Below are 55,599 nucleotides of genomic sequence, written 5' to 3'. Positions count from 1 at the left end.
GGCGAGGCCGCCGTCGCGCCGCGCCTGCTCACCCGGCTGATCTCCACCTACGTCCGGGCCCCCGGCGGTCCGCAGCCGGCGCCCACCGGTCTGGGCGACCTGACCCCGCGCGAGGTCGAGGTGTGGCGCCTGATGGCCACCGGCCTCGACAACGGCGGGATCTCCCGCGCGCTGGACATCAGCGTCTCCACGGTCAAGAACTACATCACCAGCATCTTCGACAAGCTCGCCGTCCGGGACCGCGCCCAGGCGGTCATCGCGGCCTACGAGTCCGGACTGGTCACCGCGCGGGCGACGGCCGGGGACCAGCCCGGGTAGCACGCGCGGGTGCCTCCCCGGCCGCGGGTCGGGGAGGCACCGGCGCGTCGACGCCTCAGGAGCGGCGGCGCAGGCGACGGCCGAGGAGGACGGCGCCGGCGCCGAGGGTGGCGAGGACGGCGGCGGCGATCGCGGGGGCGGTGCCGGACCCGGAGCCGGTGGCGGCGAGTTCACCGGTGGTCTGGGCGGCCGGGGCGGCCGCGGCGGGGGCGGGGGCCTGCGGGGCCGGGGCGGTGACCGCGGGGGCGGCGGCCGGGGCCGGGGCGGCGGGGGCGGCGGCCGGCTTGACCTCGGCGGCGGGCTTGACCGCGGCCGGGGCGGTGGGCTTCCTCGTGGCCGGCTTCGCTGCGGCGGGCTTCGCCGTGGTGGGCGCCGCGGTCGGCGTCGGGGCCGGTGCGAGGACGGTGACGGTGCTGCCCGTCTCGCACATGGTGGTGCCCTCGAACGGGGCGTCGCCCTCGTTGACGAAGAGGCAGGGGCTGAGCCGGGTGGCCCCGAGCGGGGTGTTCACGTCGTAGGCGACCCGGACCCGGGTGGTCTCGGTCCGGCCGGCGGCGATGCCGGAGTCGCGGCCCTGGAGGTAGACGCCGGACAGTTCGTCGCCGACTCCGCCGGTGACCTTGGCGAGGGTGTCCCAGGTGCCGTCGGCCTTGCGGATCTGAACGGTGGCGTGGGGGTCACTGAAGAGCACGTTGCCGAGGTTGACGTAGCCGGACGCGGTGGCATTGGTGAGGACGGCGTCGAACTCGATCGGCGCACCGCCGGCGACCGCGGTGTCGGGGACGGAGGCGAGGGAGGTGCGGATGGAGTCGACCCCGATCGTCCTGGTCTGCTCGGCGAGCGTGACCCAGCCGCCGGGCGCGGCCACGACGGAGCGCAGGCCGATGGAGTCGAAGCCGCCGTTGGTCGCCCCGTGGTGCGGCAGACCCATGGGCGCGCCGATGCGCAGGTCCACGGTGACCGTCCGGCCGGCCGCGACGGTGATGCCGGGCACGCTGCCCTCGTAGCTGGCCGACCCGGGGCCGGACTGGAACGACAGCGGGACGGACTCCCAGCTGCCGGTCGTGGGGTTCCGGTAGTCGATGGTGATGGCGTCCGAGGGGGTGCCGAGGTCGCTGGTGGTGCCCAGTTCGAGCAGGAAGTCGGTGGTCTTCTCGCCGGTGTTGGTGATGGTCTCGGTGAACGCGACCGGCTGCCCGGCGAAGCCGACCGACGCCGGCGCCTGGACCGACAGCTTCGCGCCCTTCACCTCGTCGGCGAACGCCTGCGTCGGCAGGGCCAGCGAGCCGCCGAGTGCGACGACTGCGAGCGTGGCGGCGACGGCGGCGGTGCGGCGCGAACGGCTGACGCGGGCGGTGCTGGACATGGTTCCCCCTGGAACGTGCCGGTTGCGGGCATGCCGAGGACAGGCCCGGCGACGCCGGCGAAGACTGGATGTGTGAGTGAGTGGCCGGGACGGGGCCGGTGAACCACCGGGTCACGGGCGAAGGATCCCCCCGCCTTCGGAAGGTGGCCCACCTTCCGTGTCTCTCACTGAACTAGACGTGTGACCCCCGCCCGGGTTGCAGGTGGATTCGAAGAATCTTCGGGCCGTCCCGCTCCACCGGTTCCACCGCAGGTCAACGGCCCTTCGACGGCCCCGGCCGATCGGCGTCCGGAGCACGCGACGCCCCGAGCGACCGGCCCCACCCCACCGGGCCACGGCCCACCCGACACCCACCGCCCGCAAGGCACCACCGCCCGCACGGCGCCACCGCCCGACGCTCCGGGAACTAGCCTGAGGAGGCTGCCCGGCACACTCCAGGAGACCGCACCCATGAACCCGACGCGTTTCGCCCTCCTCGACGAAGCCCGCAGGCTTCAAGGTCGAACTCTCCGGTGACACCATCGTGATGACGGTCGGCCGCTCGGGCATCCACCAGCGGAACCTGCTGCTGATCCGCCGCCAGTTCGACGCGCACGCCCCGCTGGAGCCGGTGAGACGCTGCACATCCCCGAGCCCTTCGGCTTCGACCTGGTCACGGGCGACCTGCTGCCGTACTGAGCGGGCCCCGGCGCCGGGGCCCGCGCCGCCCGTCAGGCTGTCCGGGTCTCCGTCGGACGGGTCAGCTCCGTGGTGAGCCAGTCCGCGGTGGCGGGGAGCCAGTCGGCGAGGGCGTTGCCGAGCAGGTGGTTGCCGTGCGGGACGTGCAGGAGTTCGCCCCGGGGTGCCCGGTGGGCCAGTGCCTCGGCGTTGGTGACACCGGGGATCCGGTCCTCGCCGCCCTCGACGACCAGCAGCGGGACGGTGATCTCCGGGGCCAGGGCGGTCAGGTCGACCCGGCGGGCGAAGGCCCGGGCCGCGTCCGTGCTCCCGCAGCGCTGGATCAGGGTCGCGGTGACGAACGGGACCAGGGCGTCCCAGTCCAGCCGCCAGGGGCCGCTGACCACGGCGGCCGCCCGGATCCGCGGTTCGCGGGCGGCCGTCACCGCCGCGTAGTAGCCGCCCAGGCTGAGCCCGGTCACGCCGATCCGCCCGGTGTCCACGCCCTCCCGGCCGGTGACCGCGTCGATCGCCCGGCCGACCACCCGGTGGTAGTCCGGCTCCGGCGCGGCGGCCCCGGCCAGGACGCCCTGCCCCGGGCCGTCCAGGGCGAGGACGGCCGCACCGCGCGCCAGCAGCGCCTCGGCGACCGCGTGGAACTCCTCCTTGCCGGAGTCCATCCCCGGGACGACGATCACCAGCGGTGCGGGGCCGGGCCCGGCCGGGCGGCGGAGCCAGCCCACGAAGGACTCGCCCTCGATCCGCTCGGCCGTCGGTTCGAGGTGGGCCAGCGCGGCCCGCATCGCCTCGTCCGCCTCGGTGGCGGTCGCGCCGGCCGCCGCGCGGTCGGGGTGCGGGAGCAGGCCGGCGAAGTGGAACCAGCGGGCGGCCCTCCGGTAGGCCTCGCCGGCCGAGACCGACCGGCCCTCGGCGGCGGCGCGGTCGGCGGCGGCGCGGTGCCGCCGGCCGGCCGCCCGGAACGCCTCGGGCCACTCCTGTGCGGAGCGCAGCGCCGAGGTGACCCGGGTGTACTCGTGCGGGTCCAGACCGGCGCCGGTGGCCCGCGGGCGGTTCTCCTCGACGAGGGCGGCCGGCAGGTCGGGGTGGTCGAGGAAGGACAGGTCGGGGGAGCCGGTCATCGGGGAGCACGCTCATCTCATGGTCGGTGGTGCACGGTCGGGCGGAGTCAGGACGGGCGGTCAGGGCTCTCAGGGCGCTCAGGGCGCTCAGGGCAGGGTGAGGACGGCCTTGCCCCGGATCCGCCGCTCCCGCAGATCGGTGAGCACGGCGGCGGTCCGCGTCCAGGGCGCGACCCGGCCGACCTCCGGGGTCAGCCGCCCCTCCCCCACCAGGCGGACCAGGGTGGCGAGGTCCTCACCGTCGGGTACGTCGGAGTCCGTGTAGTGGAAGTGCCGGAGCGTGGCGGACTCCGGCCCGGCGAAGAAGTCGAAGAAGTCGAGCGTCACCGGGGTCCGGGAGGCCTGGCCGAACCAGATCAGCGTGCCCCGGCGGGCCAGCCGGGCGAGCGCGAGCGGCAGGTCGGCGCCGCCCGTCGACTCCAGCACCAGGTCGTACGGGCCGCGGGCCGCGCCCACCGAGTGGACCACCTCCGCCGCACCCAGCTCGACCAGCCGCCGCCCGCGCTCCGCCGAGGCGGTGACCGCGGTCAGCTCCGCACCCGCCGCCGAGGCCAGCTCGGTGACGTAGTGGCCGACGCCCCCGGAGGCGCCGGTGAGCAGCACCCGGCGGCCGGCCAGCGCACCGGCGGTGCGCAGCAGCCGCAGCGCGGTGAGACCGGCCAGCGGCAGGGCGGCGGCGCGGACGGCGTCCAGCCCGTCCGGGATCTCGGCGAGCGAGCCGACCGGCACGCACACGTACTCGGCCCAGCCGCCGGCCGGCGGGTGGCCGACGACGCGGCGGCAGACGGCCGGCCCGGAGCCGTCGGCGGCGGCCTGCACGACCAGGCCCGCGATGTCCTTGCCGGGGCGCCAGCCCGGCCGGGGCGCCTCCAGCTGGAACGTCTCGCCGCGGTTCACCGCGAACGCCTCGACCTTCACCAGGGCCTCGCCCGGTCCCGGTCGCGGCTGCGTCACCTCCGCGAACGCCACCGTCGCGTCCGCCCGTCCGGTCGGTGTCAGCGCCCTCATGGCCCTCGGCCCTCCGTCTCCCCCTCGCCGGCCGGTCCGGCCGAGCTCGTGGTCCCAGCAGACCGCGACCGCCCGGAGCCGGTCCAACAACCGCCCGGCGATCCCGACAACCGACCGTTGTCGGCGCCCTCCGGGCAGCGGCAGGCCGTGGGCAGGCCGGGGAGGCCCTAGGGTGGGCGGCCATGGATCTCGATCTCTCCCAGGTCCGCGCCTTCACCACGGCGGCCGAGGAACTGCACTTCGGCCGCGCCGCCGCCCGGCTGGCGATCAGCCAGCAGGCCCTGTCCAAGCGGATCGCCCGGCTGGAGACGGCGCTCGGCGCCCGGCTGCTCGACCGCGACCCGCGCGGCGTCGGGCTCACCGGGGCCGGGCACCGGTTCCTGGAGCCCGCCCGGCGGCTGCTCGCCCAGGGCGACCGCGCCGTGGCGGCGGTGGCCCGTACCCGGCGCCCGCTGCGCGTCGACGTCTGGGGGCACCTGTACGCGCCGATGCGGACGGTCGCCCGGGCCGTCGACGGGGTGCCCGGGCTGGAGGTGGAGCCCGTCCCGGGGAGGGACCTCCCCTCGGTGGCGGCGGCTCTGCTGCGCGGCGAGTCGGACGCGGGCTTCGGCCGGGTGCACCCGCTGCCCGACGGCCGGGACGCGGGGCTGGCGCACCGGCTGGTCCGGCTGGAGCCGGTGGACGCGCTGCTGAGCACCGACCACCCGTTGGCCGACCGCGACGTGCTGCGCCCGGAGGACCTGCGTTCCGGCGTGCTGCGCTACCCGGCCGCGGTGGACCGGCTGGACTTCCTGACCCGGTTCGCGGACCGCTTCGGCATCGCGGAGCGGGCCGGCTCGACCAATCTGGGCCTGGAGAGCTTCGCCGAACGGATCCGCACCGACCCGTCCTGCTTCTCGCTGCTCCCCGCCGACTGCCCGCTGCCCGGCCCCGCGGGCGGCCCCGGCCGCCCCGGCATCCGGACCGTCCCGCTGGTCGACCCCACCCCGCTCTACGCCTGGTCGCTGCTCTGGCGCGACGGCGACGAACCGGCGGCCCGGCTGGACCCGCTGCTCGGGGCGTTCACCGAGGCGGCCCGACGCAGCCGCTGGCTGGAGTACGACCCGGCCCGTGACTGGCTGCCCGGCCCGGACGAGGCGGCCCTGGACGGCTGACGGCCTCCGGGCGGGCCGTCCTCGGCGCCCCGGCGCCCGGAGCACCGACCGTCGCCCCGGTCCGCCGCGGTTCGCCGGGCGCCGCCCCAGGCGGGGTTCGCCCGGAGGCCGTGGCGGCTGTGACACTGGAGGGGCTCGAAAACCGAGGTGCGCGCCGCCGCATCTCCTTGCGAACCTAGAGGGATGCCCGCAGTGAGTTCTCCCGCAGTCCAGTCCGCCGACGCGTCCACGGAGGGCGGCGGCCCCGGTATCGGCGAGCTGGCCGCCCGTCTGCCCGAACTGACCCTGCGCGACCAGGTGCGGATCGGGCGGCGGCTGGAGGGCGCCCGGAGGGTCCGCAAGCCCGAGGCCCGGCAGAAGGTCGCCGCCGAGATCGCCCGCGACGTCGAGCGCGCCGAGCTGCTGGTCGCGCAGCGCCGGGCCGCCGTCCCCGAGATCACCTATCCCGCCGAGCTGCCGGTCAGCCAGAAGAAGGACGAGATCCTCGCCGCCATCCGTGACCACCAGGTGGTGATCGTGGCGGGTGAGACCGGCTCCGGCAAGACCACCCAGATCCCGAAGATCTGCCTGGAGCTGGGCCGCGGGGTCCGCGGCCTGGTCGGGCACACCCAGCCCCGCCGGATCGCCGCCCGGACGGTGGCCGAGCGCGTCGCGGAGGAGATGCGCACGCCGCTCGGCGAGGCGGTCGGCTGGAAGGTCCGGTTCACCGACCAGGTCGGCCCGGACACCCTGGTCAAGCTGATGACCGACGGCATCCTGCTCGCCGAGATCCAGACCGACCGTGAGCTGCGCCAGTACGACACCCTGATCATCGACGAGGCGCACGAGCGCAGCCTCAACATCGACTTCATCCTCGGCTACATCAAGCAGCTGCTGCCCCGCCGGCCCGACCTCAAGGTCGTCATCACCTCGGCGACCATCGACCCCGAGCGCTTCGCCCACCACTTCGGCGGCGCCCCGATCGTCGAGGTCTCCGGCCGCACCTACCCGGTCGAGGTCCGCTACCGGCCGATCGTCGAGGACGCCGACGACGCGGACGGCGACCACGGCCCCAGCGACGCCGACCGGGACCGCGACCAGATCCAGGCGATCTGCGAGGCCGCCGAGGAGCTCCAGGCCGAGGGCCCCGGCGACATCCTGGTCTTCCTCTCCGGCGAGCGCGAGATCCGCGACACCGCCGACGCCCTCAACAAGCTGAAGCTGAAGTTCACCGAGGTCCTCCCGCTCTACGCGCGGCTGAGTTCGGCGGAGCAGCACAAGGTCTTCCAGCGTTCCAGCTCCCGCCGGATCGTCCTGGCGACCAACGTCGCCGAGACCAGCCTCACCGTCCCGGGCATCAAGTACGTGATCGACCCGGGCACCGCGCGCATCTCCCGCTACAGCCACCGCACCAAGGTGCAGCGGCTGCCGATCGAGGCGATCAGCCAGGCCAGCGCCAACCAGCGCAAGGGCCGCTGCGGCCGTACCTCGGACGGCATCTGCATCCGGCTGTACTCGGAGGAGGACTTCCTCTCCCGCCCCGAGTTCACCGACGCCGAGATCCTGCGCACCAACCTGGCCTCGGTCATCCTCCAGATGACCGCCGCCGGTCTCGGCGACATCGCCGCCTTCCCGTTCCTGGACCCGCCGGACTCCCGCAACATCAAGGACGGCGTCAACCTCCTCCACGAACTCGGCGCCCTCGACCCCGACGAGAAGGACGTCCGCAAGCGCCTCACCCCGCTCGGCCGCCAGCTGGCGCAGCTCCCGGTGGACCCGCGGATGGCCCGGATGGTCCTGGAGGCCGACAAGAACGGCTGTGTCCGCGACGTCATGGTGATCGCCGCCGCGCTCTCCATCCAGGACCCGCGCGAACGCCCCACCGAGAAGCGCCAGGCCGCCGACGACCGGCACCGCCGCTTCCAGTCCGAGACCTCCGACTTCCTCTCCTACCTCGCCATGTGGCGCTACGTGCGGGAGCAGCAGAAGGAGCTCTCCTCCTCGGCCTTCCGCCGGATGTGCAAGGCCGAGTTCCTCAACTACCTGCGGATACGGGAGTGGCAGGACATCTACTCGCAGCTCCGCACGGTCGCCAAACAGCTCGGCGTCACCATCGAGGAGCCCCATCCCGACGCCGAACCGGACGCCGACCGGATCCACCAGTCGCTGCTGGCCGGCCTGCTCTCGCACCTGGGCCTCTACGACGTCGAGAAGCGCGAGTACGGCGGCGCCCGCGGCGCCCGGTTCGCGGTCTTCCCCGGCTCCGGCCTGTTCAAGAAGCCGCCGCGCTGGGTGATGTCCGCCGAGCTGGTCGAGACGTCCCGGCTCTGGGCGCGGATCAACGCGAAGATCGAGCCCGAGTGGGTGGAGCCGCTGGCCGGCCACCTGATCAAGCGCAGCTACAGCGAGCCGCACTGGGAGAAGAAGGCCGGCGCGGTGCTGGCCTACGAGAAGGTGACCCTCTACGGGATGCCGGTCGTCGCCCAGCGCAAGGTCAACTACGGCCGGATCGACGCGGAGCTCTGCCGCGAGCTGTTCATCCGCAACGCGCTGGTCGAGGGCGACTGGGAGACCCACCACCGCTTCTTCGCCGAGAACCGCAAGCTGCTCAGCGAGGTCGAGGAGCTGGAGAACCGGGCCCGCCGCCGGGACATCATGGTCGACGACCAGACCCTGTTCGACTTCTACGACAGCCGGCTGCCCGAGGACATCGTCTCCACCCGGCACTTCGACTCGTGGTGGAAGAAGACCCGGCACGACCAGCCGGACCTGCTCAGCTTCGAGAAGTCGATGCTGATCAACGACTCGGCGGACGGCGTCACCGAGGCGGACTACCCGGACTACTGGCAGCAGGGCAAGCTCCGCTTCAAGCTGACCTACCAGTTCGAGCCGGGCAGCGACGCGGACGGCGTGACCGTCCACATCCCGCTCCCGGTGCTCAACCAGGTCACCGCCGAGGGCTTCGACTGGCAGATCCCCGGCCTGCGCGAGGAGCTGGTCACCGCCTACATCCGGGCGCTGCCGAAGGCGATCCGCCGCAACTTCGTCCCGGCCCCGGACTACGCCAAGGCGGCCCTGCGCCAGGTGAAGGACCGCCAGGAACCCCTGCTGCCCACCCTGGAGCACGTCCTGAAGCGGATGACGGCGATCACCGTCCCGCCGGAGGCCTGGGACGACGAGCGGGTGCCGGACCACCTCAAGGTCACCTTCCGGGTGGTCGACGGCCGCAAGAAGCTCGCCGAGTCCAAGGACCTGGAGGACCTCCGGCTGCAGCTGAAGCCCAAGCTCGAGGAGACCCTCTCCTCGGCCGCCTCGGGCCAGGGCATCGAGCAGTCCGGGCTGACCGCCTGGCCGGCCTCGCTGCCGGTGCTCCAGCGCACCTTCGAGCAGCGCTCGCGCGGCCATTCGCTGCGCGCCTACCCGGCCCTGGTGGACGAGCGGGACACGGTCGGGATCAAGCTCTTCGACACCCCGCAGGCGCAGGCCCAGGCGATGTGGGAGGGCACCCGGCGGCTGCTGATGCTGACCACCAACTCGCCCGCCAAGTCGATCCAGGGGCGGCTGGGCAACCAGGCGAAGCTCGCCCTGTCGTACAACCCGCACGGGTCGATCCCGGCCCTGTTCGACGACGTGGTGGCCTGCGCCACCGACCGGCTGATGACCTCGGCCGGCGGACCGGCCTGGGACGAGGCCGCCTTCGGCAAGCTGCACGAGAAGGTCCGCACCGACCTCTACGAACTGTCGGCGGACACCACGCTGAAGACGGCCACGGCGCTGATCGCCTTCCACCGGGCCTCGACCCGGCTGAAGGCGGTGAGCAGCCCGGTGCTGCTGACGGCGGTCAACGACATCCGGCTGCACCTGGCCTCGCTGGTGCACCCGGGGTTCGTCACCGAGGCCGGCTGGCAGCGGCTGCCGGACCTCAAGCGCTACCTGCTGGCGGTGGACCGCCGGCTGGAGGCGCTGCCCAACCATCCGCAGCGGGACGCCCAGCAGCTGCTGAAGGTGCAGCAGGTGCAGCAGGAGTACGGGGAGCTGCTGGCGGCCGTGCCGGCCGGGCAGCAGCCGTCCCCGGCGGTGCTGGCGATCCGCTGGATGATCGAGGAGCTGCGGGTCAGCTTCTTCGCCCAGTCACTGGGTACGCCGACCCCGGTCTCGGAGAAGCGGATCTCCAAGGCGATGGAGGCGGCCAGGGCCACGCTCTGAGCTGGGAGGGGCCCTCAGGAGCCAGTTCGACCTGGGGGCCCACCATGGGCTACAGTCTGTCTTGTTCGCAGCGCAGCAAAGCGAGTGAACAAGATCAGAACACTCTGGTCCTGTGGAGCAGTTGGTTAGCTCGCCACCCTGTCAAGGTGGAGGTCGCGGGTTCAAGTCCCGTCAGGATCGCCGTAGCCGAGAGGCCCGGAACCGTTTGGTTCCGGGCCTCTCGCGTTTGCCCCGGGAGGGATCCCTACCCCGGACTAGGTCTAGACCACAAGCACCGACCCGCGTGATCGTCGTCACTTATCTTTTCCCGAGACCGGACACATGGCACCCCTTCCTCAGGGGTGCCGATTTAATATGTAAAATTGCACAGCTATGAACTGTATATCCCCCCCGCCCCAGGTGCCTCAAATCGTTATCCGGAGTTCAACATTCCGGCCGCCCGGCACGATCTCCGGGAGCGCCCGCGGGCATGCAAAGGGGCTGCTTACCGGACCCGGCGGAGTCCGGTAAGCAGCCCCTTTGAAAGAGCCTTCGGCCTATCAGGCCTCGGTTCGCTGGGCGGGAATACCGGCCAGCAGGGCGCGCACCTCCGCCTCGCGGTAACGACGGTGCCCGCCAAGCGTGCGAATGGACGTGAGCTTGCCTGCCTTGGCCCAGCGGGTAACCGTCTTCGGGTCCACGCGGAACATGGTGGCGACCTCTGCCGGCGTCAGCAGGGGTTCAGCATCAGGGGTACGAGCGGTCATGAGCGGCCTCCTCGGGAGAACCGAACCAGGGCGGTTCTATCCTTCAAATTCTGCACCTTGGCCCGCGATGCCCGAAATGGCATAGACGGGCCGAGTCGGTTATAGGACGAACGGCTTGTCCTGGTGTCTACAACTACACCATCCGTCCAGCCCTATCGACCAAACCGCCAAAATTGACCCCTCACGGGTTCAAGGCTGACGGATGGCGATGGACCACCCCATAACGGGCAGTCACCTTATAGTGACATCCGGTTACGAGGAGACCAGACCCGCTGTTTCCTCGCAAGGTACGCATCGGTTCCAGAACCACCCAAAAGTGGGCACGCTCATGTGAAGTTGGGCTGGTTGTCCCATTTTTGCACATAGGGGTAAGTTCGCGTCAACGGTGAGTAGTGTCACGTTCGATAGCTATTGACCCGAACCAGGACCTTGGTCATACGGCTCGGGCCGTAGGACTCTTCCAGTCTTACAAGTACCACCGACACCCCGCCCCGCCAGCACTGACGCCCCGTCGGCCGGGCCCACGCGGCACCGCGCACCCCTCCCCGCACCCCTCCCCGCGGCCCTCCGACGCCTCCCCCGGGGCGGACCGACCCCCCTCCCCTACCCGCTGACTCAGTTCGCGTACCGCAGTGCCAGGACCCGCCGCCAGCGCACCGTCAGTTCCTCGTACACCCGCAGTGCCTCCGCCGCCTCGCCGGCCCGCAGCGCCCGCAGCCCGTCCTCCAGCTCCCCCGCCGAACGGTCCGCCAGCAACTGCTCCGGCCCCAGCAGGTGCACCAGCCCCCCGTAGTCCAGCTCCACCAGGGAACGTGGGTGGAACTCCTCCAGCCACCGCCCCACCAGCTCCGCCCCGCGCACCAGGTCCCCCTCCGGCACGGCCTCGCGCAGCGCCCGGTAGGCCCGGGCCACCCGGCGGCGCGCCTGCGCCATCGGCGTCAGGTAGAACAGCGCCGCCTGCTCCCCCTTCTCCCCGCGGTCGAACCCGGCGCCGCCCGCCGAGGCCGCACCCGGCCGCCCGGCCGCGCCACCGGGCTCCGCCGCGCCCCCGGCCGGCTCCTGATCGCCCGTCCCGCCCGGGCCGCCCGCCGGCACGAAGCAGCGGTCCTCCTCCCCGAACGGCAGGAACCAGCGCACCGGCACCTCCCATCGGCTGGTCACGATCCACGGCCGGGCGTCCGGGTGCTCGGCCCGCCAGCGCTCCCGGTCCGCCTCGGCGGCCGCCCGGGTGGCCGGCGGCAGCGCGGTGTCCAGCAGCGCCACCGGCGCCGCCGCCCGCAGTTCGTCCAGCGCCTGCCAGGTGCGCAGCCGGGTCGCCCAGGGGCAGACGTACAGCACCCCGTCCACCGACCGCACGAAGGCCCGCTCGCTCTCCCGCTCCGGCAGGGCGCGGGGGGTGCGGCCGACCAGCTCCGCCAGTGCCGCCCGCTGCTCCTCCAGCGCCGCCACCGCGACCGGACGGCCGGCCTCCGCGGCATCCGGCCCGTGCGCCGCGGCGTAGGCCTGCCAGCGCGCGCGCTCGGGCTCCGGGTAGGCGGCCAGCGGCTCGTAGACCCGCAGGTGGGCGGCGTAGGGCGGCAGTACGGAAGTGCGCACGACGGTCACGTTCTGCATCGTCGCACGCACCGGCCCCCGCCCGGGAGGCCTTCGGCCGGGAGCCGTTCGGGAACGCGCTCCGCCCGCCCCCGTCTCAGTACGCGGACAACCCGCGCAAGCTCGTACAAGAGGGCAGATCGAGGACGACCGCGCGACTACGCTTCGCCTTAGGCGCCCGCACCACAGCAGCGGGCCTCGGATACTGGAGTCACCACAGTGACCGACGTACAGACCGCATCCGCCGCGTACCCCGCACCCGGAGTGCTCAGCAGGATCTTCCGTACCGACCAGGACGGCGCCGCTCCCGGCGACGGCCACGAGCAGGTCGTCCTCTGCCACGACCGCAGCTCCGGCCTCAAGGCCATCATCGCCATCCACTCCACCGCCCTGGGCCCGGCCCTCGGCGGCACCCGCTTCTTCCCGTACGCCTCGGAGGAAGCGGCCCTGGAGGACGCGCTGAACCTCTCGCGCGGCATGTCGTACAAGAACGCGCTGGCCGGGCTCGACCTCGGCGGCGGCAAGGCCGTCATCATCGGCGACCCGAACAAGGACAAGAACGAGGCGATGCTGCGGGCCTACGGCCGCTTCGTCGAGTCCCTGCGCGGGCGCTACATCACCGCCTGCGACGTCGGCACCTACGTGCAGGACATGGACGTCATCGCCCGCGAGACCGGGTTCGTCACCGGCCGCTCGCCCGAGAACGGCGGCGCCGGCGACTCCTCCATCCTGACCGCCTTCGGCGTCTTCCAGGGCATGCGCGCCAGCGCCCAGGCCCGCTGGGGCCAGCCCACCCTGCGCGGCAAGCGGGTCGGTGTGGCCGGCGTCGGCAAGGTCGGCCACTACCTGGTCGGCCACCTGGTCGCGGACGGCGCCACCGTCGTCATCACCGACGTCTCCGAGGCCGCCGTGAACCGCGTGCGCGCCGCTCACCCGGAGGTCGAGGTGGTGGCCGACAGCGCCGCCCTGCTCCAGAGCAAGCTGGACGTCTACGCCCCCTGCGCCCTCGGCGGCGCCCTCACCGACGACACCGTGGGCACCCTCGGCGAGTTCGGCACCTCCGTCGTGTGCGGCGCGGCCAACAACCAGCTCGCCCACCCCGGCGTCGAGAAGGACCTGGCCGACCGCGGCATCCTCTACGCCCCGGACTACCTGGTGAACTCCGGTGGCGTGATCCAGGTCGCCGACGAGATCGAGGGCTTCAACTTCGACCGGGCCAAGAACAAGGCCACCCGGATCTTCGACACCACCCTGGAGATCTTCACCCGGGCCGCCGCCGACGGCGTGCCGCCGGCCGTCGCCGCCGACCGGCTCGCCGAGAAGCGGATGCGCGAGATCAGCGCGCTCCGCTCGGTGCTGCTGCCGGGTGCCCGCCGGGGCTGACCCCCGAGCGGCCGGAGCCGCTCCCCGGCGCGTCGCGGACTCCGTGACGCGCCCGGGGGGCGGCTCCTCCGTCTCCGGCCCGCGGCGGGGCCCCGAGGGCCCTCCCGACCCCGCCACGGGGGCCCAGGCCGACTCGTCCCGCGCGCATCACGATGTGGAACCGGATTCTCACTTCTGCGCCCGATCGGGTGATCCACCACCCCCCTTGGGGGGATAATCGATCCCGGAACGACGGACCTCAGCTACCTCCGGACAGCGCGCAAACTGCCGCAAAACCTCCCGTGACCTGGGAAGACCTGGTCTCGGGTGCGGCCGGTGCGCGCCACGTCACACCGACGACGTACCGTCCAGCGGCAGAAACAGGTACCGTTAATGCTCCAAGGGACGGTTCTCCCCATTCGGGCAGGCCGCTCTTGATCATGAACACGTGTCAGACTCGGGGCCGTGAGCCCCATCGTTGAGGGGGTCGACCCATGGGGCGCGGCCGGGCCAAGGCCAAGCAGACGAAGGTCGCCCGCGAGCTGAAGTACAACAGCGGCGGGTTCGACGCCAATCGTCTGTCCAACGAGCTGGGCGTATCGCCCTCTACCGCCTCGATCGAGCCTGAGCCGATCGAGGAAGAAGAGGACGACGACCCCTACGCGGAATACGCGGCTCGGTACGCCGACGACGACGAGGACGATGACAGCACGTCGGGGACCGGGCCTTCGCAGGCCCGCCGCCGCGCGTAGTCACAGTCTGGCCTGACCGGCCCGCGCGCCCAGAGCGCCGGGCCGGTTTTCGGCGTTCCCCGAGTGCGGGCGCTCCGCTCCGGCCCCGCCGGTCCCGTCACGGCTCCCCGGACACGTGAAGGGCCCCTCCCGCGGTCTCCCCGCCGGAAGGGGCCCTTCGTCATGCCGCTCAGCCCGCGGTGAAGGCCTCGTAGGCGTTGTAGAGCGCCGCGCCGCCCTCGTGCTCGCCGGAGCGCTCGACGATGTCGCCGAGCAGCCAGGACTCGACGCCGCGGTCCTCCAGGATCGACAGCACGACGTCCACCGAGTGCGGCGGGACGACCGCGACCATGCCGACGCCCATGTTCAGGGTCTTCTCGATCTCCAGGGTGGCCACCTTGCCGACCTCGGCGACGGTCTGGAACACCGGCAGCGGCGTCCAGGTACCGCGGTCCAGGCGGGCGTGCAGGCCGTCCGGGATCACCCGTGCCAGGTTGGCCGCCAGGCCGCCGCCGGTCACGTGCGAGAAGGCGTGCACCTCGGTGGCCCGGGTGAGCGCCAGGCAGTCCAGCGAGTAGATCCGGGTCGGCTCCAGCAGCTCCTCGCCGAGCGTGCGGCCGAACTCCTCGACCTTGCGGTCCAGCTTCCAGCCGGCCTCGTTCAGCAGCACGTGGCGCACCAGCGAGTAGCCGTTGGAGTGCAGGCCGGAGGCGGCCATCGCGATCACCACGTCGCCCGCGCGGACGCGGTCGGCGCCCAGCAGGGCGTCCGCCTCGACCACACCGGTGCCGGCGCCCGCCACGTCGTACTCGTCCGGGCCGAGCAGGCCCGGGTGCTCGGCGGTCTCGCCGCCGACCAGGGCGCAGCCGGCCAGCGCGCAGCCCTCCGCGATGCCCTTGACGATCGCGGCGACCCGCTCCGGCACGACCTTGCCGACGCAGATGTAGTCGGTCATGAACAGCGGCTCGGCGCCGCAGACCACCAGGTCGTCCACGACCATGCCGACCAGGTCGTGGCCGATGGTGTCGTGCTTGTCCATGGCGGCGGCGATGGCGACCTTCGTCCCCACGCCGTCGGTGGCCGAGGCCAGCAGCGGCCGCTCGTAGCGCTTGAAGGCGGACGCGTCGAAGAGCCCGGCGAAACCGCCGATGCCGCCGACCACCTCGGGGCGGCTGGCCTTCTTCACCCACTGCTTCATGAGCTCGACGGCGCGGTCGCCCGCCTCGATGTCGACGCCGGCGGCGGCGTAGGTGGCGCCGTTCTGGTTCGTGGTCACTGCGGTGCGGCCCTTTCGGGTCAGTGGGGGTTGGAACAGCGGTGGGGCCCCGGGTTCCGGGACCCCACCGTCAGGTCGTTACGGGCGGCGCAGGGCGTCGGCCGCGCCCGCTCCGCCGAGCAGGGACTGGACGCCGTCCAGGTCGCTGCCGCTGGTCGGCTTGCCGCGGACCGCGGGCGGCTGCTGGCCGCCCTTGATCTCGGCCTCCAGCAGGAGCTTCCCGAGCAGCGCCGGGTCGGGCAGCTCCATCGGGTACTCGCCGTCGAAGCAGGCCCGGCAGAGCCGGTCCTTCGGCTGCTTGGTGGCCTCGATCATGCCGTCGATCGAGATGTAGGAGAGCGAGTCCGCACCGAGCGTGCGGCCGATCTCCTCGATGGTCATGCCGTTGGCGATCAGCTCCGCGCGGGTGGCGAAGTCGATGCCGAAGAAGCAGGGCCACTTGACCGGCGGCGAGGAGATCCGGATGTGAACCTCGGCCGCGCCGGCCTCGCGGAGCATCTTCACCAGCGCGCGCTGGGTGTTGCCGCGGACGATCGAGTCGTCCACGACCACCAGGCGCTTGCCCTGGATGACCTCGCGCAGCGGGTTGAGCTTCAGCCGGATGCCGAGCTGGCGGATGGTCTGGCTGGGCTGGATGAAGGTGCGGCCCACGTAGGCGTTCTTCACCAGGCCCGAGCCGTACGGGATCCCGCTGGCCTCGGCGTAGCCGATGGCGGCCGGGGTGCCGGACTCCGGGGTCGCTATCACCAGGTCGGCCTCGACGGGCGCCTCGGCGGCCAGCCTGCGACCCATCTCCACGCGGGAGAGGTGCACGTTGCGGCCGGCGATGGAGGTGTCGGGGCGGGCCAGGTAGACGTACTCGAAGACGCAGCCCTTGGGCTTGGCCTCGGCGAAGCGGGAGGTCCGCATGCCGTTCTCGTCGATGGCGATGAGTTCGCCGGGCTCGACCTCGCGGATGAAGGAGGCACCGCAGATGTCCAGCGCCGCCGTCTCGGAGGCGACCACCCAGCCGCGCTCCAGCCGGCCGAGCACCAGCGGGCGGATGCCCTGCGGGTCGCGGGCGGCGTAGAGCGTGTGCTCGTCCATGAAGACGAGCGAGAACGCGCCCTTGACCTTGGGCAGGACGAGCTTGGCCGTCTCCTCGATGGAGAGGTCCGGGTGGCCCGCGAGGAGGGCGGTCACCAGGTCGGTGTCGTTGGTCGCGGCGGACCGGCCCGAGCGGGAGACGTGCTCCTCACCGGGCAGTTCGGCGACCATGGCCGCCAGTTCGGCGGTGTTCACCAGGTTTCCGTTGTGCCCGAGGGCCAGCGAACCGTGAACGGTCGCGCGGAAGGTCGGCTGGGCGTTCTCCCAGACCGAGGAACCGGTGGTCGAGTAGCGGGCGTGTCCGACGGCGATATGCCCGTGCAACGACCCCAGGGAGGCCTCGTCGAAGACCTGGGAGACGAGTCCCATGTCCTTGAAGACGAGAATCTGGGAGCCGTTGCTCACTGCGATGCCCGCGGATTCCTGACCGCGGTGCTGCAGGGCGTAAAGGCCGAAGAACGTGAGCTTGGCGACCTCCTCGCCGGGAGCCCAGACACCGAAGACGCCGCAAGCGTCCTGGGGGCCTTTCTCGCCGGGAAGAAGATCGTGGTTGAGTCTTCCGTCACCACGTGGCACGCCTTCGAGTCTAGGGCAGTTGGCACAGGCTTCCGGAACCAGGGCGGCGCGGATTCTTGGGCGATCGCTCGGCAACGCGCGTAGACAAAACCCCTTACCGGGGGCGGATTTCGAGGGCGCGGAATTCGGTCGAGGGGCGCTTGGCCTTGTGGGTCGCGCCCGTTGGGGCCTTTCCGCCCGCGGACGGCCCGGAGGTTAACGGCGGGCAACGTGAGCCTGCTCACCCAGGGGCCGACGGGGGCCGGGCGGGGCCGCCGGGCCTCGCGGGGCCGTCTTCGGCCCTCCGCTTCGACCCCTTCGGGCCTCGGTTCAGTCCGCGGTTCAGTCCGCGGTTCAGTCCTCGGTTCGGCTCTCCCCTGGCCTCCCCTGGCCTCCCCCGGCCTCAGGTGCTCGGGAGCAGGAGCCCCCAGGCGCCCGGGTGCACCGTCCAGGTCCGGTCCCGGACCGGGCCCACCGGCTGGCCGTCCGCCTCGTAGCCGAACCCGCGCCCCGTCACCGCGAGGGTCGCCGCCCGGGCGCGCACCAGTGCGCCGGGCGTGCGGACCACGATCTCCATCACGCCGCCGATCGCCTCCCCGCCCGGCAGGGTCACCTCGACCACCCGGACCGGCTGGTGGACGTCGGCCAGCAGCCGGCCGTCCGCCTCGACCCGGAGCAGCGCGCTGTGCTCGCCCCGGCCGACCTCGACCGTGAGTGAGGTCCCCTGCTCGGCCGCAGCCAGTTTCGCCCATAGCGAACGCCAGCCACCCGTACGGCCCGCTATCCGGCGCGCTCCGCTGCCGGAGATCCGCACCTTGCCGAGCGCCACTCCGCCACCGTCGTCCACCAGCAGGTCCAGCTTGCGCGGCACGCCGCCGAGCACCGCCCGCGCGGCCGGCACCGGCTCGCCCGGCACACCGAGCGCGCGGGCCGCCACCAGCTCGTCGGCCCGGCCCACCGGGACCATGCCGACCGGGTCCGCACCCAGCTCACGCTGGCGGTAGAGGGCTTGGAGCACCCGTTGCATCGCCAGGTCGGAGCCGATCACCACCGGTCGGCGGCGGCCCCGGTGCGAAAGCACCCGGTCGAGTTCGGAAGGGCTCTCCGGGTAGGCCACCTTGGCGTCCGCCCCTCCGCACAGGACGTCCCTCGCGATCCGCACCGACTCGCCGTCGGTCTGCCGGGCCGCCGGGTCGAGGAGCAGGAGGAGCGGTTCGGGGCCGCCGGTTGCGGGCGTGGACAGGGACGACACGACCGGTCCTTCCTCAGGTAATCTCTCGGTGCAAGAGCCCCTTGCGCTATTGCGCCAGGGGCTTCGTCTATCTCGGGGCAGACTGCGGCCTTCGCAGGATGCCCCAACCGGAAGGGGTGTACGCCTGTGCCGGCACTCGTGCTCGTTGGCGCTCAGTGGGGGGACGAGGGCAAGGGGAAGGCGACCGACCTCCTCGGCGGCTCCGTCGACTACGTCGTTCGCTACCAGGGCGGCAACAACGCCGGTCACACGGTGGTCATCGGCGACCAGAAGTATGCCCTGCACCTGCTGCCTTCCGGCATCCTCAGCCCGAATGTGACGCCGGTGATCGGCAACGGCGTCGTCATCGACCCGGGCGTGCTGCTCTCCGAGCTCAGCGGGCTGAACGAGCGCGGCATCGACACCTCCAAGCTGCTGATCTCGGGCAACGCCCACCTGATCACGCCGTACCACCGCACCCTGGACAAGGTCACCGAGCGCTTCCTCGGCAAGCGCCGGATCGGCACCACCGGCCGCGGCATCGGCCCGACCTACGCGGACAAGATCAACCGCGTCGGCATCCGGGTCCAGGACCTCTTCGACGAGTCGATCCTGCAGCAGAAGATCGAAGCCGCGCTGCACGACAAGAACCAGCTGCTGGTGAAGCTCTACAACCGCCGCGCCATCCCGGCCGAGCTGGTCCTGGAGGAGTACCTCGGCTACGCGGACAAGATCAAGCCGTTCCTGGCCGACACCACCCTGGTGCTCGACGAGGCGCTGAAGGCCAACAAGGTCGTCCTGCTGGAGGGCGGCCAGGGCACCCTGCTCGACGTCGACCACGGCACGTACCCCTTCGTGACCTCGTCGAACCCGACCGCCGGCGGTGCCTGCACCGGCGCCGGCATCGGCCCGACCAAGATCGACCGGGTCATCGGCATCCTGAAGGCGTACACCACCCGCGTCGGCTCGGGCCCGTTCCCGACCGAGCTGCTGGACGCCGACGGCGAGGCGCTGCGCCGGATCGGCGGCGAGCGCGGTGTGACCACCGGCCGCGACCGGCGCTGCGGCTGGTTCGACGCCGTGATCGCGCGCTACGCGACGCGGGTCAACGGCCTGACCGACTTCTTCCTCACCAAGCTGGACGTGCTGACCGGCTGGGAGCAGATCCCGGTCTGCGTCGCGTACGAGATCGACGGCAAGCGCGTCGAGGAGCTCCCGTACAACCAGTCCGACTTCCACCACGCCAAGCCGATCTACGAGACGCTGCCGGGCTGGACCGAGGACCTCAGCAAGGCCCAGACCTTCGCCGACCTGCCGAAGAACGCGCAGGCCTACGTGAAGGCGCTGGAGGAGATGTCGGGCGCCCCGATCTCCGCCATCGGCGTCGGCCCGGGCCGGTACGAGACGATCCAGATCAACTCGTTCGTCTGAGCCTGAGCATGTGAGGCCCTGCGGGACACTGCGTCCCGCAGGGCCTTCTTCTTGGCATTTCCGATCTGCACTAGTGCAATAATCTCTTGCATCTAGTGCAGAGTTTGGCTACTTTCGGGATCATGACTGCGAAACTGCCTGCCCCCGTCACCCTGACCGGCCGTCACGTCCGCCTGGAGCCGCTGAGCCGGGACCACGCGTCCGACCTGTGGGCCACCGTCGGCCCCGATCCGGACGTCTGGCGCTGGATCCCGTTCCACCCGCCGACGACGGAGGAGGAGCTGGGCGAGGTCCTCGACGTCCGCCTGGCCGAGGTGGCGGCCGGCACCGCCGTGAAGTTCGCCGTGATCGACCTCGCGAGCGAGCGGGCCGTCGGCATCACCGGGTACTACGACTTCAGCGCCCAGAACGAGCTGGTCGAGATCGGCGGCACCTGGTACGCCCGGTCGGCCTGGCGGACGGCGATCAACACCGAGGCCAAGCTGCTGCTGCTCGTCCACGCCTTCGAGGACCTGGGCATGGGCCGGGTGTTCTGGAAGACGGACGCGCTCAACGACCGCTCCCGCAACGCGATCCTGCGGCTGGGGGCCCAGTACGAGGGCATTCACCGCCGGGAGAAGCTGCGGGCCAACGGGGTCTGGCGCGACAGCGCCTACTTCTCGATGCTGGCGGACGAGTGGCCGGCGGCCAAGTCCCGCCTGGTGGAGCGCCTTTCCCGCGGCTGACGGTGCGCGATGAGCTGCGCGACGACGCCGACGAAGAGCACCGACGCCAGCAGTCCGGCCAGCAGGACGACGCCCATCAGCCGCCGACCGCCACCACGGCCCACACCGCTTTGCCGTACGACCCGATGAGTTTCACACCCCACTCATCGGCAAGCCCGGCCACGAGGTCAAGCCCCCGTCCGCTTGTACGGGAGTCGTTCGGATCCGGGCGGACGACGGGGGCGACGGAGGCATCCGAGACGGCGATGTAGAGCCTGCCGCACCGGAGTTCGAGCACGACGGTCGGCGGGCCGTCACCGTGGACCAGGGCATTGGTGACCAGCTCGGAGAGGACGAGGCAGGGGGCGTCGGAGTCGAGGCCGATGCTGCGGAGGGTGTCGCGCAGGAGGCGGCGGAGCGCCCCGACGATCTCCGGCAGGGCCGGCGGGAAGAGGTCGAGCCTGAACTCGACAGCCGGGTCGGAGGCCGGCGGGCGAAGGAGCGGGAGCAACATCGACTGTCTCCAGTCCAGTTGAGGTGAGGGTGCGGAGGAGAGGGCCACCCCCCGTGGCTTGCCCCCGCCGACGATGAGGAGGGCAGGCGTCGGCAGCCTGCACGCCCACCCGGGGTGCACTTCGGAGTTCCTGTTAGTTCGTCAGGCCCTCTAGGAGTGAAGGTAGGCTCAGAGGGTCAAGATTTGCTACTGAAGCTCGCTCTCTTCACTCCAACGAGGGACCCTCCTTGGCCCGACACCCCCACAGGTGGACCCGCTGAGAGTGGGGCGGCAGACTGCACCGGAAGCAGCGACCGAGGGGAGAAAAGCGTGCCACCCCGCCTGTCCCCGACCGTGCGCCAGCAGCGGCTCGGAATCGAGTTGCGCAAGATGCGCGAGCACGCGGGCATGACCCCCAAAGCCATGGCAGCAGCCCTCGGCACCGACGTACCCAAGATCTCCCAGATAGAGAACGGCAAGTCCGGGATCAGCGCGGACCGCCTCAACTCCTGGGCTGTCAACAGCAAGTGCAGCAACACCGCGCTCATTGAGGCATTGACGCTGATGACCCACGATCGCGGCAGGCACTGGTGGCACAGCTTCCGCGGCCGGGTACCCAATGGCATGCTCGACATCGCCGAACTTGAGCACCACGCCGAGTCCTTGCTGGTGCTGAACACGGTCTCGATTCCAGGACTGCTTCAGACCGACCGATACTCCGCCGCCATGTTCACCCGGCTCCGCCCGCCACTTCCCCCCCACGACGCCGAGGTACGGACGGCCTTCCGCGCCCAGCGCCAGCGGATCCTCGCCGACGGTGCCAGCCCGTTCACCGCCTTCATCCATGAGGCCGCTCTCCGGATGCAGTTCGGCGGGCCCGCTGTCCTCCGCGGCCAGCTCGCGAGGCTGCTCGCTGACGCCGACCGCCCCGGAATCACCATCCGGGCGATCCCCTTCAGCGTCGACACCTACCCCGGATCGGGCGAGGACCTGTTCTTCGCGCAGGGCGCGGTACCCGAACTGGACACGGTACAGATCGACCTCACACAGGGTCCGCAATTCATTCACGCGGAGGCAGAGTTGGACTCGTACCGCGCCATCGTCGCCGAATCCGAGACCATCGCGCTCGGCCCGTCGGAGACCAGCGAGTTCATCCGCCACATAATGACCGACCTGAAGGGCTAGCGGGCCATGAGCGACTGGCAGAAGTCCTCCGCAAGCGGGAACAGCAACCAGTGTGTCGAGGTCCGCGTGACAGGCAACGGCCTGATCGAGATCCGCGAGTCCGACGACCCCGACTCGATCGTCGTCACCACGCCCAGGAAGTTCGCCCTCTGGCTCGAAGGCGTCAAGCGCGGCGAGTTCGACCACTTCGGCGCCTAGCGGAATCGTTCCGGCGGCCCCTCGCAGGCCGCGAGGGGCCGCCGGGTCAAGTCCACCGATCTGAAGGGTTGAGGAGCATGAACGACTGGAAGAAGGCCTCCCTCGGCGGCGAGGCCCACGAGTCCCTGGAAGTCCGCACCGTCGACGACATGGTCGAGATCCGCGATCCCGACACCGGCGACATCATCGTCCGCACCACCCCCCGCAAGTGGGCCGCCTTCCTCCTCGGCGTGAAGGCCGGCGAGTTCGATCACTTCGTCGCCTGACGTCCCACCCCGGTGGCCCCCGCGCCGCGCAAGGGGGCCACCAGGGTCCGTCGTTCGGGGGACAGAACCCGGTGTACAGACCGACTTGCCTCCACTCAAGGCTATTTCGGGCAGCCGTTCGACATTTCAAGGCGGTCGCGCACGGGTTTCCTGTTCTCTCAACTACCGCTTCTTGACTGCGCCATCAAAGTGTCGGGAGCATCGAACCGACACACCGGCCGCCAGGAGAGGAACGATGGTGAAGCTGACGCGACTCGCTGGTGAGTGCGAGAAGGGCACCTGCCCTACCGTGTACGCCGTGGACGGTACAGGAGACCTGATCGTGCAGGGCTACCTGGTGACCGACACGGAGGCGTTGAGCACTATCCGACTCCCTGTCGGAGAGACGGCTGTCCGCATCCCTGCTTCCCTGCTTCGGAGGATCGCCAGTGAGAATCTCGGATGAAGAGTTCGAGCGCCTCTTCTCTGATTACCAGAGGGAAGCCTTCCGACTGGAAACGTTCGACGACTACACCAAGTCGTCGAACGCCGAGAGCATCCGGGCCTTCCTGGCGGGCGAACCTCAGCCCGCCGACTACAACCAGGAATGGGTGGAGGAGGTGCGATCCGGCGTCAACAACGGCAAGCGCATGTATCGGGTCCACGTCCTTTCACGCCCCTTGACACCGTATCTTCGATTCGAACTCGGTTGGGGATACCGGAAGAACGCCACAGCCGGCGAGGAGTTCTTCATCCTCGACGTCACCGACAAACCTAATCCACTCGAAGGGGTTCCGGACTACTGGGCATTCGACGAGTCCATTGTGGTGACGATGCAGTACGGCGATGGCGGCTCCTTCATCGGCGCCGAGAAGCAGCCGAGTGTGGCCGAGTGGCTCCAGCTCCGTGACATTGCGCTCGGTCAAGCGGTGCCATTCGCCGAGTGGTGGGAGCGGTACGGCAGCGAGTGAACAGCACGGACCTCGGGAAGGCACTGCGGGAACTGCGGCAGGCCGGCGGGAGAGAGGCCAAAGCAGTTGCCCGCAGTGCTGCCATGTCTCCGAGCAAGCTCAGCAAGATCGAGAACGGGCACCTCGCACCCAGCATCATGGATGTCGAGCGCATCCTGACTGCCATGGATGTACCTGAGGACATCAAGGCCCAGTTGACCGACGCTGCACGGGCTGTCGCCACAGAGGCGACAGCCTGGCGTATATATCGTCGAATCGGCCTGCACAAACATCAGGAAGACATCCGGGCGATAGAGGCACAGACCCGATGCCTGAGAGTCTTCCAGGCGTCCTGCATCCCAGGTCTGCTCCAGCCCGCAGAATATGTGCGCGCTGTCCAGCAGAACTCGGAGTTGTCCGACGAGGCGCTTGAGAAGATGATCGGCGCGCGACTTCGCAGGCAGGAAGCTCTCTACGACCAGCAGCATTCTTTTCAGTTCCTGATCACGGAGTCGGCGCTCCGCTGGGAACTCGTCCGACCGACCATGATGGCGGCACAGCTGGATAAACTGGCCACCATGTCGAGGATGCCGAATGTCACGATCGGTGTGGTGCCTCAGTCAGCTCCGAAGACGGAGATTCCAACCTGCTCATTCGTCATGTTCGACAAGCGTCTGGTGATCGTGGAGATCGCCCATGCAGAGATCAGCACCAGCGATCCGAGAGACGTCGAGCAGTACGTCAAGAAGTTTACCGAATTCGAACGCCTGGCGGTCACCGGCGACGGCATGCGCCACATGATCGAGGGCATGCGAGACGATTTCTTGCAGCAACAGGAAAGCGGCTAGACGGGCCCGCCAATACTTCCTACATTGGTCTCCCACCCGAGGGAATTTCGAGTGTTTTAAAGAGAGGGGAGAACCAGTGTCCACCGAAGTTCTCAGTCTGCCCGAGCTGTGTTTGCCTGTACTGGACGACCTGCGTGGGTCGGCCGATCCGTTCGCGTTCCGCTTCCTCACTCCGGTGACCGGAGCCGGGGGGATCCTGCCGAGCGACATCGCGTACGACGAGGAGTCGCAGACCTGCACGTACGAGGGGCTGCCGCCCGGCGTCTACATGACCAGCACTCCTCCGAAGACCTTCGGGCCCACCCAGCCGACCGGGCAGCTGGACGCGCCGGACGACCCGGGAAGCAGCAACGACTGATGAGGCCGACTCCCGGATCCGTCCTGGTGATCACAGGCGCATTCGACCCGACGGCCGACCTGGTGATCGAGGAGCTGAACCGGCGGGCGGTGCCCGTCTTCCGGGCCGACACGGCTTGGTTCCCGTCGAGGCTGGCGCTGGCAGCCGGCCTCGACGGGGAAGGCTGGCGTGGCACGCTCGCCACAGGCCGCCGCACACTGGACCTCACCACTGTCCAGGCCGTCTACTATCGCCGTCCAACGCCCTCCAGGTTTCCCGAAGACATGCCTCCGGAGTCTCGCGCGGTCGCCGTGGCAGAGGCCGGGCGCGGGTTCGGCGGCCTGCTGGCTGCGCTTCCGGCCCGGTGGCTGCCGCCGCCGGGCCGGGCTTCGGACGCCGAGTACAAGCCGCTCCAACTCAGAATCGCGGCCGAATGCGGACTGCACGTGCCCCGGACGCTGATCACCAACAGTCCTGACGCCGCGCGGGAGTTCGCAGACGCGATAGCGGCGCCGGTCATCTACAAACCGTTCGCGCCCATCCGGGGAACGATCGACGGGCGGTCGGTGGCGGTCTACGCGAGCGTGCTCCGGCCCGGCGACGCCGGGCACCCGTCCATCGCCACCACGGCCCACCTGTTCCAGGAGTGGGTGCCCAAGGCGTACGAGGTGCGGCTGACGGCCATCGGAGGTCGGCTGTTCACCGTCGAAATCCATGCCGGATCAGCCGCCGCCCACACCGACTGGCGCAGCGACTACGACAGTCTTTCCTATCGTGCCTGTGAGCCACCAACTGCTGTGGCACAGGGAGTTCAACGGATGCTCGGACGCCTGGGCCTTCCCTACGGCGCGTTCGACTTCGTCGTCACACCGTCGGGCAGATGGACATTTCTTGAGGTGAATCCCAACGGACAGTACGGGTTCATCGAGCAGGCGACCGGTCTGCCCATCACCGCTGCCATCTGCGACTACCTGCAAGGAGCCGATGCATGACCGAAGCCGTGGCGGCCGAGACGCGACTCCTCCGCGCCCGCCTCGAACTCGTCTCCGACATCGAGCGCGGCAGTGCCATCCTCTCCTCCCGCGTGGTGGAAGCGTTCCTGAACGTGCCTCGGCACCCGTTCGTGCCAGCGGTCCTTTCCTCCGACCGCGCGGCTCGCCTCACGAGTGCGGACGGTGAGGCCTGGCTGTGCGAGGTCTACGCGAACCGGGTGCTGGTCACCGAGGTGGACGAGGCCATCGGGGCAGCGACGTCCTCATCGACACTGCCGAGTCTGATGGCCGACATGCTCGACGCCCTAGATGTCCGCACGGGCGACCGAGTACTGGAGATCGGCACCGGTACCGGCTACAACGCCGCGCTGCTCTGCCATCTCGCCGGCGCGGCGAACGTCACCACCGTCGACTGTACCGAGCAGTTGGTCGCGGCAGCCCGGACGCGCCTACGCGACGTCGGATTCGAACCGACCATCCGCGCCGCCGACGGCGCCGCCGGGCACCCCGGCGGCGCCCCGTTCGACCGGATCGTCGCCACCTGCTCCGTCCGGCGCATCCCGCAGGCGTGGCTGGACCAGTGCGCGCCCGGCGGAATCGTCGTCGCTCCGATCGGCGGCGCGCTGGACGGCGGCGCCGTCGCCTGCCTGACCAAGCTGCCTGACGGGCGTGCGGTGGGCCGCTTCCTGGCCGCGCCCGCCGCGTTCATGCCCCTGCGGTCGGGGGCTGCCGCCCCATCGGACGTCCCTGAGAGCATCGAGGCGGCGCAGCGAACCACATCGGTCGGAAGCCGTGCCCTCAACGATTACGGCTTCTCCTTCTGGGCCTCTCTCCACCTGCCGCCGAACGTCGTCCGGCAGGCGGGCAGGCTTCACGATTCCGCCGATGGCTCAACCGCACTGGTGCGCGACCACTCCGACGGCTCGTCCACCGTGACGGTCGCGGGCCCGCGCGACCTCTGGGAGGTCGTCGAGACCGCCCACCGCGAGTGGCTCCGCCGGAACCGTCCCCGGCGGGAGTGGCTCACCATCGAGGTCGGCGTCGAGGGCCAGATCGTCCGGTACGCCGCCCCGGACGGCTCGGTGTCCCGTTGGGTGCTCTGAGAAGTCGGTGGAGGCGGTTCCAGGGCTCGGCCTAGGCTCGCTCGGCTGGAGCACCTGAACTTACGGGGGCGCAGTGCGCCCGAACGATCTCTTCTCACCTTCTGGAGCGAGATCCCGGCCGCCCGTACAGGGAGTGCAGACGCCCGGTGCTCGACTCGTCCGTGGCACTCCAGGTCGCGCGGCGGCGCTGGCCGCCGACGACGGGCGGGACGTGTTCACACACATTCCCTCTGAGTGGAAGGCAGTACGAGCATGGGCACGTACACCTACTGCCCCCCGGAAGCCCTAAGGGCCGCGGAAGTTGTGTGCGGGCCGGTCGAGCTGAAGGAGATCACCGACCGACGCGGCTCTGCCGTCTGGAAAGCCACCGGCCCCATGGCTGCTGTCGCCATCAAGCTCGGGACCGGGGAGGCCGCAGAGGTGACAGCGCGCGAGGCGTCGGTTCTGGATCAGCTTCCCGGCTACACGGTCACAGCAGGGGGAGCTGGTGAGGCCGTTTGGTTCGTCACGCCGTGGCTGGCCGGGCGATCTACCTGGGAGGTCTTCCGAGCCGCCCGAGAAGGCGCTGCTGGCCGTCCGATCGCGCTCGCCGGAGCAGTCGATCTATGTCGCTCGGTCGCCGGCCTCCACGCCGCCGGCTGGGTGCACGGCGATTTGCAGCCGTCGCACGGCATCCACACCGACAGCGGGGTGAAGCTGGTCGACTTCGCCTGGTCATGGCAGGAAGGGAGAACGCCCTGGACCTCCTTCCAGGGGGCCATGGTGCACCTGACGGCACCGGAGCTGGCCGCCTGGATCTCCACCGGGCCGCAGCCGGTCAAAACGTCATCGGCCGCAGAGGTGTATGCCCTGGCGGGAGTGCTCTGGACCTGCGTAACCGGCGACTGGCCGCTCGACTACCAGGCGGCCGGAATCGAGCGAAAGGAGGCCGGACCCGAGGGGCTGCGCGACGCCATCGCCACGGGCAAGCTGTCTCTTGCCCCGGCGACGCCATGGCCGGAGTTTCAGGACGTGCTCCGCCCCGTGCTGCTCTCCGGGCCGGCTGATCGGCCGACCGCCGCCGACCTCGGTGACGCCTTGGCGGCGGTGATCACGTGATCCGGCTGCGGGAGCTGCGGGCCGGAGACGAGCAGGCTCTCCGGCAGATCTACCGCCCCGAGTCGGTCAGGTATCTGGCCCGAAGCCCCATGAGTGAGCGTGAAGCCGGGATCTATGTCAGCCGAGCCGTGGTGACGGCCGGACAGTCCCCTCGGACGCACTACGTCCTAGGCATCGAAGCGGCCGGCAGCCTGGTGGGCATCGCCAAGCTGGGCATAGCCCGTGACGCCGGGACACTGAGCTACATCCTGCAACCGGATGCCTGGGGCCAGGGCTACGCCACCGAGGCGGCAACCCGCCTCCTGGTCATGGCCTTCGGCTCTCTACGCCTTCCGGTCGTGCGAGCCAAGCATCACCGGGACAACACGGTCTCCGGCCTCGTACTGACCAAGGCCGGGTTCTCCCTTACAGGGGCCGAGGGCGGATTCGAGTATTACGAAGTGCGGTTGTCTCGGCCGTGACCAGCCACGAGGTGGCCGGACCCTCTGAGGCGTGGGTGCCGGAGGTCGAGCGGGACCGAGGTGGCCGTCCAGGTGATGGAGGTCAGGCCGACTCGGTTTCTACGCTCGGCCGTTGCAGGGTGGAAAGGGGCGGGTCGTCCACTTCCTGTGCGGCGTGTTCGTCCAGCCGCCCCGGATGCTCCGGGGCGGCTGGGGGGCGGACCGGCAGGGTGCGTCGAGCACGCGACCAGGCCCGTCGCCTCCTCCGCCCGCGATCGCTGAGAAGTCGGTGGAACCGGTTACGGGTGCGGCGTAGGGTCGGGCGCGCCGCCTCCTGGCACGGCGCCCCGCCGGAGGCGGTCACCTCGTTCGCGGTCGCCCAGGCCGGATACTGGGAGCGCAACTCCCGCCTCCCGGCCCCGCCCGGTGTGCCGTACCTGCGCGACTACCAGGCCCGCATGGCGGCGGTCGGACGGACCTGGATCGCCCACCGGACCGGGTGGCGCTGACCGACCGACAGAGACGAGCCGCCCGTGCCGACCAGCGCGCCCCTGATCCGCAGTGACGTCCCCGGCTCCTTCCCCTGGAGCGTGTTCCACGAGCGCCACCCGAAGCTCCTGGGCCAGGTCCTCGACGCGCTGCCGTACGGTCCCGGCGAGCGGGCGGCGGTGGAGCGGCTGCTGGTGGAGAGCACCGCGGGCGTCCTGACGCCGCCGGGCGCGGGCGTCCACGACCGGGAGCGGTGGCTGGCGTGGGGCGAGGGGCTCTGGGGCCGGCCGTGGGGCGAGGCGCCGTTCCTGTGGGCGGAGAACTGGTTCTACCACCGTCTGCTCGACGCCACCGGCTACTTCCGCCCCGGGGCCTGGCAGGGCATCGACCCGTTCGGCCCGTTCAAGGCCGCCGAACTGGCGGGCCCGGCGGTGGACGACGAGCTGGCCGCGCTGGAGCCGCTGGGCGAACTGCCACCCCGGCAGCGGGCGCGCGCCCTGGTGACGTCGGCCCTGTGGGGCAACCGCGCGGACCTGAGCTTCGGGCTGACGGCGGCCGACGACGGCCCCGTCGCCGGGCTGGTCGCCGACGACAGCGCACTGTTCTGGACCGAGCTGGAGCGGACCCGCGGCGGCCGGGTCTGCGTCGTCGCGGACAACGCCGGCCGGGAGCTGCTGCCGGACCTGGTGCTGATCGACCACCTGCTCGACGACGGCCTGGCCGCCGAGGTGGCGCTGTACGTGAAGCCCCGGCCGTACTTCGTGTCGGACGCGACCCCGGCCGACCTGCTCGCCACCGTCGAGCGCCTGCGGGCGGCGCCCACGCCCCGGGCGGCGGCGATCGGCCGGCGGCTGTGGCGGGCCCTCGGCACGGGTGAACTCACCGTCCGCGCCGACGCGTTCTTCTGCGCGCCGCTGACCTTCCACGACCTGCCCGCCGGCCTCCGGGCGGAGTTCGCCGGGGCGGCCATGACGGTCTTCAAGGGCGACCTCAACTACCGCCGCCTGGTGGGCGACCGGCTCTGGCCGCCGACCACCCCGTTCGCGGCGGCGGTGGCGCACTTCCCGTCCTCCGTCGCGGCGCTGCGGACCCTCAAGTCGGACGTGGTCGTCGGCGTCGAACCCGCCGCCCTCGCCCGGTTGGACGCCACCGGCGCTCCGTGGCGCACCACCGGCCGGCACGCGGTCGTCCAGGTGCACCGCCGGGCGGCCGCGGGCTGACGGCGACCACGCGCCGTCCGAGCGGTGAAAAGGGCGGGAGGAGGCCGCCCGGGCTTCGATACACTGCGCACGCCCACAGTGGACCTTCGCTCTGTGTGGCAGCCCGGAGTCCGGCCGCGCGTGCCGGGACTCCGTTGCGGCCCCCAGACCCTGCGCCTGTCACGGCACTCCGGGCTGGGGTGCGTGCGGGAGAAATTGGAGCATCCGAGGATGGCTCGGCACCTGATCACCAGCGCCCTTCCGTACATCAACGGGATCAAGCACCTGGGCAACATGGTCGGGTCCATGCTCCCGGCGGACGTCTACTCCCGGTACCTGCGCCAGCGCGGGCACGAGGTGCTGTACATCTGCGCCACCGACGAGCACGGGACGCCGGCCGAGCTGGCCGCGCAGGAGGCCGGGCTGCCGGTCGCCGAGTTCTGCGCGCAGGCGCACGACCAGCAGAAGGCCGTCTACGACGGGTTCCGGCTGTCGTTCGACCACTTCGGGCGCAGCTCCTCGCAGCAGAACCGGGAGATCACCCAGGAGATCGCCCGCGAGCTGCACGCCAACGGGTTCATCGAGGAGCGGGCGATCCGCCAGGTGTACTCGGTCACCGACGGGCGGTTCCTGCCGGACCGGTACATCGTCGGCACCTGCCCGCACTGCGGCTACGACAAGGCGCGCGGCGACCAGTGCGAGAACTGCACCCGGGTGCTCGACCCGACGGACCTGCTGGAGCCGCGCTCGGCGATCAGCGGCAGCTCGGACCTGGAGGTGCGCGAGACGAAGCACCTCTTCCTGCTCCAGTCGAAGCTGACCGACCAGGTCGAGGAGTGGGTCGACGCGCACGGCGACCAGTGGCCCGTCCTGGCGTCCTCGATCGCCCGCAAGTGGCTGACCGAGGGGCTGCAGGACCGCGCCATCACCCGTGACCTGGAGTGGGGCGTTCCGGTGCCGGCCGACGTGTGGCCGGAGCTGGCGGCCGCGGGCAAGGTCTTCTACGTCTGGTTCGACGCCCCGATCGAGTACATCGGCGCGACCAAGGAGTGGGCGGACTCGGCGGCCGGCGGCGAGACCCGGGACTGGAAGTCCTGGTGGTACGAGGCCGACGACACCGTCCGGTACACGGAGTTCATGGCCAAGGACAACGTCCCGTTCCACACGGTGATGTTCCCGGCCACCCTGCTCGGCTCGCGCAAGCCGTGGAAGAAGGTCGACTACGTCAAGGCCTTCAACTGGCTGACGTACTACGGCGGCAAGTTCTCGACCAGCCAGAAGCGGGGCATCTTCACCGATGTCGCGCTGGAGCTGCTGCCGGCCGACTACTGGCGCTACTTCCTGATGGCGCACGCCCCCGAGTCGGACGACTCCAGCTTTACCTGGGACCTCTTCTCCTCGGTCGTCAACAAGGACCTCGCCGACACCCTCGGCAACTTCGTGAACCGCGTGCTCTCCTTCAGCCGCAAGCGGTTCGGCGACGACGTCCCGGCCGGGCACGCGGCGGGCGAGGCGGAGCAGCGGCTGGGCGCGCAGATCGCCGACCTGCTGGCCGAGTACGAGACCCAGCTGGAGGCGCTGAACTTCCGCAAGGCCGCGCAGAGCCTGCGCACGCTGTGGAGCGCCGGCAACGCCTACCTGGACGAGAAGGCGCCCTGGCTCCAGGTGAAGACCGACCCCGAGGCCGCCGCGCTGACCCTGCGGACGGCGATGAACCTGATCCACCTCTACGCCGTCGTCTCCGAGCCGTTCATCCCGGCGGCGGCGCAGGCCATGCGCGAGGCGTTCGCGCTCGCGGACGACGCCCCGGCCCGCACCCGGGCGTGGGTGAGCGCCGAGGAGGCGCGCGCGCTGGACTTCGTGCCGGCGGGCACCGCGTTCACCGTGCCGCCGGTGCTGTTCGCCAAGATCACCGACGAGGACCTGGCCGCCTGGACCGCCCGCTTCGGCGGCGGTGAGTAGCGGCACACCGTAGGTGTGGTGGCCCCCGTCGCCGGTCGGCGACGGGGGCCGCTCCTGCGAGGACGGCCGGTCAGGGGCCCGTTTCGGCGGCCACCCAGGCGAGGTAGTCGCCGCTGCCGGAGACCACCGGGACGGCGACGACCTCGGGGGTGTCGTAGTCGTGGTGCTCGGTGATGAAGGCGGTGAGCCGGGTGGTGAGCCCGGCGCGGGTCTTGAGGTCGACGCGCCACTCGGCGCTCTCCCGCACCTCGCCGTCCCAGCGGTAGACCGACCGGACCGGGTAGAGCTGCGCGCACGCGGCCAGCCGCTCGCGCACCGCGGCGGCGGCCAGGGCGCGGGCCTTGGACTCGTCGTCGTGGGTGGTGGTGACCACGACGACATCGGGGTTCGAAGCTGCCATGCGGCGACCGTACCGCCCGGCGTTCGGCACCGTCGCGCCCGGCATTCGGCACCGGGCCGCCGGTGTTCGGCACCGTCGCGCCCGGCGTTCGGCACCGGGCCGCGCAGGACGTCGGCCGGGTCGACTTCCTGTGCGCGGGGGTGAGCGGGGTGCGGGTGCGGGAGCGGCCGGGTGGTGCGCTCAGCCGAGGGAGCGGCGGGCCGTACCGAGGAGCGGGGCGAGGTCGGGGGCGGCGGCGGCCTCCTCGTCCAGGGCGGCGCCGAGGGTCTCCTCGTAGGTGGCGCGGGCCTCCTGATGACGGGCGCGGCCGGCGGCGGTGATCACCGTGTAGACGCCGCGCTTGTCGTCCGGACAGAGGTCCCGGTAGGTGAAGTCCGCGGTGTGGAGGCGGGCGACCAGTCGGGTGACCGAACTCTGGTTGAGGCCGAGGACGGCGGCGAGGTCCTGCATGCGCAGCTCGCCCTTGGGGGCCTCGGAGAGGAAGCCGAGGGCGCGGTACTCGGACAGGCCGAGCCCGTGCCGGCGCTGGAGGGCGGTGGCGAGCCGGCCCTCGACATGGGCGTGGAGGGCGGTGAGCCGGCTCCACATCCGGGAATCCGACGGCCCGGCGTCCGGGTCGCCGCTGGTGGGGCTGGGTTCCGGGTCCATGGGCTGCTCCTGGCACAGACGGGGCGGATTGACACAGGTTACTTGTACATGCATGCTCTTGCCCAGTCGACATCAATTTGCACATACATGCAATCACTTACCCGCGACGAACCCGGGGGTTCTCCCATGGCCTGGATCTACCTGCTGATCGCCTCGCTCTTCGAGGTCGTCTTCGCCCTCGCGACCAACGCCACCCACGGCTTCACCGTGCTGGGCCCCTCCCTGCTGACCGCCGGGGCGGCGGCGGGCGGGATCTTCTTCCTCAGCCTCGCCCTGAAGACCCTGGACGTCGGGGTCGGCTACACGGTGTGGACCGGGATCGGCTCGGTCGGCACCGTCGTCCTCGGCTCGGTGATCTTCCACGAGTCGATGAACCCCGGGAAGGCGGCGGCCTTCGTCCTGATCATCGGCGGGGTGCTCGGCCTCAAGCTCTCCGACCGCCCCGGCGGCGCGGAGCAGCCGGCGGGGAGCGCCGGGCAGCCGACCGGAGGCAGCGACCGGCCGACCGGGAAGGCCGAGCGGCCGGCCACCGCCTGATCCCGCGCAGCCGACCGACCCCGCCCTCCCCCGCCGCCCCACCACCCAAGGAGCCCACCGTCATGGCCTGGATCTTCCTCGCGATCGCCGTCGTCTTCGAGATCGCCTTCGCCCTCGGCACCAACGCCACCCACGGCTTCACCAAGCTCTGGCCGTCCGTCCTCACCCTGGTGGCCGCCGCGGGCGGCATCTTCACACTCAGCCTGGCGCTCAGGACGCTGGACGTCAGCGTCGGCTACACCATCTGGACCGGCCTCGGCTCGATCGGCACGGTCGTCTTCGGCGCCGTGCTCTACAAGGAGCGGATCACGCTCCCCAAGCTGCTCTCCTTCGCCGCGATCATCGCCGGCGCCGTCACCCTGAAGCTGGCCTCCGGCCTCTGACCGGCGGCGGGCGCGCCGTCCGCGCGCCCGCCGGGCGGTCCCCGTCAGGCCGTGCCGGTCGCCCGGGCGGTGTGGACGGTGATGGCGGTGAGGTAGAAGGCGTCGGGGCGGTTCAGGATGCCGGTCGGCGCCTCGCGGTCGAGCAGGGCGTCCAGAGTGGCCAGGTCCTCCGCGTCCAGGCCCGCGTCCACCTGGGCGCGGCGGCGCTCCAGATGGGCGTACAGGTGCTCGCGCCCCGGGGCGGTGAGCGGGGCCGGCCACTCCACCAGGAAGGTGCGCGAGCCGGCCGGGGTGAGGCCCGCGCGGGACAGCATGCCCGGCCAGTCCTCCACCTCCGCAACGGAGCCCGGGAGTTGGGCGCGCATCGCGGCGAAGACGTCCTCATGGGTCGCGTCCAACCGAGCCTGCAGGCCGGGGCGGCCGAGGCCGAGGTCACGCGGCAGGAAGCGCAGCGGCAGGCCGCGCTCGGCGACGGCGAGCAGACCGCCCGGACGTAGCGAGCCGGCCAGCTCGGTCAACGCCGCCTGCTGGTCGCCGAGATGGTGGATCGCCTGGGAGGACCAGATCAGATCGGCCGTGCCCAGCCCGCCGAACTCGGCGGGCAGCTCGGCCTGCCGGGCGGTGACACGGCCGGACGAACGGGCCACCGCGCGCTCCAGCAGGGCGGCGGACTGGTCGACGGCGACCACCTCGGCGGCCGGGAAGGCATCGGCGAGCACGGTCGCGACGACCCCCGGGCCGCTGCCGATGTCGAGCACCCGCCCCACGGGGATGCCGTCCATCAGCTCGCCCAGCCACCCGGCGGCCCCGACGAACGCGGGGGTGTTCAGCTCGCCCTCGCGCTCCAGGTAGGTGACGAGCGCCGCCCAGTCCGGCTCGGACCCGGAGCCGTGGTGGCCGTGATCGTGGCTGTGGCCATGGCCGTGCGCGTCGGCGTTCGCCGACTCGGGAGCGGGGGCGGGAGCGGGGGCGTCGTGGTGGTGCGGGCGGTGCATGGGGTGCTCCGTTCAGGTCGGTGGCGGCTTCGGCGTCGGCATCCGGACCGGCGGCTTCACCGCGCGGCGGCGGGTCCGGCGAGCCCGGCAGCGGGTCCGGTGGCGGGCCCCGGTGGCGGGCCCCGGCGGCGGCCCCCGGCGGTGCGGTCTCCGGCACCGCCAGCCTGCGACGAGCCCCGCATCATCGGCAAGCTTTGTTGCCGGTTCCGCAAACCGTGCCCCGGCCGGTCCCCGGTGCGACACCGGACGAACGCGCGGCGGCCACCGGGGTCACGCCGGAGCCGGTCACCGACGGGACGCCACCGCCCCTTGCCCTGGAGTGCACTCCAAGATCTACCGTCGGGGGCGAGCGACCCGGCTCCCGGCCGGGGACGGCCACCCACCACAGCAGGGGGACCAGCACCATGCGCTACCGCATCCTCGGCGGCACCGGCATCGAGGTCAGCGCCTACTGCCTCGGCACCATGATGTTCGGAGCGGTCGGCAACCCCGACCACGACGACTGCGTCCGCATCATCCACACCGCCCTCGACCAGGGCATCAACTTCGTCGACACCGCCGACATGTACTCGGCGGGCGAGTCCGAGGAGATCGTCGGCAAGGCGCTGCAGAGCCGCGGCAACCGCGACGACGTCGTCCTCGCCACCAAGGTGCACTTCCCGATGGGCGAGGGCCGCAACCGGGGCGGCAACTCACGGCGCTGGATCATCCACGAGGTGGAGGAGAGCCTGCGCCGGCTGCGCACCGACCGGATCGACCTCTACCAGGTCCACCGGCCCGACCACACCACCGACATCGAGGAGACCCTCTCCGCACTCGGCGACCTCGTCACGGCCGGCAAGATCCGCGCCTTCGGCTGCTCGACCTTCCCCGCCGCGGAGATCGTCGAGGCGTACCACGTCGCCGAGCGGCGCGGCCTGCCCCGCTTCCGCACCGAGCAGCCGCCGTACTCGCTGCTCGCCCGGGGCATCGAGCGGGACGTGCTGCCGACCGTCCAGCGGCTCGGCATGGGCGCGCTGACCTGGAGCCCGCTCGCCTCCGGCTTCCTCACCGGCCGCTACCGCAAGGGCCGCCCGATCGACCTCGGCACCGGCCGGGCCGCCCTCCACCCCGGCCGCTTCGACCCCGCGCTGCCGGTCAACATGGCCAAGCTGGACGCCGTCGAGGAGCTGACCGCGCTCGCCGAGGACCTCGGCCGCACCCTGCCCGAACTGGCCCTCGCCTTCCCGCTGGCGCACCCGGCCGTCACCTCGGTGATCATCGGCCCGCGCACCGGGGAGCAGCTGGCGGCGGCCCTCAAGGGCGCCGACCTCACCCTGGACGACGCCGCCCTCGACCGGATCGACGCCATCGTGGCGCCCGGCACGAACGTCTACCACCCGGACGGCGTCTGGCAGCCGCCCGCCCTCACCGACGCCGCGCTGCGCCGCCGCCCCGCGACCGACCGCGCGGCGGGCTGAGGGCGGCGATCGCCGGCCCGCCCGCCCGCTCCGCCTACCGGCGCAGCAGGTCGACCACGCCGGTCAGGTCCTCCGCCCCGGCGCCCTCCGCGAGCCGGCGGGCCATCAGCGCGAAGTACGGGGCGAGCAGCTCGGCGCTGACACCCTGCTCCTCGGCGGTGCGCAGGAAGGTGGGCGTGCCGGCGACCTGCATCGCGAGGTTGGAGACCACGCCCACGGTGTAGTCACCGCTCTCCAGCTGCAGGGCAGTCCGCGTCACCGAGCCGGCCATCGCCCGGAGCCAGGAGGTCAGCAGCGGCGCGAGGTCGCTCGGGGCGACCGCCTCCCCGCCGATCAGCGCGAAGGCGTGCGCCACCCCGGCGAACATGCCGTACATGGCACTCAGCAGCGCCACGTCGTACAGGGCGGCGAACCCGGCGTCCGCCCCGACGAAGCGGGTGCCGGCCGGGACGGACAGGGTGTCGCGGTGCTCCTCGAACAGCGCCTGCGAGCCGCTGTAGAAGACGTACGGACCGGCCTCGGGAACGCCGATCATCGGCGGGACGGCCATGATCCCGCCGTCCAGGTAGCGGCCACCGCGCTGCTCGACCCACGCGGCGCGGGCGCGGGCCAGGCCGGGGGTGCCGGTGACGAGGTCGACCACGTCCCGGCCGGCCAGGTCGACGCCGTCCAGCGCCGCCTCGACGGAGGCGTCGTCGAGCAGGCAGACGACCACCAGGCGGTTGGCCGCGACCGCCTCGGCGGGGGTGGCGGCGACGGTGGCGCCCAGGGCGGCGAGCGGTTCGGCCCGCGCGGCGGTGCGGTTCCAGACGGTCAGCGGATGCCCGGCGGCGAGCCAGGTCCGGGCCAGCGCGGTGCCCATCGCGCCGAGGCCGAGCAGGGTGAGGGAGGGAGCGGGGGTGGACTTCGACACGGGGTCAACGCTGTTCTCTGCCATGCCGATCAGGCTCGTCGCCCGGGCCGCCGGCGGACAAGTACGCACCTCGAAGTGGGTGGTTACCCTGGGGTGAGCGAGCAGGTCGGAAGGGGTGGGCATGGCGACGGTGCCGAGGCCGGGCGGGTACGTCTGCGGGATCGACGCGGCGATGGACGTGATCGGCGGCAAGTGGAAGGTACTGATCCTCTGGGCGCTGGACGAGCGGCCGAACCGCCGCTTCGGCGAGCTGCGCCGCCTGGTGCCGGGGATCACCGAGAAGGTGCTCGCCGCCCATCTGCGCGAGTTGGAGGCCGACGGAATCGTGCGCCGTGAGGCGTACGACGAGGTGCCGCCGCGCGTCGAGTACTCGCTGACGCCGGTCGGGGCGCGGCTCAACGCCGCGCTGGCACCGCTGGGGGCCTGGGGCCGCGAGCACGTCCTCGGCGGGGCCCCGCACCCCGGCGGGGGAGCCGCGTAGGGCCCGGACGGCGCGCGGCTGGGACGGCGCGCGGCTCGGACGGCGCGCGGGTCGGACGGCGCGCGGGTCGGACAAGGTGGGTCGGACAAGGTGGGTCGGACGAGGTGGGTCGGAAAGGCGTGGGCCCGGGCCCAAAGGGGGCGGGCGCCCGGGCCTCCGACGGCGGCTCAGGCGATCGCGGCCGCCACGATCGCCGCCACTGCGATGTTGCAGCTGGCGGTGACCCAGACCGCCGGGTGCGGCTCGGGGTCGACCAGGATCGCGCCGAGCTTGCCGGGCGTCAGGACGTCCACCGCCCAGAACGCGACGGCCATCAGCACCAGGCCCAGCAGGCCGAAGCAGGCCGTGGAGACGAGGCCCTTGCCGAAGTCCTCGTAGGTGTACATGATCGCCGTGAAGACGATGCCGCCGATGCCGAGCAGCGCGGAGCTCAGCACCGCGGCGGCGTTGCGGTTGCGCTCCACCCAGATCTGGTGGCCCAGCTTGCCCGGCGTCAGGACGTCGACCAGGCCGACGCCGAGGAGCAGCAGCACCACACCGACGGCGCCGAAGGCGGCCGCCGCACCGAGGCCGTGCAGGATGTCGTTCATGGGTGTTCGTCCCCCGTGTCCGCTCACTGGAGGCCGCCCGGTCCGGCTCGGCCCGGTCCGACCGTCAAGGATCGGCAAAACATATCCCATCGGGCGTGGCCGGAACAGGAATCCGGGGCCCCTCCCGTACCATCCCGGCCCACGCGTACCATCGGGCGCCATGACGCCGTCCCAGTCCCCCACCACAGCCACCGGCACCGGCACCGGCAGCCCGGGGCCGGACGCCCGGCGCCGCTCGGGCTTCGTCACCCTCGGCATGGTCGGCACCCTCGCCCTGGCGCTCTCCGGCTGCTCCTCCGGCGGCGGCACCCCGCCGAGCCGCTGCGTCGACCCGACGACGCTCAAGGTGCTCGACAGCCACGCGTGCGCCGGCGGCACCACCGCCGCCGCCGCCGGCCGCTGGTACTACTGCGGCTCCGGCGGCACCACCGCGCTCGGCGGCACCTTCGACAAGGCCGCCACCAAGCGCGGCGGTTTCGGCTGCCCCACCGGCTCGGGCGGGGGCTGACCGCGGTGCGCCGCAGAACCATCGCCCCGCGCCCGGACTGGCTGGCCACCGTCGAGGGCCAGGGCCTGATCTACGCCATGTGCTCCGACCCCTGCAACCAGGGCGGCCCGCACGCCTACTGGGACGAGAGCGGGTACTACGAGTTCTCGCTGCCCGAGGTGGAGGCGCTGGAGGAGGTGGTCGAGGAACTGCACGTGATGTGCCTGGCGGCCGCCGACCACGTGGTCCGCACCGGCCGGTTCGCGGACTACGGGATCACCGACCCCCGGCTCGCCGCGACCGTCGCCGAGTCCTGGCGGCGGCGCGCCGAACAGCCGGCCCTCTACGGGCGCTTCGACCTCGCGTACGACGGCACCGGACCGGCCAAGCTGTTCGAGTACAACGCCGACACCCCGACCTCGCTGATCGAGGCGGCCGGCCCGCAGTGGTTCTGGATGGAGGAGCGCTTCCCCGCCGCCGACCAGTGGAACTCGCTGCACGAGCGGCTGGTCGCGTCCTGGGCCCGACAGAAGCACCTGCTGCCGTCCGGCCCGGTGCACTTCGCCCACTCGCGCGGCGACACCGAGGGCGAGGACTGGATGACCACCCTCTACCTCCAGGAGTGCGCCGAACAGGCCGGCATCGAGACGGTCGGCATCGCGATGGAGGACATCGGCTGGGACGGCCTCTCCGGCCGGTTCGTCGACCTCGAACACCGCTTCATCCGCTCGGCGTTCAAGCTCTACCCGTGGGAGTGGCTGGCCGAGGACGAGTTCGGCGAGCAGCTGCTGGACGTCATCGACCACGGCGGCGGCACCGGCTCCACCCTCTGGATCGAGCCGGCCTGGAAGATGCTGCTCTCCAACAAGGCGCTGCTGGCGGTGCTCTGGGAGCTCTACCCGGGCCACCCCAACCTGCTGCCCGCCTACCTGGACGGCCCGCGTGAACTCGCCGACCCGGGCGGCCCCGGGTACGCGGCCAAGCCGCTGCTCGGCCGGGAGGGCGCCGGCATCCGGATCGTCGGACCGGACGGCGCCGAGACCCGGCTCGCCGACTGGGCCGGCGACCCGGACCGCTACGGCGCCGAGGGCCACTGCTACCAGCAGTACCACCCGCTGCCCGACTTCGACGGCAACCGCCCGGTGCTCGGCACCTGGGTGATCGACGGCGAGGCGGCGGGCCTCGGCATCCGCGAGACGGACGACAGCCCGATCACCCACCAGGGCGCCCGCTTCCTGCCGCACGTCATCGTCTGACCGGCCCGTGAGGGGTGCGGGTGCGGGACCGGCCGGTCCCGCACCCGCCGCGGACCACCCGGGGTCAGTCCTGCGCCGTCAGGTGGTCCACGCAGGCGGCGACGGCCAGCAGCAGCCCCACGTCCGCGCCGTCGGCCACCTCCACGCCGTAGGTGTCACGGATCCGGAACCACTTGCGGGAGATCCGGGCGAGCTCGTCGCCGTGCTCGTCCTCGATCCGGTAGTCCTTGTCGATCAGGTCCCCGTGGACCTTCAGCTCGCCGCCACCGGCCAGCTCCACCAGGTACTTGTCGCGGAACGGCGTGAACAGCTTCTCCCGGACGGTCGCCACCACCTCGCCGTCGGCGTCCTCGATCCTCATCGCGTCCCGGACGGTGAACGCCTTCTCCTTCACCACCGCGATCACCCGGCCGTCGGCGTCCTTCAGCTCGAAGGTGTCGCGCAGCCGCAGCACCTTGCCGTCCACCAGGAACGCCTTGTGCCCCTGATCGTCCTCGATCCAGTAGTCGTCACCGATCGCGAACAGCTTCTCCCTGACCAGGTACCGCATACCGCCTCCTTCGCGTGGACGTGCGATCCATTCGACCCGATCGGCCTCCCCGTGCGAAGCACCGCCACACGACGGAGTTGAATGGGCCCGTGGACCGCTCCGATCCGTCCGACGTCACCGCTGCCGCAGCCGTCACCGACGACACCGCCGTTACCGACGACACCGCCGTCACCGCCGTCACCGCCGCCACCTCCGCCACCTCCGCCGTCCTGCGTACCGAGCGCCTGGACCTGCTGCCGATCGGCCCCGAGCACGCCGAGGGGATGGCCGCCGCCCTCGCCGACCCGGACCTCTACACCTTCACCGGCGGCGGACCGGCCACCGCCGACGCCCTGCGGGCCCGCTACGCCCGGCTCGCGGCAGGCTCTCCCGATCCCGCCGAGGCATGGGGCAACTGGGCGCTCCGGCTGCGCGCCGACGGCCGGCTGGCCGGCTACGTCCAGGCCACCATCGGCCCGGACACCGCCGAGATCGCCTGGGTCCTGGGCACCCCCTGGCAGGGGCGCGGCCTCGCCACCGAGGCGGCGCGCGCCCTGCTCGACCACCTCCGGGCGTCCGGCGTCACCACCGTCCTCGCCCACGTCCACCCCGACCACCGGGCCTCCGCCGCCGTCGCCCGGGCGCTCGGCCTGCGCCCCACCGACGAGCGGCAGGACGGCGAGGTCCGCTGGCGCTCGGCGCCGCGGTCCTGAGCACGGCCCGGTCCTGAGCGGATCCACTCCCGAGCGCGGTCCGGTCCCGAGCCGGCTCCGGGCACACCGAACCGTCACACTCCACCACCGGATGGTCAAGAACGGCCACGGTCGGCCATGATATCGCTGCCCCGACCGGGGTGCCCGCACGGGTGCCCCGGCGACGACGCCCGCCCGGAGACTCCCCATGCGCCGACTGACCCATGCCGAATTCCTCGCGATGCGGCGGTTCGACGCGCTGGACGGACTGCGCGCCGTCGCCGCCGTGATCGTCGTCTTCTTCCACTACGGCGGCCCGCAGTCCCGGTTCCTCTCCGGCTGGATCGGGGTGCACGCCTTCTTCGTCCTCTCCGGCTTCCTCATCACCACCCTGATGCTCCGGGAACGGGACCGGACCGGGCGCATATCGCTGCGGAACTTCTACATCCGGCGGGTGTTCCGGATCGTGCCGCTGTACTACCTGGGGCTGCTGATCACCATGGTCGCCGTCTACCGCTCCGGCCACGGCTGGGCGGTGCTGATGGACCACCTGCCGAACTACCTCGGCTTCATGAACGAGTACCACCTCGCCGGCGACACCCCGTACCTGCACACCTGGACCATCGGCATCGAGCAGAAGTTCTACCTGGTCTGGCCGCTCGCGCTGATCCTGGTCGGCCTGATCTCCGACCGGCTCCGCATCCCGCTCGCCGTGGCCGCGATCGCCCTCGTCCTGGTGCCGTACAACGAGACCTGGAAGGGCATGGGCCTGCACTACTCGGTGCTGCTGATCGGCGCGCTGCTCGCCGTCGTGCTGCACAGCCGCCGCGGCTTCGCCCTGCTCAGCCCGCTGACCCACCCGGTGATCGGCGCGGTGGCCGGGGCCGGCTTCCTCGTCCTGCACGCCCACCTGCCGGACCTGACCGACCACTTCGGCAGCGAGCAGCCCACCATCTTCCTCTTCGGCCTCGGCGTCGCCCTCCTGCTGCCCACCCTGCTCGGCCCCGGCCCGGGCCGCCTGCTGCTCTCGCTGCGCCCGCTGGTCTTCGTCGGCGAGCGCTCCTACGGCCTCTACCTGCTCCAGGCCTCGGCCGTCAGCCTCACCGCCGCCCTGGCCCCGTGGCTGCCCGGCGGCACCCCGACGTTCGCCGCCGCCGTCTGCCTGGTCGCGCTGGCCGCCGCCGACCTGCTGCACCGCCGCCTGGAGACACCGATGATCGAGGCCGGCCGCCGTCTGATCACCTGGTGCGACACCGTCTCCCGACGGGCCCGCCCCACCGTGCCCACCCCGGCCGTCGCCCCCGACGCCACCGCCGACCTCCCGGCCACCCCCGCCCTCGCCGGCAGCCCCCGCCCGGAGTGACCACCCGCCCGGAGTGACCACCCGCCGGAAGCCCCCGGCGGCCGGGCGCAATCCCCCGCCGACCGCCGGAATGAGGAGCACCCCACGTGCGGTTTGATGGGGGTATGGCATCTCGTGCACGTGTACGCGCCCCCGAGCTGGTCGGGGCAGGCGGTTGGCTGAACACCGGCGGCAAGGACCTCACCCTCGCCGACTTCCGGGGCAAGATCACCGTCCTGGACTTCTGGAAGTCCTACACAATGTAGGGATCTCCAGAGGGGGCGTGCATGCACCACCACACGCTGTGTGACCTGTACCTACGGCTGTCCTTGGACCGGGACGGCAAGACGGCGATCGAACGGCAGGAAGCCGACTGCCGAGCATGGGCCGAACGCAACGGGCTGACCGTCCGCAAGGTCCACATCGACCGGGGACGCTCCGGCTTCAAGGACGTCGAGCGCAAGGGGTTCGACTCCGCCCTTGCCTCCGTCACGGCGGGCGTCGTCGGGACACTGATCGTGTGGAAGCTGGACCGGCTGTCCCGCAAGGGCATCGGCCAGGTCGGCAAGGTCCTGGACGACATCGAGAAGGCCGGCGGCCGTCTCGTGTCCGTCGTAGACGGCCTCGACACCTCGAACGACTCGGCCCGCATGGTCGTCGCCATGCTCGCCGAACTCGCCCGGTCCGAGTCGAAGAACCTCGGCACCCGCGTGGCCCACGCAAAGCGGCACCTGCGTCGACAGGGCCAGTGGATCGGCGGACAGCCCCCATACGGGCTGCTGGTCGACCCGACCACGAAGAAGCTGACGCACGACCCCGAGACGGCCGTCTACGCCCGCCTCATCGCGGATGACGCGCTGGCCGGCAAGTCCCTCGTACAGATCGCCCGGCTGCTCAACGAGTACGACATCCCCTCAGCGCGGGGTGGCCAGTGGAACGCCGCGAGCATCATGAACCTGGTCAAGTCGCCTGCCTTCGCCGGACTCATGCCCGAGACCGAAACCATCGAAGCCGAGGACGGCAGCCGGAAGTTCACCAGCCGTGTGTTCCCCTACCGAGACCCCGAAACGCTGGACACGGTCAACATCGGCGAGGGGATCGTCACGGTCGGCGAGCGCGAGCGGATCATCCGGCAGCTCGAATCCCGGACCCGTGTCCACGCGGGCAAGCGGATGCCGAAGCCGAACGGCACGGCGCTGCTCACCAGTCTGGTGTTCTGCGACGTGCCAGGGTGCGGTCGCCGGATGCACAAGGTAGGCAACAGCTACCAGTGCATGGCCCGCCGGGCGGGCAACCAGTGCCCCGGCGCCAGTGCCATGGCCGACCGGGTGGACGCGTACGTGTCCGAGCGCTTCCTGTCGCTGCTCCCCGCTCTGGAGTTGGACGACCCGCTGTTGGTGACCATCGCTGACCGATGGGTGAAACGAACTGACCCCGAGACCTTCGCCAAGCGAGACGCCGTAGCCGACGAGATCACCGATCAGGAAGCCCGGTTGGCCGACCTCGAAGAAGCACGCTACGTCCGTCGCGAGTTCGACCGCCCTGGTGCTCTCGACCGATACGAACGTCTCGCCACCCGGCTCCAGAGCCGCATCGACGGCCTGCGCGCCGACCTCGCCAACATCCCACTCCCCGCCGTCGACATCACTCCGATGCTGGACAGCGAATTGCTGTACCCGGCTTGGGAGGCTTCGACGCGGGATGAGAAGCGGGACCGCCTGTCCCTGGCCATAGACGGCGTGTTCATCAGCAAGGGCGAACGCGGGAAGCGCTTCATCCCGGAGCAGCGGGTCCGCATCAAGTGGGCCGAGATCAAGGAATAGTCTCCACCGCCACAGCGGGGCCGATGGTGGCTTGGTGTTTTGACGCCTCTTCTCAACTCACCATAGAGATTTCTAAGGGAAGCCAGGATCGACGTCCCAAACACCAAACCACCACTGGAAGGGCTTGCGCTCCAGACAGCCAGAGCCGCAGCGCATAGAGAGAAACAAACGCGGGAGTCGTCACGGTACGTCATGACTCCTCCATCGTCGTCACTCCTCGTAGCGCCAGGGGGCGAAAGTGCCGAAACTTTGGGGCTCTCCAGGTTTCTTCTTACTCGTGTTAAGAGGTTTAGAAATAAGGGGTTAGTCGGGCACTTTGGCCACTCCGGGACCATGGGGGAGGGGGATGACCCCGACGACGCATCCCGCCGACCGCTGAGGTGCTGGTTCTCACAAGCCGTACGAGTCTGGGGAAGGTGGCTGCTCCCAAGGCGCCCGCACGAGTCGCCCGCCACCTCAGCCAGAGTGTGAGCAGCATCGCGAAGGCGCTCGGGGTCAGCCGGGCGACCCTGTACCGGCACCTGGAGGACGCCGAGTCGTAGCCGCCGCGTCCGTCGTGAGAGCCGTCTGCCCGCTGCGGGTAGGCGGCTGTTTGCCGTCCTGGGAGCCTCGGGCAGGGCGCTGTGAGAGTTCACGATCTGTGGCCGCTGGCGATCCCGGCCCCAGCTCGAAACACGCGTCCTGGGTACGCAGCCGATTTCCTGCCCCACGGTGATCAACTAGCCGCCTATGCAAGAGACTTCAGATCAAGAGCTGTAGAGAAACGGGGTCGCGAAGGCACCTCTAACGGTCGCTAACGGGGTGCTCGGTGCACTGAAGGCGAGTCCGCGAGGCACGTTAGCGCCACGGGTGGTTGGCTTCTCGCAGTCTGGTGAGCAGATCTGCCCGCCGGTCGCGCTCCTCGGGCGTCAACGGGGCGTCGCTGAACTCCTCCGGAGACAGGACCGGTCGGAGCGCGGTGGGCCGCGATGGGGGGGACGGGTGGGACCTCATCCAGCCGAACGGGTCCACGGGCGCAGCATCCTCACAAGGGCCTTCCGTGGGGGCCTGCGGGGCTCTCATCCGCCATGGCGCACCGCCAGGCACTCCCCGTCGTCCACGTGCTGGGCACGCCACTTGGCGACCTTGCGCAGGATCGTGGGCATGTCCGGGTACTGCGCCTCCATGCCGTCGAAGAGGCCGCACCCGGGGCACTGGCCGGCGTCCGGGGCGGTCTCGGTCGTGATCGGCAGGATGCGTCCGACGATCGACATGTGGCTAACTCCCGTCACAGGGCACCGTCGTGCCCTGGCACTCGGGCAGCGCTCGGGTGACCGCCCAGGCCGACATCCCGGTGTCGTGGTCGCTGACACGGTTGAACGACGCCAACGTCCTGCGACGCACCGCCCTGCGTTCGGGGGACATCTGCGCACTCCGGTTCTTCGCCGTCATTGGTCTTCCTCCGCCGAGTTGTCACCAAGATCTGACAGCGCCCGGGACGGTGAAACCTCGCGCAAAGGACACTTCAGAACGTCCCTCACGCGGTACAACGTCCCTACAAGAGTCCGGGCTTTGCGGGGAGACACGCGAGATGCCGAACGAGAGACTGAAAGCCGTTATGGCGGCGGGTGGTTGGACGTGCGCCGCCCTGGCGAACAAGGCCGGCGTCGACACCAAATCCGTCGAGCGTTGGGCCAATCAGAACCGTACGCCCCGATTGGGGACGGCCCGTGCGGCTGCCGAAGCGCTGGGAGAAGACATGTTCGCTCTGTGGCCGAGTCTGCGGCAGCCACGTGCCGCGCGGGCGATAAGCCCCGAACTGGTGGCCCTGTACGAGCAGCGGGCCGACCTACCGGTATCCGCCATCGTGAACTTGCTGGAGAAGGCCACCGAGCACATCGACGTGCTGGTCTACGCCGCTGTCTTCCTCCACGAGGCCTACCCACGGCTCAACGATCTGCTCCGGGAGCGCGCCGCCGAGGGCTGTACGGTCCGGATCGCCATCGGCGACCCCGCGAGCGAGAACGTGAGGCAGCGCGGGGAGGAGGAGAGGTTCGGTCACGGCATCGAGTCCCGGTGCAGGCTGGCTATCATGCACTACCGGCCGCTCCTCTGCACGCCCGGCATCGAGATCCGCACGCACGGCACCACGCTCTACAACAGCCTCTGCCGGGCCGATGACCAGTTGTTGGTGAACGCCCACGTGTGGGGCGTGAACGCCTTCGGAGCGCCCGTCTGGCACCTTCGACGGACAGGTGCGGGAACACTCTTCGACACCTACGCTTCGAGCTTCGATGCGGTGTGGAGCACCGCCCGACCGGTCGAGGAGAGCTGATCCGTGGCACGCACCGAGTACTACGACGATCCCGACGCCCCCAAGCCCAACCGACTGGTGGTCGCAGCGTCCGCCGTCGTGACGGACGAGGCCGGGCGCATCCTGCTCCAGCGACGGGTCGACAACGGCCTGTACGCCCTGCCCGGCGGGACGATGGATCTCGGCGAGTCGCTGCCGGGCACGGCCGTGCGGGAGGTCTTCGAGGAGACCGGCCTGGAAGTCGAGATCACCGGCCTGGTCGGCACGTACACCGACCCGCGTCACGTCATCGCCTACTCGGACGGCGAGGTGAGGCAGCAGTTCAACGTCTGCTTCACCGCCCGCGTGACGGGCGGCGCGCTGCGCATCTCCGACGAGTCCACCGATCTCCGCTTCGTCCTCCCCGAGGAGATCGCAGACCTGCCGATGCACCACACCCAGCACCTCCGGCTCCGGCACTTCCTGGAGCAGCGGACTTCTCCCTACCTCGGCTAGACCGGCGACCCAAGCCTTCCCGGCAGAGGTGACCAGCCTTACTCTGCAGGTGGCTTCGGTTCGATCTCTGGGTTCCTGCTGTCATGGACGGGAAGTACTCGATTCGCCGCATCTTCGGGCGTCGGGGCCAGCCCCAGGGCCCGCATCGCCGTGATGGACCTGAGCCGATCCCTCAGCGCCGGATCTTCGACTCGATCGATGAGGTCGAGCGACTGCTGAAAGGTGTGATCCGAGCGAAGTTCCTCGCTGACACGATCTGCCTGCGCAGTCAGATGCCTGCGTGCCCGGTTTGCGTGCAGCGCGAAGGCACCACCACACGTACTGATCAATACTCCGCTCAGGCCCGTCATCAGTCCTGCGGTGCTGCTGGCAGCTGAGCCGTGGCGGAACAGGACGAGAGCTGCGCCGCATAGCAAGATGACCGATCCCGCCGACACGAAGAACATGCTCAGCCGGAAGGTATTGCCGGCTTGCGTGAGTGCCTGCTCCCTGAAAGAGGCGAGAAACCTCTCTCTGGGATCCTCAACCGTCGTCGACTGCGTGGTGGTCGAGGCGTTGCCGATGAATACGTTCTGAACACTGGCCCCTTGCACGATCGCCCCATGGACAGTGCCACCAGTGAACTCGAACGGGCCGCGCCTCTCCTCTGCCTGTCCGTCGCCGGTTTCGTCCCTGTCGTCCGGCATGAGTCCCCTTCGAGAACTATCGGTCGCCACGGCATACCCAAGGAGAAAAACCTTAGCGACGCGCCCGGCAAGGCGTGTGGTGGATGCAGAACTTTGCGGCCGATCAAGGGGGCAGAGATCTCTGGCAGCGCGCTGTCCTTCCGTCCTTGGTCACGCCAACGTCGACCGCTGGATGGAATGGCTCCACCGACCATGCGGTTGGATGAGGACATGGCTTCTCGTGCACGTGTCCGCGCCCCCGAGCTGGTCGGCGCCGGTGGATGGCTCAACACAGGCGGCAAGGAACTCAAGCTTGCCGACCTGCGAGGTAAGTGTGTCGTACTAGACTTCTGGACCTTCTGCTGCATCAACTGTCTGCACGTCCTGGACGAGCTCCGTGAGCTGGAGGAGAAGCACCGCGACACCGTGGTGATCGTCGGCGTGCACTCGCCCAAGTTCGTGCACGAGGCCGACCACCAGGCCGTGGTCGACGCCGTCGCCCGGTACGAGGTGCACCACCCGGTGCTGGACGACCCGGCGCTCGCCACCTGGAAGCAGTACGCGGTGCGCGCCTGGCCGACGCTGGTGGTGATCGACCCCGAGGGGTACGTGGTCGCCCAGCACGCCGGTGAGGGGCACGCGCACGCCATCGCCCGGCTGGTGGAGGAGCTGGAGGAGGAGCACGCCGCCAAGGGCACGCTGCGCCGCGGCGACGGTCCGTACGTGGCGCCGGAGCCCACCGCGGGGGACCTCAAGTTCCCCGGCAAGGCCGTCCGGCTGCCGAACGGGCACTTCCTGGTCGCCGACTCCGGGCACCACTCGCTGGTCGAGCTGGCCGAGGACGGCGAGAGCGTCGTCCGCCGGATCGGGGACGGCGTGCGCGGCCTGGTCGACGGCACCTCCCCCCGGTTCAGCGAGCCGCAGGGCCTCGCCCTGCTCCCCGAGGGCTCGGCCTACGACGTGATCGTGGCCGACACCGTGAACCACGCGCTGCGCGGCGTCCGGCTGGCCGACGGCAGCGTCGACACCCTGGCCGGCACCGGCCGGCAGTGGTGGCAGGGCTCGGCCACCGAGGGCCCGGCCCGCGAGGTCGACCTCTCCTCGCCGTGGGACGTCGCCTGGTTCGACGGCGAGGTCTGGATCGCCATGGCCGGCGTCCACCAGCTCTGGGCGTACGACCCGGCGGCCGGCACCGTCCGGGTCGCGGCCGGCACCACCAACGAGGGCCTGGTCGACGGCCCCGCCGCCGAGGCCTGGTTCGCCCAGCCGTCCGGCCTGGCGGTCTCGGCGGACGGCGAGCGGCTCTGGGTGGCCGACTCGGAGACCTCGGCGCTGCGTTCGGTTTCACGTGAAACGAAGGCGGTCGAGACCGCCGTCGGCACCGGCCTCTTCGACTTCGGGCACCGCGACGGCGAGGCGGGGCAGGCGCTGCTCCAGCACCCGCTGGGCGTCACCGTGCTGCCCGACGGCTCGGTGGCCGTCAGCGACACCTACAACCACGCGCTGCGCCGCTTCGACCCGGCCGGCGGCGAGGTGACCACGCTCGCCACCGACCTGCGCGAGCCCTCCGGCGCGGTGCTGGTCGACGACGACATCGTGGTGATCGAGTCCGCCCGGCACCGGCTCACCCGGCTGCGGCTGCCCGAGGAGGCCGTCCGGGTCGAGTCGGTGGCGCACCGCACCCAGCGGGCCGCCACCGAGGTCGCCGCCGGCGCGTTCCAGCTGGACGTGGTCTTCTCGGCGCCCACCGGCCAGAAGCTGGACGAGCGCTACGGCCCGTCCACCCGGCTGCTGGTCAGCTCCACGCCGCCCGAGCTGCTGGTCTCCGGCGCGGGCGCGGACTCCGCGCTCTCCCGCGAGCTGGTGCTCTCCGACCAGGTGGCCGAGGGCGTGCTGCACGTCTCGGCGATGGCCGCCTCCTGCGACGACGACCCGGAGATCGAGTTCCCGTCCTGCCACGTCCACCAGCAGGACTGGGGCGTGCCGGTGAAGCTGACGGCGGACGGCACGCGCCGGCTGCCCCTGGTGCTCGCCGGGATGGAGTAGCCGCGTTCCGGGCGACGCCAGGGAACGCCGAAGGGCCCGGCCACCCGGCCGGGCCCTTCGGCGTCGGGGTCCGTGGACCCCCGGGGCGTGCTCAGCCCTCCAGGAAGGCCTTGATCGCGGACGCCAGCAGGAACGGGTCGTCCGCCCCGCACAGCTCGCGCGCCGAGTGCATGGACAGGGCCGCGATGCCGCAGTCCACCGTGCTGATCCCGAGCCGCGCCGCGGTGATCGGGCCGATCGTCGTACCGCAGGGCATGGCGTTGTTGGAGACGAAGGTCTGCCACGGCACGCCGGCCTTCTCGCAGGCCGCCGCGAAGACCGCCCGGCCGATACCGTCGGTCGCGTACCGGTTGTTGACGTTGACCTTCAGGATCGGTCCGCCGTTGGGCATCGGGTGGTGCCCCGGCTCGTGCCGCTCGCTGTAGTTCGGGTGGACGGCGTGGCCCATGTCGGAGGAGAGGCAGACGGTGCCGGCCAGCGCCCGCGCGCGGTCCTCCGGGCTGCCGCCGCGCGCGTAGACGCTGCGCTCCAGCACGTTGCCGAGCAGCGGGCTCTGCGCGCCGGTGTCCGACTCGCTGCCGGTCTCCTCGTGGTCGAAGGCGGCCAGCACCGGGATGTACGGCAGGTCGTCGCCGGCCACGGCGGCCAGCGCGGCGGTGGCCGCGTGCACCGAGAGCAGGTTGTCCAGGCGCGGTCCGGCCAGCAGCTCGCGGTCCCGGCCCAGGTAGCTGGCGGGCTGCACGTCGTGCGTCATGAGGTCCCAGCCGGCCACCTCGGCGGCGTCCACCCCCGCGCGCTGGGCGACGTAGTCGATCAGCGAACCCTCGTCGACCGGGCCGAGGCCCCAGATCGGGGTCAGGTGGCGCTGCTTGTCGAGCTTCATCCCCTCGTTGACCTGGCGGTCCAGGTGGATCGCCAGCTGCGGCACGCGCAGCAGCGGCTCGTCCAGCTGCACCAGCCGCGAGCTGCCGTCCCGCAGCGCGAGGCGCCCGGAGAGGCCGAGGTCCCGGTCGAGCCAGGTGTTCAGCGGCACGCCGCCGTAGATCTCCACCGCGACCTGTCGCCAGCCCGCCGACCCGGTGTCCGGCACCGGCTTCACCCGCAGGTTCGGGGAGTCGGTGTGGGTGCCCACGACGCGGAACGGCGTCTGCGGACCGGCGCCCTGCGGCACGTACCAGGCGATCAGCGCGCCGCCCCGGATCACGTAGCGGCCCCCGGCCGTCGCGTCCCAGGCGTCCGTCTCGGCCACCTGCCGGAATCCCGCCTTCTCCAGCCGCTCGGCGGCGCTGGCGACCGCGTGGTAGGGCGACGGTGAGGTACCGAGGAAGGCAATCAGATCATCGGTGTGCGTCCGGTCGAAGAAAGCCTGACGGGCGGCGGTCGACATGCTGCTCCTGAGTCGAGGGAGGGCTGAAGCCGGATGGGGGGTCGGCTTCGCACCTTGAGCATATGCCCGTACACGGACAGGACACTCGGATCCCCCCAACGGATGCAGAACGCGGACAGAAACGTGAACTGACGCCGCGCCGGGCCCCGCGCACCCTGCGACCGCGCCCGGTAGCGGACCGTCATCCCGGGCCCGTGACCGGGGCGGCGGCCCGCCGGGGCGGCCGGGCCCGGGCACACCGAAGGGCCCGGTCGAGGAACCGGGCCCTTCGGTGTGAGGGTGGGGTCAGGCGGTCATCGGGGGTGCGGGCGTCAGAACGCCTCCTCCGCCAGGTCCATGATCTCGTTGTCGATGCCCTCGGCGATCAGACGCTGCGAGCCGACGGTCGGCAGGATGTTCTTGGCGAAGAAGCGGGCCGCCGCGACCTTGCCCTGGTAGAAGGCGACGTCCTTCTCCGAGGCGCCGGCCTCCAGCTTGGCCAGGGCCACCGCGGCCTGGCGCAGCAGCAGCCAGCCGACCACGACGTCGCCGGAGACCATCAGCAGGCGGGTGGTGTTGAGGCCCACCTTGTACATGTTCTTGACGTCCTGCTCGACCGAGGAGAGGTCCGCCAGCAGCTTGCCGACGATCGCCTCCAGGTCGCCGGCGGCCTTGGCGAGCAGCTCGCGCTCGGCGGCCAGGGCGTCGCCGCCCGCGGCCGAGCCGAGGAACTTCTGGATCTGCTCGGACAGCGCGGTGAGCGCCTGGCCGCCGTCCTTGACGATCTTGCGGAAGAAGAAGTCCTGGCCCTGGATCGCGGTGGTGCCCTCGTAGAGGGTGTCGATCTTGGCGTCCCGGATGTACTGCTCGATCGGGTACTCCTGCAGGTAGCCGGAGCCACCGAAGGTCTGCAGGGACTGGGCGAGCTGCTCGTAGGACTTCTCCGAGCCGTAGCCCTTGACGATCGGCAGCAGCAGGTCGTTCAGGCGCTCGGCGGCCTCGTCGCTCTCGCCGCGCAGGCGGGCGGCGAGCACGTCGTCCTGGGTGGAGGCGGTGAGCAGGACCAGCGCGCGCATGCCCTCGGCGTACGCCTTCTGGGTCATCAGCGAGCGGCGCACGTCCGGGTGGTGCGTGATGGTGACGCGCGGGGCGGTCTTGTCCAGGAACTGCGAGATGTCGGCGCCCTGCACGCGCTCCTTGGCGTACTCCAGCGCGTTCAGGTAGCCGGTGGAGAGGGTGGCGATGGCCTTCGTGCCGACCATCATCCGGGCGAACTCGATGATCTTGAACATCTGGCGGATGCCGTCGACCTTCTCGCCCAGCAGCCAGCCCTTGGCCGGGTGCTTGGCGCCGAAGGTCATCTCGCAGGTGTTCGAGGCCTTGAGGCCCATCTTGTGCTCGACGTTGGTCGCGTAGACGCCGTTGCGCTCGCCGAGCTCGCCGGTCTCCCAGTCGAAGTCGTACTTCGGCACGATGAAGAGGCCGAGGCCCTTGGTGCCCGGCTTGCCGCCCTCGGGGCGGGCCAGCACCATGTGGATGATGTTCTCGGACATGTCGTGCTCGCCCGAGGTGATGAAGCGCTTCACACCCTCGATGTGCCAGGAGCCGTCCTCCTGCTTGACCGCCTTGGTGCGGCCGGCGCCGACGTCCGAACCGGCGTCCGGCTCGGTCAGCACCATGGTGGAGCCCCAAAGGCGGTCGGTCATCCGCTTGGCGACCTCCAGCTGCTCCTCGGTGCCCTCGTCGGCGATGACGCCGGCGAAGGCCGGGCCGGAGGAGTACATCCAGATGGCCGGGTTCGAGCCGAGGATCTGCTCGGCGAAGCCCCAGATCAGCGAGGACGGGGTGACCTGGCCGCCGATGGACTCCGGGATGCCCAGACGCCACCACTCGGCGTCCATGAAGGCCTGGTAGCTCTTCTTGAACGTGTCCGGGATCGGCGCGGTGTTCGTCTCCGGGTCGAAGACCGGCGGGTTGCGGTCGGTGTCGGTGTAGGAGGCGGCGAGGTCATTCTCGGCAAGGCGCGTGATCTCGCTCAGGATGTTCTTCGCGGTCTCGACGTCCATGTCCGCGAACGGTCCGGTGCCGTAGACCTGCTCGCGGCCGAACACCTCGAAGAGGTTGAACTCCACGTCCCGCAGGTTGGACTTGTAGTGACCCATCGCCGTTTTCTCCGGTTCGTCGCTTCCGGGAGACCGCCGCGTTCGGGCGCCCCGTACCCACCAGTAGGCATCATGATGCTACCCAGCGGTAACATGTTTCAAGCCCCTGACCGTGAATCCGCTATGAACGTGGTCACGTCCCACAAGGCGGGACGGCCACTCCTTGTCAGGATCGACGCCCGCACGGGCGGGTGCGCTCCCGCTAGCCTGTCCGTGTGTACGGCTATGACCAGAACGCATACCCGGGTGATCCCTACCAGCAGCAGGCGGGACCGCAGCCGGGCATGAACGGCATGCCCGGCGCCGGCCCCGGCCCGTACGGCGAGCAGCCGCAGGCGGCGCAGCAGCAGTCCCTCTACCCCGAGCCGTCCCCGCCGTCGCTGGCGGACGCGGTCCGGGCCTTCACCACCGGCTCGATGGCGGTGGAGGACTTCCAGGCCATCTTCATCACCTCCAAGGTGCACTGCCCGCGCGGCGAACGCCCCGGATTCCTGGCGCTGCACAACACGCCGACCCCGGTGATCCCGATGTTCAGCTCGCTGAAGGAGCTGCGCCGCTACGCCGGCAAGGACTCGAAGCACTTCACCGTCACCGGTGCCGAGGTGCTCGACCTGCTGCCGACCGGCTACGGCTTCGCGCTGGACATGGAGGGCGAGCACCGGATGGTGTTCGACGCCAAGGCGGTCGAGCAGATGGTCGACTTCACCATGCGCCGCATGTACGGCTGACGACCCGCCCGGCCGCCGGCCCCACCGCCGCGGCCGGCGGGCCCCGCGCAACGGACCCCGGCCCTCCCGTCGGGACATAGTTCAATGTTCAACTTGCTTCTTGTTGAGAGTTGAACTAACCTCGTGGACGTAGGCAAGAGGAACCCCCGAAGGAGGCCGACATGCCAGCCGTGACCGTCGAAAACCCGCTCGTTCTGCCGCGTATCGCGGCGCCCGCCGCCGACTCCCGGCCGCGTCCCGTGCTGGCCGTGTCGACCGCCCCCAGCGGCTTCGAGGGCGAGGGCTTCCCGGTCCGCCGCGCCTTCGCGAAGATCAACCAGAAGTACCTGGACCCGTTCATCATGATGGACCAGATGGGCGAGGTGGACTACGCGGCCGGCGAGCCGAAGGGGACCCCCTGGCACCCGCACCGCGGCTTCGAGACGGTCACGTACATCATCGACGGGACCTTCATCCACCAGGACTCGCACGGCGGCGGCGGCGTCATCACCGACGGCGACACCCAGTGGATGACGGCCGGCTCCGGCCTGCTGCACATCGAGACCCCACCGGAGTCGCTGGTGATGTCCGGCGGACTCTTCCACGGGCTGCAGCTCTGGGTGAACCTGCCCGCCGCGGACAAGATGATCGCGCCCAAGTACCAGGACATCCGCGGCGGCAGCGTGAAGCTGCTCGCCTCGGAGGACGGCGGCGCGCTGGTCCGCCTCATCGCCGGTGACATCGCGGGCCACCAGGGCCCCGGCGCCACCCACACGCCCATCACGATGATCCACCTCACCGTGAACCCCGGCGCCCGGGTCACCCTCCCCTGGCGGGCCGACTTCAACGGCCTGGCCTACGGCCTCGCCGGCAGCGGTTCGGCGGGCACCGAGCGGCGCCCGTTCCACCTGGGCCAGGCCGTCGTCTTCGGCGAGGGCGACTCCCTCACCATCCGGGCCGACGACGCCCAGGACTCCCGGAGCGAGGGCTTCGAGGTCGTCCTGCTCGGCGGGCTGCCGATCCGGGAGCCGGTCGCCCACTACGGCCCGTTCGTGATGAACAGCCACCGCGAGCTCCAGCAGGCCATGGAGGACTTCCAGGCCGGCCGCCTCGGCACCATCCCCGCCGGCGCCAACTGAACACCGCGGGACCGGCGTCGGGGTGAGATCGGCGAGGTCCGCCGCGCGGTCCGCGCTCCAGGACCACACCACCGGCAGCCGGCCAGGTCCCCGATAGGCCATCAGCTCC

At 71.1% G+C, this 55,599-nt stretch carries 55 protein-coding genes and 1 tRNA gene (1 of these 56 only partly in view); 37 read left to right on the top strand and 19 right to left on the bottom strand.

Translation table 11 applies throughout. The features are described from left to right. Positions 1-318, top strand: partial view of a response regulator transcription factor gene (locus ABZ497_RS16090; RefSeq protein WP_329489021.1) — the 3' portion only. It extends 390 nt beyond the left edge of the window; the window shows 318 of its 708 coding nt (coding positions 391-708); its start codon lies beyond the left edge, outside the window; the stop codon is at positions 316-318. 55 nt (positions 319-373) lie between these two features. Here the strand turns inward: ABZ497_RS16090 and ABZ497_RS16085 are convergent, their stop codons facing one another. The 3 genes from ABZ497_RS16085 to ABZ497_RS16075 all read right to left on the bottom strand — a co-directional run bounded on the left by ABZ497_RS16085 (position 374) and on the right by ABZ497_RS16075 (position 4,488). Beyond that, positions 374-1,684 carry a hypothetical protein gene (locus ABZ497_RS16085; protein WP_359805548.1) on the bottom strand — a complete coding sequence of 437 codons (1,311 nt, stop codon included), beginning with the start codon at positions 1,682-1,684 and terminating at the stop codon, positions 374-376. Between the two features lie 710 nt (positions 1,685-2,394). Further along, positions 2,395-3,480, bottom strand: a complete 1,086-nt coding sequence (locus tag ABZ497_RS16080; protein ID WP_359805545.1) for an alpha/beta fold hydrolase — start codon at positions 3,478-3,480, stop codon at positions 2,395-2,397. A gap of 87 nt (positions 3,481-3,567) precedes the next feature. Next, the gene (locus tag ABZ497_RS16075) at positions 3,568-4,488 is read right to left on the bottom strand and encodes a zinc-binding dehydrogenase (protein ID WP_359805543.1); all 921 of its coding nucleotides are present in this window, start codon (positions 4,486-4,488) and stop codon (positions 3,568-3,570) included. Between the two features lie 182 nt (positions 4,489-4,670). Here ABZ497_RS16075 and ABZ497_RS16070 point away from each other — a divergent pair, with 182 nt between their 5' ends. From ABZ497_RS16070 to ABZ497_RS16060, 3 genes are all read left to right on the top strand, one after another. Beyond that, a complete protein-coding gene (locus tag ABZ497_RS16070) occupies positions 4,671-5,642 on the top strand; it encodes a LysR family transcriptional regulator (protein ID WP_359805541.1) in 972 nt (323 codons plus the stop codon). Positions 5,643-5,891: 249 nt separating this feature from the next. Further along, on the top strand, positions 5,892-9,827 hold the full coding sequence (gene hrpA, locus ABZ497_RS16065) for an ATP-dependent RNA helicase HrpA (RefSeq protein ID WP_359805773.1): 3,936 nt from the start codon (positions 5,892-5,894) through the stop codon (positions 9,825-9,827). A 106-nt stretch (positions 9,828-9,933) separates the two neighbouring features. After that, a tRNA-Asp gene (locus ABZ497_RS16060) sits at positions 9,934-10,007 on the top strand. A 359-nt stretch (positions 10,008-10,366) separates the two neighbouring features. Here ABZ497_RS16060 and bldC read toward each other — a convergent pair. Beyond that, positions 10,367-10,573, bottom strand: a complete 207-nt coding sequence (gene bldC, locus ABZ497_RS16055) for a developmental transcriptional regulator BldC (protein WP_014137253.1) — start codon at positions 10,571-10,573, stop codon at positions 10,367-10,369. A gap of 615 nt (positions 10,574-11,188) precedes the next feature. After that, complete coding sequence (locus ABZ497_RS16050; protein ID WP_359805538.1) at positions 11,189-12,169, bottom strand: hypothetical protein; 981 nt, start codon at positions 12,167-12,169, stop codon at positions 11,189-11,191. A 261-nt stretch (positions 12,170-12,430) separates the two neighbouring features. Here ABZ497_RS16050 and ABZ497_RS16045 point away from each other — a divergent pair, with 261 nt between their 5' ends. Beyond that, positions 12,431-13,549 (top strand): Glu/Leu/Phe/Val dehydrogenase dimerization domain-containing protein, encoded by a 1,119-nt coding sequence (locus ABZ497_RS16045; RefSeq protein ID WP_359805770.1) that lies wholly within the window; start codon positions 12,431-12,433, stop codon positions 13,547-13,549. Between the two features lie 473 nt (positions 13,550-14,022). After that, a complete protein-coding gene (locus ABZ497_RS16040) occupies positions 14,023-14,280 on the top strand; it encodes a DUF3073 domain-containing protein (protein WP_329489015.1) in 258 nt (85 codons plus the stop codon). Positions 14,281-14,449: 169 nt separating this feature from the next. Here ABZ497_RS16040 and purM read toward each other — a convergent pair whose 3' ends face one another. The 3 genes from purM to ABZ497_RS16025 all read right to left on the bottom strand — a co-directional run bounded on the left by purM (position 14,450) and on the right by ABZ497_RS16025 (position 18,428). Further along, entirely contained in the window at positions 14,450-15,535 is a 1,086-nt protein-coding gene (gene purM, locus ABZ497_RS16035; protein ID WP_329489014.1) for a phosphoribosylformylglycinamidine cyclo-ligase, read from the bottom strand. Between the two features lie 78 nt (positions 15,536-15,613). Further along, positions 15,614-17,197, bottom strand: coding sequence for an amidophosphoribosyltransferase (gene purF / locus ABZ497_RS16030; protein WP_329489013.1), 1,584 nt, complete (start codon positions 17,195-17,197; stop codon positions 15,614-15,616). Positions 17,198-17,579: 382 nt separating this feature from the next. Continuing rightward, positions 17,580-18,428 (bottom strand): diacylglycerol kinase, encoded by an 849-nt coding sequence (locus ABZ497_RS16025; RefSeq protein ID WP_359805535.1) that lies wholly within the window; start codon positions 18,426-18,428, stop codon positions 17,580-17,582. 126 nt (positions 18,429-18,554) lie between these two features. Between ABZ497_RS16025 and ABZ497_RS16020 the strand changes: the two genes are divergently transcribed. Both ABZ497_RS16020 and ABZ497_RS16015 read left to right on the top strand, forming a co-directional pair. After that, entirely contained in the window at positions 18,555-19,838 is a 1,284-nt protein-coding gene (locus ABZ497_RS16020; RefSeq protein WP_359805533.1) for an adenylosuccinate synthase, read from the top strand. Positions 19,839-19,960: 122 nt separating this feature from the next. Further along, positions 19,961-20,563 carry a GNAT family protein gene (locus ABZ497_RS16015; RefSeq protein WP_359805530.1) on the top strand — a complete coding sequence of 201 codons (603 nt, stop codon included), beginning with the start codon at positions 19,961-19,963 and terminating at the stop codon, positions 20,561-20,563. A gap of 76 nt (positions 20,564-20,639) precedes the next feature. On the opposite strand, the gene ABZ497_RS16010 is transcribed toward ABZ497_RS16015, so the two are convergent. After that, on the bottom strand, positions 20,640-21,056 hold the full coding sequence (locus tag ABZ497_RS16010) for an ATP-binding protein (RefSeq protein ID WP_359805529.1): 417 nt from the start codon (positions 21,054-21,056) through the stop codon (positions 20,640-20,642). Positions 21,057-21,365: 309 nt separating this feature from the next. Between ABZ497_RS16010 and ABZ497_RS16005 the strand changes: the two genes are divergently transcribed. The 13 genes from ABZ497_RS16005 to metG all read left to right on the top strand — a co-directional run bounded on the left by ABZ497_RS16005 (position 21,366) and on the right by metG (position 32,081). Continuing rightward, a complete protein-coding gene (locus tag ABZ497_RS16005; RefSeq protein WP_359805526.1) occupies positions 21,366-22,220 on the top strand; it encodes a helix-turn-helix transcriptional regulator in 855 nt (284 codons plus the stop codon). Positions 22,221-22,226: 6 nt separating this feature from the next. Beyond that, entirely contained in the window at positions 22,227-22,418 is a 192-nt protein-coding gene (locus tag ABZ497_RS16000; protein ID WP_359805524.1) for a DUF397 domain-containing protein, read from the top strand. A gap of 77 nt (positions 22,419-22,495) precedes the next feature. Then, on the top strand, positions 22,496-22,684 hold the full coding sequence (locus ABZ497_RS15995; protein WP_359805521.1) for a DUF397 domain-containing protein: 189 nt from the start codon (positions 22,496-22,498) through the stop codon (positions 22,682-22,684). A 428-nt stretch (positions 22,685-23,112) separates the two neighbouring features. Continuing rightward, the gene (locus ABZ497_RS15990; RefSeq protein WP_359805519.1) at positions 23,113-23,634 is read left to right on the top strand and encodes a DUF6879 family protein; all 522 of its coding nucleotides are present in this window, start codon (positions 23,113-23,115) and stop codon (positions 23,632-23,634) included. Next, complete coding sequence (locus tag ABZ497_RS15985) at positions 23,631-24,461, top strand: helix-turn-helix transcriptional regulator (RefSeq protein WP_359805517.1); 831 nt, start codon at positions 23,631-23,633, stop codon at positions 24,459-24,461. Before ABZ497_RS15990 ends, ABZ497_RS15985 begins: the two co-directional genes overlap by 4 nt. 76 nt (positions 24,462-24,537) lie before the next feature. Next, a complete protein-coding gene (locus ABZ497_RS15980; RefSeq protein WP_359805514.1) occupies positions 24,538-24,819 on the top strand; it encodes a hypothetical protein in 282 nt (93 codons plus the stop codon). A 26-nt stretch (positions 24,820-24,845) separates the two neighbouring features. Beyond that, positions 24,846-25,790 carry an ATP-grasp ribosomal peptide maturase gene (gene tgmB, locus ABZ497_RS15975; RefSeq protein ID WP_359805512.1) on the top strand — a complete coding sequence of 315 codons (945 nt, stop codon included), beginning with the start codon at positions 24,846-24,848 and terminating at the stop codon, positions 25,788-25,790. Positions 25,791-25,798: 8 nt separating this feature from the next. Further along, a complete protein-coding gene (locus ABZ497_RS15970; protein ID WP_359805510.1) occupies positions 25,799-26,893 on the top strand; it encodes a methyltransferase domain-containing protein in 1,095 nt (364 codons plus the stop codon). Between the two features lie 252 nt (positions 26,894-27,145). Beyond that, positions 27,146-27,991 carry a hypothetical protein gene (locus ABZ497_RS15965; protein ID WP_359805508.1) on the top strand — a complete coding sequence of 282 codons (846 nt, stop codon included), beginning with the start codon at positions 27,146-27,148 and terminating at the stop codon, positions 27,989-27,991. Continuing rightward, positions 27,988-28,452: a GNAT family N-acetyltransferase gene (locus ABZ497_RS15960; protein WP_359805505.1), complete on the top strand. Its 465-nt coding sequence runs from the start codon at positions 27,988-27,990 to the stop codon at positions 28,450-28,452. Before ABZ497_RS15965 ends, ABZ497_RS15960 begins: the two co-directional genes overlap by 4 nt. Positions 28,453-28,736: 284 nt before the next feature. After that, the gene (locus ABZ497_RS15955; RefSeq protein WP_359805503.1) at positions 28,737-28,940 is read left to right on the top strand and encodes a hypothetical protein; all 204 of its coding nucleotides are present in this window, start codon (positions 28,737-28,739) and stop codon (positions 28,938-28,940) included. 24 nt (positions 28,941-28,964) lie between these two features. Further along, the gene (locus tag ABZ497_RS15950) at positions 28,965-30,140 is read left to right on the top strand and encodes a damage-control phosphatase ARMT1 family protein (protein ID WP_359805500.1); all 1,176 of its coding nucleotides are present in this window, start codon (positions 28,965-28,967) and stop codon (positions 30,138-30,140) included. 210 nt (positions 30,141-30,350) lie between these two features. Further along, positions 30,351-32,081: a methionine--tRNA ligase gene (metG, locus tag ABZ497_RS15945; protein ID WP_359805498.1), complete on the top strand. Its 1,731-nt coding sequence runs from the start codon at positions 30,351-30,353 to the stop codon at positions 32,079-32,081. A 70-nt stretch (positions 32,082-32,151) separates the two neighbouring features. Here metG and cutA read toward each other — a convergent pair whose 3' ends face one another. Continuing rightward, positions 32,152-32,481, bottom strand: a complete 330-nt coding sequence (gene cutA / locus ABZ497_RS15940) for a divalent-cation tolerance protein CutA (RefSeq protein ID WP_329489001.1) — start codon at positions 32,479-32,481, stop codon at positions 32,152-32,154. Between the two features lie 180 nt (positions 32,482-32,661). Continuing rightward, a complete protein-coding gene (locus tag ABZ497_RS15935) occupies positions 32,662-33,069 on the bottom strand; it encodes a MarR family transcriptional regulator (RefSeq protein ID WP_329492191.1) in 408 nt (135 codons plus the stop codon). Positions 33,070-33,255: 186 nt separating this feature from the next. Between ABZ497_RS15935 and ABZ497_RS15930 the strand changes: the two genes are divergently transcribed. Both ABZ497_RS15930 and ABZ497_RS15925 read left to right on the top strand, forming a co-directional pair. Continuing rightward, the gene (locus tag ABZ497_RS15930) at positions 33,256-33,666 is read left to right on the top strand and encodes a multidrug efflux SMR transporter (protein ID WP_329488999.1); all 411 of its coding nucleotides are present in this window, start codon (positions 33,256-33,258) and stop codon (positions 33,664-33,666) included. 62 nt (positions 33,667-33,728) lie between these two features. Continuing rightward, positions 33,729-34,049, top strand: coding sequence for a multidrug efflux SMR transporter (locus ABZ497_RS15925; protein WP_359805496.1), 321 nt, complete (start codon positions 33,729-33,731; stop codon positions 34,047-34,049). Between the two features lie 44 nt (positions 34,050-34,093). On the opposite strand, the gene ABZ497_RS15920 is transcribed toward ABZ497_RS15925, so the two are convergent. After that, the gene (locus ABZ497_RS15920) at positions 34,094-35,044 is read right to left on the bottom strand and encodes a class I SAM-dependent methyltransferase (protein WP_359805494.1); all 951 of its coding nucleotides are present in this window, start codon (positions 35,042-35,044) and stop codon (positions 34,094-34,096) included. Positions 35,045-35,448: 404 nt separating this feature from the next. Between ABZ497_RS15920 and ABZ497_RS15915 the strand changes: the two genes are divergently transcribed. Continuing rightward, on the top strand, positions 35,449-36,504 hold the full coding sequence (locus ABZ497_RS15915; RefSeq protein ID WP_359805492.1) for an aldo/keto reductase: 1,056 nt from the start codon (positions 35,449-35,451) through the stop codon (positions 36,502-36,504). A 34-nt stretch (positions 36,505-36,538) separates the two neighbouring features. On the opposite strand, the gene ABZ497_RS15910 is transcribed toward ABZ497_RS15915, so the two are convergent. Continuing rightward, positions 36,539-37,441 carry an NAD(P)-binding domain-containing protein gene (locus tag ABZ497_RS15910; protein ID WP_359805490.1) on the bottom strand — a complete coding sequence of 301 codons (903 nt, stop codon included), beginning with the start codon at positions 37,439-37,441 and terminating at the stop codon, positions 36,539-36,541. A gap of 97 nt (positions 37,442-37,538) precedes the next feature. Here ABZ497_RS15910 and ABZ497_RS15905 point away from each other — a divergent pair, with 97 nt between their 5' ends. Further along, positions 37,539-37,898 (top strand): helix-turn-helix domain-containing protein, encoded by a 360-nt coding sequence (locus ABZ497_RS15905; protein WP_329488994.1) that lies wholly within the window; start codon positions 37,539-37,541, stop codon positions 37,896-37,898. Positions 37,899-38,065: 167 nt separating this feature from the next. Here the strand turns inward: ABZ497_RS15905 and ABZ497_RS15900 are convergent, their stop codons facing one another. Continuing rightward, positions 38,066-38,488, bottom strand: coding sequence for a DUF350 domain-containing protein (locus ABZ497_RS15900; RefSeq protein ID WP_329488993.1), 423 nt, complete (start codon positions 38,486-38,488; stop codon positions 38,066-38,068). A 160-nt stretch (positions 38,489-38,648) separates the two neighbouring features. Between ABZ497_RS15900 and ABZ497_RS15895 the strand changes: the two genes are divergently transcribed. Continuing rightward, positions 38,649-38,996, top strand: coding sequence for a hypothetical protein (locus ABZ497_RS15895; RefSeq protein ID WP_359805489.1), 348 nt, complete (start codon positions 38,649-38,651; stop codon positions 38,994-38,996). 5 nt (positions 38,997-39,001) lie between these two features. Continuing rightward, complete coding sequence (locus ABZ497_RS15890) at positions 39,002-40,231, top strand: glutathionylspermidine synthase family protein (RefSeq protein WP_359805488.1); 1,230 nt, start codon at positions 39,002-39,004, stop codon at positions 40,229-40,231. 64 nt (positions 40,232-40,295) lie between these two features. Here ABZ497_RS15890 and ABZ497_RS15885 read toward each other — a convergent pair whose 3' ends face one another. Next, on the bottom strand, positions 40,296-40,781 hold the full coding sequence (locus tag ABZ497_RS15885) for an LURP-one-related family protein (protein ID WP_359805487.1): 486 nt from the start codon (positions 40,779-40,781) through the stop codon (positions 40,296-40,298). Between the two features lie 209 nt (positions 40,782-40,990). Here ABZ497_RS15885 and ABZ497_RS15880 point away from each other — a divergent pair, with 209 nt between their 5' ends. The 5 genes from ABZ497_RS15880 (at position 40,991) to ABZ497_RS15860 (ending at position 45,159) form a co-directional block, all read left to right on the top strand. Then, positions 40,991-41,473: a GNAT family N-acetyltransferase gene (locus tag ABZ497_RS15880; protein WP_359805768.1), complete on the top strand. Its 483-nt coding sequence runs from the start codon at positions 40,991-40,993 to the stop codon at positions 41,471-41,473. Positions 41,474-41,660: 187 nt separating this feature from the next. Further along, positions 41,661-42,815, top strand: a complete 1,155-nt coding sequence (locus ABZ497_RS15875; protein WP_359805486.1) for an acyltransferase — start codon at positions 41,661-41,663, stop codon at positions 42,813-42,815. Between the two features lie 104 nt (positions 42,816-42,919). After that, positions 42,920-43,060, top strand: coding sequence for a hypothetical protein (locus ABZ497_RS15870; RefSeq protein ID WP_157846567.1), 141 nt, complete (start codon positions 42,920-42,922; stop codon positions 43,058-43,060). A gap of 21 nt (positions 43,061-43,081) precedes the next feature. Continuing rightward, the gene (locus tag ABZ497_RS15865) at positions 43,082-44,617 is read left to right on the top strand and encodes a recombinase family protein (protein WP_359805485.1); all 1,536 of its coding nucleotides are present in this window, start codon (positions 43,082-43,084) and stop codon (positions 44,615-44,617) included. A gap of 416 nt (positions 44,618-45,033) precedes the next feature. Continuing rightward, positions 45,034-45,159, top strand: coding sequence for a helix-turn-helix domain-containing protein (locus ABZ497_RS15860; protein ID WP_359805484.1), 126 nt, complete (start codon positions 45,034-45,036; stop codon positions 45,157-45,159). 516 nt (positions 45,160-45,675) lie between these two features. On the opposite strand, the gene ABZ497_RS15855 is transcribed toward ABZ497_RS15860, so the two are convergent. Next, positions 45,676-45,870: a hypothetical protein gene (locus ABZ497_RS15855; protein ID WP_359805483.1), complete on the bottom strand. Its 195-nt coding sequence runs from the start codon at positions 45,868-45,870 to the stop codon at positions 45,676-45,678. A gap of 317 nt (positions 45,871-46,187) precedes the next feature. Between ABZ497_RS15855 and ABZ497_RS15850 the strand changes: the two genes are divergently transcribed. Both ABZ497_RS15850 and ABZ497_RS15845 read left to right on the top strand, forming a co-directional pair. Further along, positions 46,188-46,931, top strand: coding sequence for an XRE family transcriptional regulator (locus ABZ497_RS15850; protein WP_359805482.1), 744 nt, complete (start codon positions 46,188-46,190; stop codon positions 46,929-46,931). A gap of 3 nt (positions 46,932-46,934) precedes the next feature. Beyond that, a complete protein-coding gene (locus tag ABZ497_RS15845) occupies positions 46,935-47,405 on the top strand; it encodes an NUDIX domain-containing protein (protein ID WP_359805481.1) in 471 nt (156 codons plus the stop codon). Between the two features lie 38 nt (positions 47,406-47,443). Here ABZ497_RS15845 and ABZ497_RS15840 read toward each other — a convergent pair whose 3' ends face one another. Beyond that, on the bottom strand, positions 47,444-48,091 hold the full coding sequence (locus tag ABZ497_RS15840; protein WP_359805480.1) for a hypothetical protein: 648 nt from the start codon (positions 48,089-48,091) through the stop codon (positions 47,444-47,446). 210 nt (positions 48,092-48,301) lie between these two features. Here ABZ497_RS15840 and ABZ497_RS15835 point away from each other — a divergent pair, with 210 nt between their 5' ends. Beyond that, complete coding sequence (locus ABZ497_RS15835; RefSeq protein ID WP_359805479.1) at positions 48,302-50,116, top strand: NHL domain-containing thioredoxin family protein; 1,815 nt, start codon at positions 48,302-48,304, stop codon at positions 50,114-50,116. Between the two features lie 91 nt (positions 50,117-50,207). Here the strand turns inward: ABZ497_RS15835 and ABZ497_RS15830 are convergent, their stop codons facing one another. Next, a complete protein-coding gene (locus ABZ497_RS15830) occupies positions 50,208-51,503 on the bottom strand; it encodes a M18 family aminopeptidase (protein ID WP_352291224.1) in 1,296 nt (431 codons plus the stop codon). Positions 51,504-51,814: 311 nt separating this feature from the next. Next, positions 51,815-53,644: an acyl-CoA dehydrogenase gene (locus tag ABZ497_RS15825; RefSeq protein WP_359805478.1), complete on the bottom strand. Its 1,830-nt coding sequence runs from the start codon at positions 53,642-53,644 to the stop codon at positions 51,815-51,817. 215 nt (positions 53,645-53,859) lie between these two features. Between ABZ497_RS15825 and ABZ497_RS15820 the strand changes: the two genes are divergently transcribed. Continuing rightward, on the top strand, positions 53,860-54,372 hold the full coding sequence (locus tag ABZ497_RS15820; RefSeq protein ID WP_329488978.1) for an SseB family protein: 513 nt from the start codon (positions 53,860-53,862) through the stop codon (positions 54,370-54,372). A gap of 161 nt (positions 54,373-54,533) precedes the next feature. Beyond that, complete coding sequence (locus tag ABZ497_RS15815; protein ID WP_359805476.1) at positions 54,534-55,490, top strand: pirin family protein; 957 nt, start codon at positions 54,534-54,536, stop codon at positions 55,488-55,490. Positions 55,491-55,599: the final 109 nt, after the last annotated feature.

This window comes from Kitasatospora sp. NPDC005751 (assembly GCF_040630835.1).
Classification (GTDB): domain Bacteria; phylum Actinomycetota; class Actinomycetes; order Streptomycetales; family Streptomycetaceae; genus Kitasatospora.
This window is presented reverse-complemented; position numbering and strand designations above follow the sequence as displayed.

Excerpts from the sequence above, each read along its gene's own strand:
- cutA (WP_329489001.1), bottom strand. The coding sequence starts at position 32,481 with ATGGCAGCTTCGAACCCCGATGTCGTCGTGGTCACCACCACCCACGAC.
- ABZ497_RS15840 (WP_359805480.1), bottom strand. The coding sequence starts at position 48,091 with ATGCCGGACGACAGGGACGAAACCGGCGACGGACAGGCAGAGGAGAGG.
- ABZ497_RS16000 (WP_359805524.1), top strand. The coding sequence starts at position 22,227 with ATGAGCGACTGGCAGAAGTCCTCCGCAAGCGGGAACAGCAACCAGTGT.
- ABZ497_RS16010 (WP_359805529.1), bottom strand. The coding sequence starts at position 21,056 with ATGTTGCTCCCGCTCCTTCGCCCGCCGGCCTCCGACCCGGCTGTCGAG.
- ABZ497_RS15850 (WP_359805482.1), top strand. The coding sequence starts at position 46,188 with ATGCCGAACGAGAGACTGAAAGCCGTTATGGCGGCGGGTGGTTGGACG.
- ABZ497_RS16070 (WP_359805541.1), top strand. The coding sequence starts at position 4,671 with ATGGATCTCGATCTCTCCCAGGTCCGCGCCTTCACCACGGCGGCCGAG.
- ABZ497_RS16040 (WP_329489015.1), top strand. The coding sequence starts at position 14,023 with ATGGGGCGCGGCCGGGCCAAGGCCAAGCAGACGAAGGTCGCCCGCGAG.
- ABZ497_RS15900 (WP_329488993.1), bottom strand. The coding sequence starts at position 38,488 with ATGAACGACATCCTGCACGGCCTCGGTGCGGCGGCCGCCTTCGGCGCC.
- ABZ497_RS15910 (WP_359805490.1), bottom strand. The coding sequence starts at position 37,441 with ATGGCAGAGAACAGCGTTGACCCCGTGTCGAAGTCCACCCCCGCTCCC.
- ABZ497_RS15930 (WP_329488999.1), top strand. The coding sequence starts at position 33,256 with ATGGCCTGGATCTACCTGCTGATCGCCTCGCTCTTCGAGGTCGTCTTC.
- ABZ497_RS15920 (WP_359805494.1), bottom strand. The coding sequence starts at position 35,044 with ATGCACCGCCCGCACCACCACGACGCCCCCGCTCCCGCCCCCGCTCCC.
- ABZ497_RS15895 (WP_359805489.1), top strand. The coding sequence starts at position 38,649 with ATGACGCCGTCCCAGTCCCCCACCACAGCCACCGGCACCGGCACCGGC.
- ABZ497_RS15865 (WP_359805485.1), top strand. The coding sequence starts at position 43,082 with ATGCACCACCACACGCTGTGTGACCTGTACCTACGGCTGTCCTTGGAC.
- ABZ497_RS15915 (WP_359805492.1), top strand. The coding sequence starts at position 35,449 with ATGCGCTACCGCATCCTCGGCGGCACCGGCATCGAGGTCAGCGCCTAC.
- ABZ497_RS15875 (WP_359805486.1), top strand. The coding sequence starts at position 41,661 with ATGCGCCGACTGACCCATGCCGAATTCCTCGCGATGCGGCGGTTCGAC.
- ABZ497_RS16080 (WP_359805545.1), bottom strand. The coding sequence starts at position 3,480 with ATGACCGGCTCCCCCGACCTGTCCTTCCTCGACCACCCCGACCTGCCG.
- ABZ497_RS15935 (WP_329492191.1), bottom strand. The coding sequence starts at position 33,069 with ATGTGGAGCCGGCTCACCGCCCTCCACGCCCATGTCGAGGGCCGGCTC.
- ABZ497_RS15965 (WP_359805508.1), top strand. The coding sequence starts at position 27,146 with ATGGGCACGTACACCTACTGCCCCCCGGAAGCCCTAAGGGCCGCGGAA.
- ABZ497_RS15870 (WP_157846567.1), top strand. The coding sequence starts at position 42,920 with ATGGCATCTCGTGCACGTGTACGCGCCCCCGAGCTGGTCGGGGCAGGC.
- ABZ497_RS15830 (WP_352291224.1), bottom strand. The coding sequence starts at position 51,503 with ATGTCGACCGCCGCCCGTCAGGCTTTCTTCGACCGGACGCACACCGAT.
- bldC (WP_014137253.1), bottom strand. The coding sequence starts at position 10,573 with ATGACCGCTCGTACCCCTGATGCTGAACCCCTGCTGACGCCGGCAGAG.
- ABZ497_RS15905 (WP_329488994.1), top strand. The coding sequence starts at position 37,539 with ATGGCGACGGTGCCGAGGCCGGGCGGGTACGTCTGCGGGATCGACGCG.
- ABZ497_RS16015 (WP_359805530.1), top strand. The coding sequence starts at position 19,961 with ATGACTGCGAAACTGCCTGCCCCCGTCACCCTGACCGGCCGTCACGTC.
- ABZ497_RS15825 (WP_359805478.1), bottom strand. The coding sequence starts at position 53,644 with ATGGGTCACTACAAGTCCAACCTGCGGGACGTGGAGTTCAACCTCTTC.
- ABZ497_RS15835 (WP_359805479.1), top strand. The coding sequence starts at position 48,302 with ATGGCTTCTCGTGCACGTGTCCGCGCCCCCGAGCTGGTCGGCGCCGGT.
- ABZ497_RS16085 (WP_359805548.1), bottom strand. The coding sequence starts at position 1,684 with ATGTCCAGCACCGCCCGCGTCAGCCGTTCGCGCCGCACCGCCGCCGTC.
- ABZ497_RS15885 (WP_359805487.1), bottom strand. The coding sequence starts at position 40,781 with ATGCGGTACCTGGTCAGGGAGAAGCTGTTCGCGATCGGTGACGACTAC.
- metG (WP_359805498.1), top strand. The coding sequence starts at position 30,351 with ATGGCTCGGCACCTGATCACCAGCGCCCTTCCGTACATCAACGGGATC.
- ABZ497_RS15925 (WP_359805496.1), top strand. The coding sequence starts at position 33,729 with ATGGCCTGGATCTTCCTCGCGATCGCCGTCGTCTTCGAGATCGCCTTC.
- ABZ497_RS15855 (WP_359805483.1), bottom strand. The coding sequence starts at position 45,870 with ATGTCGATCGTCGGACGCATCCTGCCGATCACGACCGAGACCGCCCCG.
- ABZ497_RS15815 (WP_359805476.1), top strand. The coding sequence starts at position 54,534 with ATGCCAGCCGTGACCGTCGAAAACCCGCTCGTTCTGCCGCGTATCGCG.
- ABZ497_RS16075 (WP_359805543.1), bottom strand. The coding sequence starts at position 4,488 with ATGAGGGCGCTGACACCGACCGGACGGGCGGACGCGACGGTGGCGTTC.
- ABZ497_RS15995 (WP_359805521.1), top strand. The coding sequence starts at position 22,496 with ATGAACGACTGGAAGAAGGCCTCCCTCGGCGGCGAGGCCCACGAGTCC.